Source organism: Cloacibacterium sp. Arc13, assembly GCF_041431305.1.
GTDB lineage: Bacteria > Bacteroidota > Bacteroidia > Flavobacteriales > Weeksellaceae > Cloacibacterium > Cloacibacterium caeni_B.
The window spans coordinates 1-57671 of record NZ_JASMRM010000013.1 but is presented as its reverse complement, the minus strand read 5'-3'; the positions used below and the strand labels follow the sequence as shown (position 1 = coordinate 57671).

52 protein-coding genes, 1 other RNA gene and 1 pseudogene (1 of these 54 running past the window's edge) are annotated in these 57671 nt (G+C 32.8%); 29 read left to right on the top strand and 25 right to left on the bottom strand.

Annotation, left to right across the window (positions count from 1 at the left end):
• Positions 1–855: the start of a DUF2723 domain-containing protein gene (locus QO190_RS10135; RefSeq protein ID WP_371461449.1), read on the bottom strand. Its footprint begins 2631 nt before the window's first position; the window shows 855 of its 3486 coding nt (coding positions 1–855); it begins with the start codon at positions 853–855; the stop codon falls past the left edge of the window.
• A gap of 271 nt (positions 856–1126) precedes the next feature.
• Here QO190_RS10135 and QO190_RS10130 point away from each other — a divergent pair, with 271 nt between their 5' ends.
• The 4 genes from QO190_RS10130 (at position 1127) to QO190_RS10115 (ending at position 6274) form a co-directional block, all read left to right on the top strand.
• Positions 1127–2164 (top strand): PLP-dependent cysteine synthase family protein, encoded by a 1038-nt coding sequence (locus tag QO190_RS10130; RefSeq protein WP_371461649.1) that lies wholly within the window; start codon positions 1127–1129, stop codon positions 2162–2164.
• Positions 2165–2238: 74 nt separating this feature from the next.
• The gene (locus QO190_RS10125; protein ID WP_371461450.1) at positions 2239–3513 is read left to right on the top strand and encodes an aminotransferase class I/II-fold pyridoxal phosphate-dependent enzyme; all 1275 of its coding nucleotides are present in this window, start codon (positions 2239–2241) and stop codon (positions 3511–3513) included.
• 66 nt (positions 3514–3579) lie between these two features.
• A complete protein-coding gene (gene rnk, locus QO190_RS10120) occupies positions 3580–3990 on the top strand; it encodes a nucleoside diphosphate kinase regulator (RefSeq protein WP_371461451.1) in 411 nt (136 codons plus the stop codon).
• Between the two features lie 94 nt (positions 3991–4084).
• The gene (locus QO190_RS10115; protein WP_371461452.1) at positions 4085–6274 is read left to right on the top strand and encodes a radical SAM protein; all 2190 of its coding nucleotides are present in this window, start codon (positions 4085–4087) and stop codon (positions 6272–6274) included.
• A gap of 53 nt (positions 6275–6327) precedes the next feature.
• On the opposite strand, the gene QO190_RS10110 is transcribed toward QO190_RS10115, so the two are convergent.
• Both QO190_RS10110 and atpD read right to left on the bottom strand, forming a co-directional pair.
• Positions 6328–6612: a F0F1 ATP synthase subunit epsilon gene (locus QO190_RS10110; RefSeq protein ID WP_104792726.1), complete on the bottom strand. Its 285-nt coding sequence runs from the start codon at positions 6610–6612 to the stop codon at positions 6328–6330.
• 85 nt (positions 6613–6697) lie between these two features.
• A complete protein-coding gene (atpD, locus tag QO190_RS10105) occupies positions 6698–8206 on the bottom strand; it encodes a F0F1 ATP synthase subunit beta (RefSeq protein ID WP_213195886.1) in 1509 nt (502 codons plus the stop codon).
• 104 nt (positions 8207–8310) lie between these two features.
• On the opposite strand from atpD, the gene QO190_RS10100 reads away from it, so the two are divergent.
• Positions 8311–9237, top strand: a complete 927-nt coding sequence (locus tag QO190_RS10100) for a bifunctional riboflavin kinase/FAD synthetase (RefSeq protein WP_371461454.1) — start codon at positions 8311–8313, stop codon at positions 9235–9237.
• Positions 9238–9324: 87 nt separating this feature from the next.
• Positions 9325–10083: a TerC family protein gene (locus tag QO190_RS10095; RefSeq protein ID WP_371461456.1), complete on the top strand. Its 759-nt coding sequence runs from the start codon at positions 9325–9327 to the stop codon at positions 10081–10083.
• 34 nt (positions 10084–10117) lie between these two features.
• Here the strand turns inward: QO190_RS10095 and QO190_RS10090 are convergent, their stop codons facing one another.
• Positions 10118–10471 (bottom strand): MmcQ/YjbR family DNA-binding protein, encoded by a 354-nt coding sequence (locus tag QO190_RS10090; RefSeq protein ID WP_371461458.1) that lies wholly within the window; start codon positions 10469–10471, stop codon positions 10118–10120.
• Positions 10472–10585: 114 nt separating this feature from the next.
• Here QO190_RS10090 and QO190_RS10085 point away from each other — a divergent pair, with 114 nt between their 5' ends.
• Positions 10586–11242, top strand: coding sequence for an NAD(P)H-binding protein (locus QO190_RS10085; RefSeq protein WP_371461460.1), 657 nt, complete (start codon positions 10586–10588; stop codon positions 11240–11242).
• Positions 11243–11291: 49 nt separating this feature from the next.
• Here QO190_RS10085 and QO190_RS10080 read toward each other — a convergent pair whose 3' ends face one another.
• The 9 genes from QO190_RS10080 to QO190_RS10040 form a co-directional block, all read right to left on the bottom strand.
• On the bottom strand, positions 11292–11828 hold the full coding sequence (locus QO190_RS10080; protein ID WP_104792800.1) for a glutathione peroxidase: 537 nt from the start codon (positions 11826–11828) through the stop codon (positions 11292–11294).
• Positions 11829–11919: 91 nt separating this feature from the next.
• Positions 11920–12582 carry an outer membrane lipoprotein-sorting protein gene (locus tag QO190_RS10075; protein WP_371461461.1) on the bottom strand — a complete coding sequence of 221 codons (663 nt, stop codon included), beginning with the start codon at positions 12580–12582 and terminating at the stop codon, positions 11920–11922.
• 100 nt (positions 12583–12682) lie between these two features.
• A complete protein-coding gene (gene kdsB / locus QO190_RS10070; protein WP_371461462.1) occupies positions 12683–13465 on the bottom strand; it encodes a 3-deoxy-manno-octulosonate cytidylyltransferase in 783 nt (260 codons plus the stop codon).
• Between the two features lie 96 nt (positions 13466–13561).
• On the bottom strand, positions 13562–14815 hold the full coding sequence (locus tag QO190_RS10065; protein WP_371461464.1) for a pyridoxal phosphate-dependent aminotransferase: 1254 nt from the start codon (positions 14813–14815) through the stop codon (positions 13562–13564).
• 124 nt (positions 14816–14939) lie between these two features.
• A complete protein-coding gene (locus tag QO190_RS10060; protein WP_371461466.1) occupies positions 14940–16652 on the bottom strand; it encodes a phospho-sugar mutase in 1713 nt (570 codons plus the stop codon).
• A gap of 132 nt (positions 16653–16784) precedes the next feature.
• Complete coding sequence (locus tag QO190_RS10055; protein ID WP_371461467.1) at positions 16785–17498, bottom strand: GIN domain-containing protein; 714 nt, start codon at positions 17496–17498, stop codon at positions 16785–16787.
• A 179-nt stretch (positions 17499–17677) separates the two neighbouring features.
• Positions 17678–18631: a glycosyltransferase family 2 protein gene (locus QO190_RS10050; RefSeq protein WP_371461468.1), complete on the bottom strand. Its 954-nt coding sequence runs from the start codon at positions 18629–18631 to the stop codon at positions 17678–17680.
• 6 nt (positions 18632–18637) lie between these two features.
• On the bottom strand, positions 18638–19183 hold the full coding sequence (locus QO190_RS10045; RefSeq protein WP_371461469.1) for a hypothetical protein: 546 nt from the start codon (positions 19181–19183) through the stop codon (positions 18638–18640).
• Positions 19183–19761 carry a DUF4199 domain-containing protein gene (locus tag QO190_RS10040; RefSeq protein WP_371461470.1) on the bottom strand — a complete coding sequence of 193 codons (579 nt, stop codon included), beginning with the start codon at positions 19759–19761 and terminating at the stop codon, positions 19183–19185. Before QO190_RS10040 ends, QO190_RS10045 begins: the two co-directional genes overlap by 1 nt.
• A gap of 73 nt (positions 19762–19834) precedes the next feature.
• On the opposite strand from QO190_RS10040, the gene ffs reads away from it, so the two are divergent.
• Positions 19835–19932, top strand: an RNA gene (ffs, locus tag QO190_RS10035) — signal recognition particle sRNA small type.
• Positions 19933–19964: 32 nt separating this feature from the next.
• Here the strand turns inward: ffs and QO190_RS10030 are convergent.
• The 4 genes from QO190_RS10030 to QO190_RS10015 form a co-directional block, all read right to left on the bottom strand.
• Positions 19965–20645, bottom strand: coding sequence for a metal-dependent hydrolase (locus tag QO190_RS10030; RefSeq protein ID WP_371461471.1), 681 nt, complete (start codon positions 20643–20645; stop codon positions 19965–19967).
• A 12-nt stretch (positions 20646–20657) separates the two neighbouring features.
• Positions 20658–20945: a hypothetical protein gene (locus QO190_RS10025; protein ID WP_371461472.1), complete on the bottom strand. Its 288-nt coding sequence runs from the start codon at positions 20943–20945 to the stop codon at positions 20658–20660.
• Between the two features lie 64 nt (positions 20946–21009).
• Positions 21010–21939 carry a 1,4-dihydroxy-2-naphthoate octaprenyltransferase gene (gene menA, locus QO190_RS10020; RefSeq protein WP_371461473.1) on the bottom strand — a complete coding sequence of 310 codons (930 nt, stop codon included), beginning with the start codon at positions 21937–21939 and terminating at the stop codon, positions 21010–21012.
• Between the two features lie 249 nt (positions 21940–22188).
• The gene (locus QO190_RS10015) at positions 22189–23028 is read right to left on the bottom strand and encodes a 1,4-dihydroxy-2-naphthoyl-CoA synthase (RefSeq protein WP_104792711.1); all 840 of its coding nucleotides are present in this window, start codon (positions 23026–23028) and stop codon (positions 22189–22191) included.
• A 211-nt stretch (positions 23029–23239) separates the two neighbouring features.
• Here QO190_RS10015 and QO190_RS10010 point away from each other — a divergent pair, with 211 nt between their 5' ends.
• From QO190_RS10010 to QO190_RS10000, 3 genes are read left to right on the top strand one after another with little or no spacing between them, the layout of a single operon-like run.
• Positions 23240–24376, top strand: coding sequence for a Re/Si-specific NAD(P)(+) transhydrogenase subunit alpha (locus QO190_RS10010; protein ID WP_371461474.1), 1137 nt, complete (start codon positions 23240–23242; stop codon positions 24374–24376).
• A 12-nt stretch (positions 24377–24388) separates the two neighbouring features.
• The gene (locus tag QO190_RS10005) at positions 24389–24697 is read left to right on the top strand and encodes an NAD(P) transhydrogenase subunit alpha (protein WP_213189056.1); all 309 of its coding nucleotides are present in this window, start codon (positions 24389–24391) and stop codon (positions 24695–24697) included.
• Between the two features lie 6 nt (positions 24698–24703).
• Entirely contained in the window at positions 24704–26110 is a 1407-nt protein-coding gene (locus tag QO190_RS10000; RefSeq protein ID WP_371461475.1) for an NAD(P)(+) transhydrogenase (Re/Si-specific) subunit beta, read from the top strand.
• 160 nt (positions 26111–26270) lie between these two features.
• Here QO190_RS10000 and QO190_RS09995 read toward each other — a convergent pair whose 3' ends face one another.
• Positions 26271–27197 carry a cation diffusion facilitator family transporter gene (locus QO190_RS09995; RefSeq protein ID WP_371461476.1) on the bottom strand — a complete coding sequence of 309 codons (927 nt, stop codon included), beginning with the start codon at positions 27195–27197 and terminating at the stop codon, positions 26271–26273.
• A 93-nt stretch (positions 27198–27290) separates the two neighbouring features.
• Here QO190_RS09995 and QO190_RS09990 point away from each other — a divergent pair, with 93 nt between their 5' ends.
• Positions 27291–28157: a DUF5677 domain-containing protein gene (locus QO190_RS09990; protein WP_371461477.1), complete on the top strand. Its 867-nt coding sequence runs from the start codon at positions 27291–27293 to the stop codon at positions 28155–28157.
• A 196-nt stretch (positions 28158–28353) separates the two neighbouring features.
• Here the strand turns inward: QO190_RS09990 and QO190_RS09985 are convergent, their stop codons facing one another.
• The 3 genes from QO190_RS09985 to QO190_RS09975 form a co-directional block, all read right to left on the bottom strand.
• Positions 28354–29766: an APC family permease gene (locus QO190_RS09985; RefSeq protein WP_371461478.1), complete on the bottom strand. Its 1413-nt coding sequence runs from the start codon at positions 29764–29766 to the stop codon at positions 28354–28356.
• 227 nt (positions 29767–29993) lie between these two features.
• A complete protein-coding gene (locus QO190_RS09980) occupies positions 29994–32534 on the bottom strand; it encodes an adenosylcobalamin-dependent ribonucleoside-diphosphate reductase (RefSeq protein WP_371461479.1) in 2541 nt (846 codons plus the stop codon).
• A gap of 275 nt (positions 32535–32809) precedes the next feature.
• Positions 32810–33916 carry a peptidase M14 gene (locus tag QO190_RS09975; RefSeq protein ID WP_371461480.1) on the bottom strand — a complete coding sequence of 369 codons (1107 nt, stop codon included), beginning with the start codon at positions 33914–33916 and terminating at the stop codon, positions 32810–32812.
• 359 nt (positions 33917–34275) lie between these two features.
• Here QO190_RS09975 and QO190_RS09970 point away from each other — a divergent pair, with 359 nt between their 5' ends.
• Both QO190_RS09970 and QO190_RS09965 read left to right on the top strand, forming a co-directional pair.
• Complete coding sequence (locus tag QO190_RS09970) at positions 34276–35373, top strand: TerC/Alx family metal homeostasis membrane protein (protein WP_371461481.1); 1098 nt, start codon at positions 34276–34278, stop codon at positions 35371–35373.
• Between the two features lie 144 nt (positions 35374–35517).
• The gene (locus QO190_RS09965) at positions 35518–36114 is read left to right on the top strand and encodes a helix-turn-helix domain-containing protein (protein WP_371481316.1); all 597 of its coding nucleotides are present in this window, start codon (positions 35518–35520) and stop codon (positions 36112–36114) included.
• 103 nt (positions 36115–36217) lie between these two features.
• Here QO190_RS09965 and rplS read toward each other — a convergent pair whose 3' ends face one another.
• Positions 36218–36571 carry a 50S ribosomal protein L19 gene (rplS, locus tag QO190_RS09960; protein ID WP_371461483.1) on the bottom strand — a complete coding sequence of 118 codons (354 nt, stop codon included), beginning with the start codon at positions 36569–36571 and terminating at the stop codon, positions 36218–36220.
• A 234-nt stretch (positions 36572–36805) separates the two neighbouring features.
• Complete coding sequence (gene rpsA / locus QO190_RS09955) at positions 36806–38584, bottom strand: 30S ribosomal protein S1 (RefSeq protein WP_371461485.1); 1779 nt, start codon at positions 38582–38584, stop codon at positions 36806–36808.
• A gap of 269 nt (positions 38585–38853) precedes the next feature.
• Between rpsA and QO190_RS09950 the strand changes: the two genes are divergently transcribed.
• Entirely contained in the window at positions 38854–40161 is a 1308-nt protein-coding gene (locus QO190_RS09950) for a DEAD/DEAH box helicase (protein ID WP_371461487.1), read from the top strand.
• Between the two features lie 45 nt (positions 40162–40206).
• On the opposite strand, the gene QO190_RS09945 is transcribed toward QO190_RS09950, so the two are convergent.
• Complete coding sequence (locus tag QO190_RS09945; RefSeq protein WP_371461489.1) at positions 40207–41106, bottom strand: SMP-30/gluconolactonase/LRE family protein; 900 nt, start codon at positions 41104–41106, stop codon at positions 40207–40209.
• 80 nt (positions 41107–41186) lie between these two features.
• Between QO190_RS09945 and QO190_RS09940 the strand changes: the two genes are divergently transcribed.
• On the top strand, positions 41187–41534 hold the full coding sequence (locus QO190_RS09940; RefSeq protein WP_069799204.1) for a MerR family transcriptional regulator: 348 nt from the start codon (positions 41187–41189) through the stop codon (positions 41532–41534).
• Positions 41535–41589: 55 nt separating this feature from the next.
• Positions 41590–42921, top strand: coding sequence for a hypothetical protein (locus QO190_RS09935; RefSeq protein WP_371461491.1), 1332 nt, complete (start codon positions 41590–41592; stop codon positions 42919–42921).
• Positions 42922–42933: 12 nt separating this feature from the next.
• Here QO190_RS09935 and QO190_RS09930 read toward each other — a convergent pair whose 3' ends face one another.
• Entirely contained in the window at positions 42934–44820 is a 1887-nt protein-coding gene (locus QO190_RS09930) for an endonuclease (RefSeq protein WP_371461492.1), read from the bottom strand.
• Between the two features lie 184 nt (positions 44821–45004).
• Here QO190_RS09930 and QO190_RS09925 point away from each other — a divergent pair, with 184 nt between their 5' ends.
• From QO190_RS09925 to QO190_RS09870, 12 genes and pseudogenes are all read left to right on the top strand, one after another.
• The gene (locus QO190_RS09925; protein WP_104792798.1) at positions 45005–46144 is read left to right on the top strand and encodes an acyl-CoA dehydrogenase family protein; all 1140 of its coding nucleotides are present in this window, start codon (positions 45005–45007) and stop codon (positions 46142–46144) included.
• 156 nt (positions 46145–46300) lie between these two features.
• Positions 46301–49573, top strand: a complete 3273-nt coding sequence (locus tag QO190_RS09920; protein WP_371461495.1) for a reprolysin-like metallopeptidase — start codon at positions 46301–46303, stop codon at positions 49571–49573.
• A 101-nt stretch (positions 49574–49674) separates the two neighbouring features.
• Entirely contained in the window at positions 49675–50904 is a 1230-nt protein-coding gene (locus QO190_RS09915; protein ID WP_371461497.1) for a cation:proton antiporter, read from the top strand.
• A gap of 10 nt (positions 50905–50914) precedes the next feature.
• Positions 50915–51382: a hypothetical protein gene (locus QO190_RS09910; RefSeq protein ID WP_371461498.1), complete on the top strand. Its 468-nt coding sequence runs from the start codon at positions 50915–50917 to the stop codon at positions 51380–51382.
• A gap of 20 nt (positions 51383–51402) precedes the next feature.
• Complete coding sequence (locus QO190_RS09905; protein ID WP_371461499.1) at positions 51403–51918, top strand: TlpA family protein disulfide reductase; 516 nt, start codon at positions 51403–51405, stop codon at positions 51916–51918.
• The gene (locus tag QO190_RS09900; RefSeq protein ID WP_371461501.1) at positions 51918–52529 is read left to right on the top strand and encodes a DUF4230 domain-containing protein; all 612 of its coding nucleotides are present in this window, start codon (positions 51918–51920) and stop codon (positions 52527–52529) included. Before QO190_RS09905 ends, QO190_RS09900 begins: the two co-directional genes overlap by 1 nt.
• Before the next feature lie 76 nt (positions 52530–52605).
• A complete protein-coding gene (locus QO190_RS09895; RefSeq protein WP_104792692.1) occupies positions 52606–52803 on the top strand; it encodes a hypothetical protein in 198 nt (65 codons plus the stop codon).
• 101 nt (positions 52804–52904) lie between these two features.
• Positions 52905–54824 carry a threonine--tRNA ligase gene (gene thrS, locus QO190_RS09890; protein WP_371461503.1) on the top strand — a complete coding sequence of 640 codons (1920 nt, stop codon included), beginning with the start codon at positions 52905–52907 and terminating at the stop codon, positions 54822–54824.
• 137 nt (positions 54825–54961) lie between these two features.
• A complete protein-coding gene (infC, locus tag QO190_RS09885; RefSeq protein ID WP_069799165.1) occupies positions 54962–55492 on the top strand; it encodes a translation initiation factor IF-3 in 531 nt (176 codons plus the stop codon).
• Positions 55493–55622: 130 nt separating this feature from the next.
• Complete coding sequence (rpmI, locus tag QO190_RS09880; RefSeq protein ID WP_069799163.1) at positions 55623–55820, top strand: 50S ribosomal protein L35; 198 nt, start codon at positions 55623–55625, stop codon at positions 55818–55820.
• Positions 55821–55949: 129 nt separating this feature from the next.
• Positions 55950–56294: a 50S ribosomal protein L20 gene (rplT, locus tag QO190_RS09875; RefSeq protein WP_069799160.1), complete on the top strand. Its 345-nt coding sequence runs from the start codon at positions 55950–55952 to the stop codon at positions 56292–56294.
• 251 nt (positions 56295–56545) lie between these two features.
• A pseudogene (locus QO190_RS09870) lies at positions 56546–57601 on the top strand (chorismate-binding protein); the annotation flags it as partial.
• Between the last annotated feature and the right edge of the window lie 70 nt (positions 57602–57671).

Sequence of the window (57671 nt, the reverse complement as noted above, 5' to 3'; positions counted from 1 at the left end):
TTTTCTAGCATAAGAAATTCCTACATACATTAAAGCAAACAAAATGATGAATGCAGCAATAGTTCCTGAATGGAAAGGTAAGCCTAATCCATTAACAAAGAAAATTTCAGATTTACCGAAAAGACTCATGATAATTGGGAAAATCCCTTTGAAAACTACTGCTAAAATGAAAAGTGTCACCAAATTAGCAATGATAAAACTCTTCCAAGTAAATTCATAATTTCTAGCGTAATACACCAAACAAACGGCTGGAACTGCTAACATCACCATCATGTGAACTCCCACAGAAAGCCCAGTAATGAAGAAAATTAGAATGAGCCAACGTTCATTATCACTGTCATGATATTCGTTTTCCCATTTGGTAATGAGCCAAACCAAAAGTGCAATAAACATAGACGACATAGAATAAACCTCTCCTTCTACCGCAGAAAACCAAAAGGTATCTGAAAAAGTAAAAGCTAAAGCACCAATGACACCAGCAAATAGAATGGCAATTTCGTCTGAAACGGTTACGTCTTCGAAGTCTTTATTCAAAAGTCTTCTTACGAAATGCGTAATCGTCCAAAATAAAAATAATATGGTGAATGCACTGAAAAGCGCAGACATAGCATTGATAATTATAGAATATTTAGAACCATCTCCGAAGCCAAAAATAGCTGCAACAGCACCCATTAATTGAAATAATGCAGCACCAGGAGCGTGCGTAACTTCTAATTTTACAGCAGATGAAATGTATTCTCCGCAGTCCCAAAAACTAAAATTAGGTTCAATAGTAGATAAATAGGTGAAAAATGCAATGGCAAAAACCACCCAACCTAAAATGGTGTTCCATTTTTTGAAAGTCCAATTCTTCATAGAAATTTTTAAAAATTTACAATGTTGCGAAATTAAGTTTTTTTATTCTGATATTTTCTAAAACATAGATTTATTAAGAATATTTTAAGAAAAAAAATGAAAAAATAAATTTAAACATTTGTTTGGCTTAAAATTTGGTAAAGAATTGAACAAAAAACATGAAAAAAATCATTTCTATTTGCTTTCCGTTCAAAATGTTAGGACAAAATGATAAATTTATTTGATTTTTTTCTTATTTTTGCAATCGGTTTTTTAGAGAAAAATGAAGAAAATGACGAACGTTTTTGATAATATTCTCGGGTTAATTGGTAATACTCCAATGGTGAAACTTAATGAAGTAACTAAGAATATTCCAGCAAAAGTTTATGCTAAAATAGAATCTTTTAATCCGGGGCATTCTACTAAAGATAGAATCGCGCTTCATATTATAGAAGCTGCCGAAAGAAAAGGTCTTTTAACTCCTGGTGCTACTATCGTAGAAACCACTTCTGGAAATACGGGCTTTTCTATCGCTATGGTAAGTATTATAAAAGGATATAAATGTATTCTTTCTGTAAGTGATAAAACCAAGCCAGAAAAAATTGCTTATCTTAAAGCTTTGGGTGCTACTGTATACGTTTGTCCTGCTTCTGTTCCTGCAGACGATCCTCGTTCTTATTATGAAGTAGCGAAAAGAATTGCAGCAGAAACACCTAATTCTATTTACATCAATCAATATTTTAACGAGCTGAATATTGACGCACATTATTCTTCTACTGGTCCAGAAATTTGGGAACAGACAGAAGGAAAAATCACTCATCTTTTTGCTTGTACAGGAACTGGTGGAACACTTTCTGGTTCTGCTAAATTTTTAAAAGAAAAAAATCCTGATATCAAAATTATTGGTGTAGATGCAGATGGTTCTATCCTAAAAACCTATCACGAAACAGGTGAAATAGACCCTTCTGAAATTCATTCATACCAAATTGAAGGTTTAGGTAAAAACCTTATTCCATCCGCTTTACTTTTTGACAGAATAGACCATTTTGTAAGAGTAAATGATGAAATGAGCGCTTATTGTACTAGAGAAATAGCACTTAAAGAAGCGATTATGGGCGGTTATACTACTGGAGCTGTTTTACAAGCACTTAGACAATATGCTCACGCAAATCCTTTTTCAGAAAACGATTTAGTAGTCCTAATTTTCCCTGACCACGGTTCTAGATACATTACCAAAGTATACAGTGATAAATGGATGGAAGAACAAGGATTCATCAATAATTGTGTCCATAATTACGAAGAAGTTTTTAAAACAGAATACATTAAATAAATATAGAATTCAGATGTCCTTCTTGGCATCTGATTTTTTTAAAATTTAAAATACAAATCTACAATATCATCGAAATGAAAGATATTTTTGAAAGAATTAAAGAAAATCCTGGTCCTCTAGGTCAATTTGCAGATTATGGTGAAGGTTATTTCATTTTTCCAAGATTGGAAGGCCCAATTGGTCCTAGAATGAAATTCCAAGGAAAAGAAGTTATTTTTTGGAGTGCAAATGATTATTTAGGACTTTGTAATCACCCAGAAGTTCTAGAAGCTGACGCTAAAGCAGCTGCAGAATACGGAATGTTCTATCCGATGGGAGCTAGAGCAATGTCTGGTGAAACAGAACAACACTTACAATTAGAAAGAGAATTAGCTGATTTCGTAGGCAAAGAATCTGCTTATTTATTGAATTTTGGTTACCAAGGAATGGTATCTACAATTGATGCTTTGGTTTCTAGACATGATGTAATTGTTTATGATTCTAATTCTCACGCTTGTATTGTAGATGGAGTTCGTCTTCACATGGGAAAAAGCTTCATGTTCCGTCATAACGACATGGATAGCTTCGAAAAAAATATTAAAAGAGCTACTAAAGTTGCAGAAGAAAACGGCGGAGGTATTTTAGTAATCACTGAAGGAGTTTTCGGGATGACTGGTCAACAAGGAAAGCTTAAAGAAATTGCAGAATTCAAAAAACAATACAGTTTCCGTTTATTAGTAGATGATGCTCATGGTTTCGGTACTTTAGGAAAAACTGGAGCTGGAGCTGGAGAAGAGCAAGGTTGCCAAAACCAAATTGATGTGTACTTCTCTACTTTTGCTAAATCTATGGCTGGTTTCGGTGCATTTATCGCTGGAAACAAAGAAATCATCAGATACTTAAAATTCAATCTTCGTTCTCAAATTTTCGCAAAATCATTGACGATGCCAATGGTAATTGGAGGTTTAAAAAGATTAGAACTTTTAAGAACAAGACCAGAAATCAAAGCTAAACTTTGGGAAAACGTAGAAAAACTACAAAAAGGATTATTAGACAGAGGTTTCAACCTTGGAAATTCTAACACTTGTGTTACTCCTGTTTTCATGCAAGGGACACCAGTAGAAGCTACTCTTCTAGTTAAAGATTTAAGAGAAAATTTTGGAATATTCACTTCTGTAGTAGTATATCCAGTAATTCCAAAAGGAAGCATTCTTCTAAGATTAATTCCTACAGCTTCTCACACAGATGCTGAAATCAATGAAACTCTTGCTGCTTTTGAAGCTATTCACGATAAATTAGTGAATGGTGTTTACAAGCAACAAGCTGAAAAATTATTAGAAGAACAAAATTTGAGTTTTAAACCGCTTTAATTTTTATTAAAATAAAAAATTGAAACCGTTTGGAACTCCAAACGGTTTTTTTAATGCATAAATATTATGAAAAAAGTAACTCTAACTAAGAATGATTACACTAGAATTTACAAAGCCATCACTGATGCTAAAAATTCTAAAACCATTAACAGCAATGAGGCCGAAAAGCTTTTGTCTGAGCTAAGTAAAGCAGAAATTGTACCTTCAGAAAATATTGATAAGGATGTAGTCACTATGAATTCTGAAGTAAAACTTTTTTTTGAAAATACTCAAAAAGAGCAATCCTTTAAAATTGTATATCCACAAGATGCCAATCTAAAAGAAAATAAAATCTCCATTTTTTCACCTATTGCTACAGCATTAATTGGTTACAAAATCGGTGACGAAATAGAATGGATTGTTCCTGGCGGAATGACCAAAATAAAAATTGTAGATCTTATTTATCAGCCAGAAGCAGCTGGAGATTTTGATTTATAAAATTCAATGAATTATAATCCGTGAGAAACTCTTCTGACGGATTTTTTATTCCAAAAATCTATAGGAAAATCATACCTTTGCAAAAATTCATTTTTTGAAAGATTTACTGCTCATCACTCCTCCATTTACCCAACTCAATACGCCGTATCCTGCAACTGCGTACTTGAAAGGATTTCTTAATACCAAAAATATTTCGAGTTATCAAATCGATTTGGGAATTGAAGTCATCTTAGAAATTTTTTCCAAAAAAGGAGTAACCCAAATTTTTAACGTAAAGCCTGAAAATTTATCTGAAAACACTCAGAGAATTTTTGCGTTAAAAGAAGAATACATCAAAACCATAGATGAAGTTATTGCTTTTCTTCAAAACAAAAAACCAACACTTGCAAGACAAATTTGCAGCATGAATTTCTTGCCAGAAGCTTCCAGATTTAATCAGTTAGATGATATGGAATACGCTTTTGGAAACATGGGATTACAAGACAAAGCAAAACATCTCGCTACCCTTTATTTAGAAGATTTATCAGATTATATTGTAGAAAATATTGATGAAAATTTTGGATTTAGCAGATATGCAGAACGATTAGGAAGAAGTGCTAATTCGTTTGACGAGTTATATCAAAAACTCCAATCAGAAAAAACTTTTGTAGATAACTTTACAGTTGAAATTTTATATAAAAAACTTCTCGAAACGCAGCCGAAACTGGTTTGTTTTTCCGTTCCCTTTCCTGGTAATTTGTATTCAGCATTTAGATGCGCTCAATATATCAAAAATCATTATCCAAACATTAAAACAGCTTTTGGAGGTGGTTTTGCCAATACAGAACTTAGGGATTTAAAAGACAAAAGAGTTTTTGAATTTTTTGATTTCATCACATTAGACGATGGCGAACTGCCAATAGAATTGCTCTTTGAAAACGTCTGTCATTCTGAACATAGTGAAGCATCTTTATTCAAGCGAACCTTCCTATTAGAAAATGGAGAAGTTGTTTATAAAAACAATTCAGAAAGACACGATTATAAACAAGCCGAAATCGGGACGCCAGATTACACAGATTTACCTTTAGATCAATACATTTCTGTAATAGAAATCGCAAATCCTATGCACAGTTTGTGGAGTGATGGAAGATGGAATAAACTCACAATGGCTCATGGTTGTTATTGGGGAAAATGTACTTTTTGCGATATTTCGCTCGATTATATCAAAATTTATGAGCCTATTGCTGCTAAAATTTTGGTTGACAGAATGGAAGAACTCATTGAAAAAACAGGAGAAAACGGTTTTCACTTTGTAGATGAAGCAGCACCTCCAGCTTTAATGCGAGAAGTGGCTCTTGAAATTTTGAGAAGAAAACTCGTGGTAACTTGGTGGACCAATATTCGATTTGAAAAAAGTTTTACACGAGATTTATGCTTTTTATTGAAACTTTCAGGCTGTGTAGCGGTTTCTGGCGGTTTAGAAGTAGCATCGGACAGATTATTAAAACTCATTAACAAAGGAGTTTCAGTTGCTCAAGTTGCCAAAGTTACCAGAAATTTTACCGAAGCAGGAATTATGGTTCACTCCTATTTAATGTACGGTTATCCTACACAAACAGAAAAAGAAACCATCGATTCTTTGGAAATGGTTCGTCAAATGTTCGAAATGGGGATTTTACAAAGTGGATTTTGGCATCAATTTGCCATGACCGCGCATTCTCCTGTTGGGAAAAATCCTGAAGAATTTGGCGTAATTCCTCATCTAAAAGAGATTACTTTTGCCAACAACGATGTAGAATTTCAAGATAAAACCGGAATCGACCACATTAAATTTAGTTTTGGACTCAAAAAATCGCTGTTTAATTATATGCACGGAATTTGTTTTGAAAATTCACTGCAAGAATGGTTTGATTTTAAAATTCCGAAAACTACCATTCATCCTGATTATATTCACGATTGTCTTTTAGAAGAAGACAACTTTAGCACCAAACCAAATGCTAAAATTATTTGGGCAGGAGCGAAACCTTTGGTAGAGTTTTTCACGAAGTCAAAAAAAGGAAATTCTTGGGAAATGGCAACACTTACCTTCCATGAAAAGACCAATGTTTTCAGTATCAATTTAGAAAAAGAAAAAGCAATTTGGTTAATAGAAACAATTGACGAAATGTCTATTCATGCTGATAAAAACATAACATTCAATCAGTTAAAAGCAAAATATGAATTAGATTTTGATGATTTCGAATTGTTTTGGTATTCTAAACCGATGCAAATTTTGAAAGAAAACGGAGTTATCTTAACCTTATAAAAACAAAAAACTCGAGCAAAATTGCTCGAGTTTTTATTTTATTGTGAAGAATTTTAATCACAAAGGATAATTCCTTTATCATTACTAAATTCTACTACACCACTGTTGATTGAATAAGAAAAAACACTGTTCTTTTCGTTTTCTTTGGTAAAGAATTTTGCAAAATTTTCATTCTGAATTTCATTTGTGAAAACTCTTACTTTACCATTCACTAAAGAAGAAACAATAGCGGCGTGGTTTTTCATGATATGGAAATCACCATTTTTTCCAGGAAGAAGAACTGAATCTACTTCACCATCAAAAACTACAAATTCCGGAGTTAATATTTTAATATTCATTTCTTTTCAAATTATAGATTATAGATTTTAAATTTTAAATTGTTGAAATCAAATCTAAAATCTAAAATTTAACATTTAAAATTTATTAAGCGTTTTCAGCAAGCATTTTTTGACCTGCTTCGATAGCTTCTTCGATAGTTCCTTTCAAGTTGAAAGCAGCTTCTGGTAAGTGATCTAACTCACCATCGATGATCATGTTGAAACCTTTGATAGTATCTTTGATATCTACTAAAGCTCCTTTAAGACCTGTAAATTGCTCTGCAACGTGGAAAGGTTGAGATAAGAATCTCTGTACTTTTCTAGCTCTATATACTACTAATTTATCTTCTTCAGAAAGTTCTTCCATACCAAGGATTGCGATGATATCTTGAAGCGCTTTATATCTTTGAAGAATTTCTTTTACTCTCTGAGCTGTATCATAATGCTCATTTCCTAAAATTTCTGGAGTTAAGATTCTAGAAGTAGAAGCTAATGGATCTACTGCTGGATAAATACCTAATGAAGCAATTTTTCTATCTAATACGGTAGTGGCATCTAAGTGAGCAAACGTAGTTGCTGGAGCCGGGTCAGTTAAGTCATCCGCAGGAACGTAGATTGCTTGTACAGAAGTAATAGAACCGTTTTTAGTAGAAGTAATTCTTTCTTGCATTGCTCCCATTTCAGAAGCAAGAGTTGGTTGGTAACCTACTGCAGAAGGCATACGTCCTAAAAGTGCAGATACCTCAGAACCAGCTTGTGTAAATCTAAAGATATTATCTACGAAGAATAATACGTCTCTACCTTGACCTGATTCACCACCATCTCTGAAATATTCAGCAACAGTAAGACCAGAAAGTGCTACTCTAGCTCTTGCACCAGGAGGTTCGTTCATCTGTCCGAAAACGAAGGTACATTTAGAATCTTTCATTTCTTCTAAATCTACTTTAGATAAATCCCATCCACCTTCTTCCATAGAGTGCATGAAACCTTCACCATATTTAATGATACCAGATTCTAACATCTCTCTAAGAAGGTCGTTTCCTTCTCTTGTTCTTTCACCTACACCAGCGAACACAGATAAACCACCGTGTCCTTTAGCAATATTATTGATTAATTCTTGAATTAATACTGTTTTTCCTACACCAGCACCACCGAATAAACCAATCTTACCACCTTTTGCATAAGGTTCGATAAGGTCGATTACTTTGATACCAGTAAATAAAACTTCAGCCGAAGTAGAAAGCTGATCGAAATGAGGAGCTTCTCTGTGGATTGGCAAACCGCCATCTTTAGATAAATTAGGAAGTCCGTCAATTGCATTACCTACTACGTTAAAAAGTCTTCCGTTTACACCATCACCTGTAGGCATGGTAATTTGGTTTCCTGTTCCTACAACTTCTTGCCCTCTTTGTAAACCGTCAGTAGCGTCCATTGAGATACATCTTACCATATCTTCACCAATGTGTTGTTCTACTTCTAATACAACAGTTTCTCCGTTTGATTTTTTAATTTCAAGAGCATCATAAATTTTTGGTAATTCTTCTACTTCTTGAAAAAGAACGTCTATAACTGGACCGATAATTTGTGAAATTTTCCCTTTAATTTGGTTTGCCATTGCTTTATTTTTTCTTGTGGTGCAAATATAGTGATTCTCTTCAAAATACATAATCAAAAATCAATATTTTTTTTCATCTTTGCACACAGAAAATGTAAGCGGTTTTGAAACTCATAGAAGATTTAAATTTTTATCACGAAAAATCTCCTAAAGTTCTTTCTTTAGGAATGTTTGACGGAGTTCATCTCGGTCATATTTCCATCATCAATCAATTGAAAGACACGGCAAAAAAAAATAATTTAGAGACTTCTTTGCTCACCTTTTGGCCTCATCCTAGGAAAATTTTCAACCCAAATGACGACCTTAAACTGCTCAACACATTAGAAGAGAAACTTTTTTTACTAGAAAAGTCTGGAATTGACATTTTATTTTTACAAAAATTTGATGAACATTTCAGAAACTTAACTGGCGAAGAATTTATCCGTGAAATTCTCATCAAAAAACTGAATGTAAAACACATTATCATAGGTCACGACCACGTTTTCGGGAAAAATAAATCTGGAAACTTCGAATTGCTTCAAAAGCTTTCTTCCGAATTAGATTTTACTGTAGAGCAACTACAAGCCATCAAAAATGAAGACGATTTCAATATCAGTTCTACTAAAATTAGAAATTGCTTAGGAAACGGAAACATCGTGGGCGCCAATAAAATGCTGGGTTATTCCTACTCTCTTTCTGGAAAAGTAATTGACGGGAAAAAGCTGGGAAGAACAATAGGTTATCCTACTGCAAATCTAGAAATAAACGAACTGAAACTCTTGCCTAAAAAAGGGGCTTATATTGTAGAGGTTTTTGTGAAAGACCAATTTTACAAAGGCATGATGAGCATTGGCACTAATCCTACTGTAAATGGAGATAGACTTACTGCAGAAGTATACATTTTAGATTTCAATCAAGAGATTTACGGCGAAGTTATCACTGTGAAATTCAGAGATTTTCTACACGAAGAAATTAAATTTGAATCGCTAGAAAAACTTATCGAAAGATTAGATGAAGACAAGGTTTTGACCGAAAATTTTAACTTTAGTTAAGAATTAAGTTCATCTATACATTCAATCGCCATTTTTTATAAACTTTCATAAATTTCTATAGTTTTGCAGGAATCATAAAATAAAACTATGGAAGCAGAAATTATTATTTCTTTACTTACCCTTATTGCACTAGAAACCGTTCTAGGAATAGACAATGTAATCTTCATTTCTATTTTGGCAAATAAATTACCTATAAATCAACAGAAAAAAGCCAGAAGAATCGGGCTCATTCTTGCTGGAGTGATGAGACTTGGTTTATTACTCTTGATTAGTCAAATTATGAAACTAGACCAAGATTTATTTACCGTTTTCGAAACGGGAATCTCAGGTAAAGATTTGATTTTAATTCTTGGAGGTTTATTCCTACTCTACAAAAGCACCGCCGAAATTTATCATAAAATGGAAGGCGAAGATGGTGATGTAACTAAAACCATGATTGTAACGAGTTTCGGACAAGTGATTTTCCAAATTTTATTAATGGATTTGGTGTTCTCTGTCGACTCTATTATTACTGCAGTAGGAATGGTAAAAGAAGTTTGGGTAATGTATGTAGCGGTGATTGTAACGGTGATTATCATGCTATTTGCTGCAGAACCTATCAGCAATTTCGTGAATAAACATCCTGCTTTTAAAATTTTAGCACTTTCATTCTTGCTATTGATTGGTTTTTCACTAATCGTGGAAGGTTTTGGCAAAGAAATTCCGAAAGGTTATATTTACTTTGCGATGGCATTTTCACTTTTGGTAGACATTATTCAAATGAAAACGACCAAAAAATCTGAACCTGTACATCTTCACGAACATTACAAAGAAGAAGAACAGCATCTTGATAAAGATGTTTTATAAAGCACAAAGCATTCAGAAATTCTGAATGCTTTTTTTATGAACTTAAAATTTCTTCTTTTATTTTCTTTGTTAAACTTTCATACACCAATTGATAAGAATCATCAATGAGTTTTTTGATGAATTCTGGCTTCAATCCTTCGCAAATTACAGAATTCCAATGCGTTTTATTCATATGATAGGCTCCTGAAATTTGGTAATATTGCTCTCGCAGTTCTTCGTTGTAATCTGCAGTATTTTTTGCCGAAAAGACCAATGGTTGATTTTCTAAAGCCATTAATAGAAACATTTTACCACCTACTTTAAAGACTAAAGTAGTTTCATCAAACGGAAAACCTTCCGTAACTCCTTTTTTGTTGAGACAATATTCTCTTATTTCTTCGGCTAACATTTTAGTAGTTGGTAGTTAGTATTTTGGTAATTAGACTTTCTTATTCTCAATTAAAACAAATTTACTAAATTTATACTCATAAAGATCAACACTAACTACCAATTACTTAAAAATATGAAGGCTTTAATTATAGGAGCAACTGGCGCTACAGGAAAAGATTTGGTTCAAAAACTAAGTCAAGACAAAGATTTCGAAGAAATTCATGCTTTTGTAAGAAAACCTGTAACACCTATTTCTGAAAAAGTGAAATTTCATGTAGTAAATTTCGAAAAGACAGAAGAATGGAAAGATTTGGTACAAGGTGATGTCGCTTTTTCTTGCCTCGGAACTACCTTGAAAGATGCAGGAAGCAAGGAAGCACAGCGAAAAGTAGATTTTGATTATCAATTGCAATTTGCCAAAACTGCCAAAGAAAATGGCGTGGAAGATTTCGTTTTGGTTTCTGCTTATGGAGCCAATCCTAATTCTAAAATCTTCTACTCTAGAATGAAGGGCGAATTAGAAGAAGAAGTAAAAAAGCTTCATTTTAATAAAATTACCATTTTCCAACCTGGAATGCTTGATCGAAAAAACACTGACAGAACTGGCGAAGTTTTAGGAGCTAGAATTATAAAATTCGTCAATAAATTTGGCGTTTTAGAATCTCAAAAACCATTGCCAACAGACATTTTAGCACAAGCTTTAGTGAATTCATCTAAAATAAAATCTTACGGATATTCTAAAATAAAATTAGGCAGTATTTTCAGTTTTGCAGAAAAAAATAAGAATTAGGTTTTAGGGATTAGGTTTTACTTTATCCAAAGCCCTAATCCCTAAAAGACTATTTAAAATATTTCGTAATAGATTCAGAAGTAGGTTTTGTAGTACTTACAAAAGTATCAATCAACTCACCTTTTTCGTTAAGCAAAAATTTCTCGAAGTTCCAAAGAATGGTAGTACTTTTTACTCCGTTTAGTTTTTTGTCTGTTAAAAATTTAAAAATGGGAGCAATATCTTTTCCTTTCACAGAAACTTTAGCCGCCATCGGAAAGGTAACGCCGTAATTTTTTTTGCAAAAAGCACCAATTTCTTCATTGCTTCCAGGTTCTTGCCCACCAAAATTGTTTGCAGGAAAACCTACAATCACCAATTGGTCTTTGTACGTTTCGTACAACTTCTGTAAACCTTCATATTGTGGCGTAAAACCACATTCTGACGCTGTGTTTACAATCAAGATTTTCTTGCCTTTAAACTTAGAAAAATCAATGGTTTTACCGTCTAAAGCTTTCACTTTAAAAGAATGAATGGATTTTGCTTGTTGCGCCTGCGAAGAAAAAAGTCCAAAAAATGCCATAAGAATAAATAATATTTTTTTCATTTTGATTTTATTTGATTTCAAATTTAGTCATAAAAAAACTGCAAAATCCATAGAAATTGCAGTCATAGAAATTTTTTATCGTAAAGTTTTATTAGAACTTAAAAGTATTGGCTGGAAATGCTTTGTTGACTTCAATTTTATAAAGAATCATCACATAATCTCCTTCTTTTTTCGGCGTAGTTGCTTCAATTCTGAAAGGCATTACCAAATTATTCACTTTTTTGAAATCAGAATACACCAACGTTTCGTCTTTCTTTTCTTCTTTTAACAGTAAAAAGTTCTGAACATCAAAATAATAAACAGTTTTATTCACATTTTTGGTGAGTTCTACCTTATAACAGTCTCTTTCTCCTACTTTTTCTTTACCAAGAACTTGTGCGGTAAAACCTTTGTTTTCGTAATCGATGAAATCTGTGTCAAAGCTTTCTGGAACGTAATTTTTTTGAATCTGAAGTTTATTCACCACGTAATTCATCGCGTAACCATTTTTACCATCATATCCTTCTATTACATTTTCTTTATTCCCGATGAATACTACTGTTTTCGTAAGATTAGGTCTTTGTTGATAAATTCTCATAGGATATTCATCATTTACGCCCAGAATTACTTTTCCTTGTAAGATAATAGAATTCAGCAGTTTCCAGTTGGTTAAGCCTCCTGTTAACTCTATATTTTTATCAATAATTTGTTTAGCAGTTTGCGCCGAAAATATGGTGGTTACTAGAATTGTAGCGATTAATAGTATCTTTTTCATTCAATCTTTTTTACGAAGTTTCAAATATAAAGTTTTTGTGTTAAGTTCCAATTTTCAACACCCTTTTTTTTGAAATATTTATATCAACAGCATAACTTTTTTATGACGTTTTCGTTTCACTATTCAGAATAGCTTTCGCTTTTTCTAAATCTTCGGGAACATCTATACCAACTCCTACAAAATCTGTTTCTACCATTTTGATTTTCATTCCGTTTTCCAGATAACGAATCGCTTCTATTTTTTCTGAAATTTCAAGTGGAGTCATCGCCAAATTTGCAAATTTCAACAATGCTTCTTTCCTGAAAGCGTAAACACCAATATGTTTGTAATATAGGTGTTCTACAGAGGTTTCTCTAGGATAAGGAATTACAGAACGACTGAAATACATCGCAAAATTCTGTAAATCTGTAATGACTTTTACATTATTCGGATTTTCAATTTCTTCTTTTTCCTTTAACCTGATTTTAAGAGAAGCCAATGAAATTTCTTTGTCTACATCATTTTTAAAAACTTGAATCAATTGTTTCAAAGGTTCAGTTTTCAGGAAAGGTTCGTCACCTTGAACATTAATCACAATATCGCAATCAATATTTTGAACCGCTTCTGCTATTCTGTCGCTTCCCGTTTCGTGTTCACCCGTCATTACAGCTTTTCCACCGATTTTGGTGATTTCTTCAAAGATAATTTCAGAATCAGTCGCCACGAAAACCTCATCAAATAGCTGAGTTTCCAAAACGTTTTGATAAGTAGTAGCAATTACGGTTTTGTCGCCTAAAATCTGCATTAATTTCCCAGGAAATCTACTTGCAGCATAGCGAGCTGGAATGACAGCGATAATTTTAAGCGTTTCGAGTTCCGAGTTTCTGGTTCCGAGATTATTCATTATTGAATTTGAAAATTTTATTTAAAAAATATCGCTGATTGAGCTTATTTAGCAGATTAAAATCCTCTAAATTTACTCAATCAGCGAGAGATAAATTTATTTTAATTTAGCTAAAGCATTTTCAAGTTTCGGGAACATTTTTTGTAAATCTTCTACTGAACAAGCGCCAACTGATGCTCTAAACCAAGGCATTTCTCTAGAATTTCCAAATGCTGAAAATGGCACTAATGCTACTCCTGCATTTTCGATTAAATAGAAAACTAAATCGGTAGAATCTTTCAGAACTTTTCCGTTTTCGGTGGTTTTTCCTACATAATCTAATTTAATGGTTAAATATAAGGCACCCATTGGTTTAATGCTATCTACCGCGAAATTTTTAGATTTCATTTCTTGAATTCCAGCATGTAGAACTTCTAAACTGTGCGCAATTTTACCTTTGAAATCATTCACAAATTCGTTTACAGCTGGTGTATTATCTAAAAATTCTGCTACGGCTTGTTGTTCTGGTTTCGGCGCCCAAGCTCCAACGTGTGTTAATAGCGCTTTCATTCTATCAATCACTTTAGTTGGTCCAAAACTCCATCCTACTCTAACTCCAGTTGCTGCGAAACATTTAGAAGTTCCATCGATATAAATGGTGTAATCTCTAAGTTCTGGATAAAGAGAAACCGGATTAAAATGTTCTGAATCACCAAACGTAAGCATTGCATAAATTTGGTCGTACATTAAGTAAAGTGGCTTTTCGCCTTCTCCTCTTTTTTTATTTTCTGCAATTACCGCCTCACAAATTTCTGAAAGTTGCTCTTTGGTAAACATGGTTCCAGTTGGATTTAGCGGAGAACAAAGCGCCAATAAAACTGCACCTTCTAAATGTGGTGTAATCACATCGGCTGTCGGCAAAAAATTATCTTCTGGAGAAACTTCTAGTTCTACTGCATTGGCAGAAGTTAAGTAAGCGTAGTGGTTATTATTCCAAGAAGGAACGGCATAAACTACTTTGTCTCCTTCGTCTACAATAGTTTTAAAAGTAGCATAAATTAACGGTCTAGAACCGCCAGAAACCAAAATATCATCTGGAGAATAGTCTAAATTCCAACGAGATTTAATGTCTTTTGCTACTGCTTTTCTTAATGAAAGCAAGCCATTTGCAGGAGGATAATTGGTTAAATTATCTGCGTAAGCTTTCTGAATATTTTGTTTTAATCCTGCAGGAATAGGGTAAATGTTAGAATCTAAATCACCGATGGTGAGGTTGGCAATTTCAGCTCCTTGAGCTTTGAGTTCGTTTACTTGATTACCGATTTTAATAATTTCTGAACCGATAAGGTTTTGAGCGAGTTTTGAAACCACTTTTTATTAAGATTTTGTTGTTAATGATTTTTCAAATTTAAATAAAATAAAAAAGTTCACAAAAGATTAAAAACCTAAAGATTTGTTAAACTTCTGTGAACTTAAAAGCATTAGATTAAAATATTTATAGTTTTAAATCTTTTTTTACTTCATTGATTTTTTGTTCCAGAGAAGCTTGTTTAGCCTTGAAATCTGCTTCGTTTTCAATTTTATCTTTCACAGAAAAATAGAATTTAATCTTCGGCTCTGTTCCTGAAGGTCTGATACAAACTTTAGTTCCGTCTTCTGTGTAATAGATTAACACATTAGATTTCGGAATATCATTCATTACTTTTCTCTCTCCTGTAATTACATTAAGACAAGTTTGTTCTTGGAAATCTTTTACTTCCAAAACTTTAGAGCCTGCCAATTCTTTTACAGGATTTTCTCTGAAATCTACCATCATTTGAGCAATTTCTTCGGCACCAGTTCTTCCTTTTCTTACCACGTTCACCAAACCTTCTTGATACATACCTATTTCTTTGTAAATATCAATCATGTACTGATACATGGTTTTTCCTTGTGCTTTGCAAACGGCTGCAATTTCGCAAGCCAATAAAATAGAACCACAACTGTCTTTATCTCTTACGAAATCTCCTGTCATAAATCCGAAAGATTCTTCACCACCGCAAATGAATTTTTCTTGACCTTCTACATCACGAATCATTTTACCAATCCATTTGAAACCAGTTAATCCTACTTTGCAATCTACTCCGAATTTTTCAGCTACATCAAAGAAACAGTCAGAAGTTACAATCGTAGAACCGATGAACTCTTTTCCTGTAATTTTACCAGCTTTTTTCCATTGGTCAAGAATGTAATACGTCAAAATCATATTGGTTTGGTTACCATTCAACAACTGAATTTCGCCATCTAGATTTCTAACCGCAATTCCTAATCTGTCGCCATCTGGATCACAACCAATTACAATGTCACCATTCGTAATATTTGCCAAATCTACCGCCATAGAAAGCGCTTTTGGCTCTTCAGGATTTGGAGATTCTACCGTTGGGAAATTTCCAGAAGGAATCATTTGTTCTTTAACCAAATCTACTTTGGTGAAACCTGCTTTTGCTAAAGCTTTAGGAATCGTAGTATAAGTAGTACCGTGAATAGAAGTGAAAACGATGTTTACATTATCTCTTCCAATATTTTGGTACAATGAATTTTCCATACAAGTATCGATGTACACATCATCTTGCTCTTCGCCAATCCATTCGATTAAATCATCATTTCCGTTGAATTTAATTTCGTCGAATTTTGTAGCGTAAACTTCTTTGATGATATTTTCATCATTTGGTGGAACTACTTGTGCTCCATCATTCCAATATACTTTGTAACCGTTATATTCTGGTGGATTGTGAGAAGCCGTCAAAACGATTCCCGCATTACATTTTTTATCACGAACCGTGAAAGAAAGTTCTGGAGTTGGTCTGTGTTCTTTGAAAAGCAACACTTTAATTCCGTTTGCAGTAAGAACATCCGCACACATTTTTCCAAATTCTTTGGAATTATTTCTCACATCATAAGCAATTGCTACTTTTATTTCCTGATTTGGAAATTGTTGATGAAGATAATTCGCCAAACCTTGAGTTGCTTGTCCGAGTGTATATTTGTTTAATCTATTGGTTCCTACTCCCATAATTCCTCTCATTCCGCCAGTTCCGAATTCTAATTCTCTGTAAAAACTGTCTTCTAATTCTGGAGAATTGGTATCAATCCAATTCTGAACTGTTGCTCTGGTTTCTGCATCAAAAGTATCTGATAACCAAAGTTTTGCTTTTTCCAAAGTTGTCATATATTTAAATTTTTTGTTTTTTTAATTTTTAAATGTTCTGTCATTCTGAATGCAGTGAAACGGAATGAAGAATCTCTTAAAATAGATTCTTCGCTACACTTTGTTTCGCTCAGAATAACAAATCGTCAATGCTTATTTCAATTTTCTGTTTTCCACAGAAGCTTTGTCTTTTTTTGTTAATTTATTGAGCGGTTCTCCGTAGAAAATTAGTTTTGAGGTATTTTCTAGAGTTCCTTTCATTTCTTGGTCTATATTTAATCCTGCAGAAGCTCCATTTTTACAAAGAATTTCTAAATTTTCTACATAAAAATACGGCGCCATTATACTTGCAGAATCTGCTAATTTTAAATTCAAATTTTTAGTTTCTCCTAGAATATTGGCATTAGATTTCTCTGCCATTTCTATTTTGCTTTTTGGTGCAATTACCGCTCCCATAAATTTAGAGTTTCCTTTTAGATGAAGTGAAAATTCTGGTGTTTTTACTTGTCCAGAAACATTCATTTCTACTTTATCAGAAAGTGAAACCTCATTTAAATCGTTTTTACCAAAAATAGTGATATTGTAAAAATCTACTTGGTTTGTTTTTCGATTTTCTTCGATGGTTAAAATTCCGTTTTCTACTTCTATATCTAGATTTTTGTAAACATTAGGATATGTTTCTACACTTACCAAATTCTGATTTCCTTTCGCAAAAAACACTTTGAAATCTCCTTTAAGATTCAATTTAGTAAAATTTTCTACCGTTACGTCTTTCACTTCTATTTCCCCTTTTGGAGAAATTTTAGAGCAAGCCAAAAGAGTAAGGCAAAGGTTTAGGTAAAGGAAAAGTTTTGTGATATTTTTCATTTTTTAACATTGCGTTTCTACGGAATGATTTTATTTTTCATTTTTTCGTTGGAATAAATTCCAACTTTATAATATCTGTCGTTCCTACGGAACTCTGCTGTTTGTTTTATTATTTCTACAAACGTTTCGTTCCTAGGGAACTTTTTATTTTCAAATTTTCAAATTAGCACACTTTCAAATTAAATTACTTCTTCAATATGATAATTCTTATGACCTCTACTTTGTCTGATAATGAGTTCACCTAAAAATCCTGCTACAAACAGTAATGTTCCCATAATCATCATCGTTAATGCAATGTAAAACCAAGGATTTTCGGCGATTAAATTTCCATAAACGTGATAATAATACACGTCAACTAATTTGGTTGCACCCAACCAAAATGCTGAGAAAAACCCGAAAATAAACATTAAAGTTCCTACTGCTCCGAAGAAGTGCATCGGTCTTCCTCCGAATTTACTTACAAACCAAAGCGTAATTAAATCCAGAAAACCACGAATAAATCTTTCTGTCCCGAATTTAGAAGTTCCATAAGGTCTGGCTTGATGCTGAACTGGTTTTTCGGTGATTCTCTTGAAACCTGCATTTGCTGCCAAAACTGGAATCCATCGGTGTAAATCTCCGTAAACATCTACCGATTTTACCACTTGTTTTCTGTATGCTTTCAGACCACAATTGAAATCGTGTAATTCTACTCCAGAGAGATTTCTTGCCGCTGAATTGAAGAGTTTTGAAGGAAGATTTTTGGTCATTACATTGTCAAAACGTTTTTTCTTCCAACCAGAAACCAAGTCGTATTTTTCGTCTACAATTTTGTTGTATAATTCAGGAATTTCTTCTGGAAAATCTTGCAAATCTGCATCCATTGTAATCACTACATCGCCTTGAACTTTCTCAAAAGCGGCATGTAACGCTTGAGATTTCCCATAATTTCTAGAAAATTTAATGCCGTGAACATGATGATTTTCTTTGGATAAATTTTCTATAATTTGCCAAGAAGAATCTGTACTTCCATCATCTACGAACCAAATTTCGTAAGACAATTGGTTTTCTTGGCACACTTTATCAATTCTTGCATAAAGCTCGTGCAAAGATTCTTCTTCGTTTAATAAAGGAACTACAACGGATAAATTCATTAAAAATTATTTTATTTTTTTGAAAATTAATATCGCTAAAACGAACAGCAAAATTACAAAATATAAGCTTGTAAATAGACTTTTTATTACAGTAAATGTGCTGATTATTCTCACGCCTATTTCAGAGATTTTAGGGTAAGAAGTGAGTAAATAAATAAGACCGAAATTTTCTAAATAATCGAAAACTCCAGCAATTACAGAGAATAAAACCAAAAGAAACCACGATTCTAATTTGCCAATTTTCTTAAGAAAAAAACTCAAAATCAGAATGTTACTCATCATAAACAAGAGAGGATATACGAAATCTAATGGCAACTGACGAAACAGATAAAAATTTCTGCCACTCTTCCCTAGATTTCCTAAAAGTTCTTTGGCATAAGTAAAACTGTAACCATTGGGTTTCATGTCAAAAATCTGTAAACCATTCGCAAAATCAGTCAATTTTGGAATCGTAAAAAAGATCATCGTAAAATAAACCACACTTGACAACACAAAAAAAGTAAGGACTTTTTTGCCCGTCAAATTTTTGGAAACAGTAGTTTTTAAGCTCATTATTCTAAAGTTTTATTTCTAAAGAAAGTCCCGAAGAATGTAGACAGAATGGTATAAAATACCAAAACTGCAGCGAAAAAATACGTGAAGTTTCTGAAGGTAAACATATCTTTATCTTTTACCAGTTCTGGCGCAAAACTCTGCAATCTTTCTTGATATTTTTTATCTAGTTCTTCTTTGTCTTCTTTTTTAGCTAAAATTTGTTTTGCCTTATTGTACTCATTGTCTAGTTCGGCTTTTTGACGCTCTACATACTGATGATTCAGTAAATCTTTAGCATCTGTATCTACATAATTCAGAAAGGCAAAAATGCTGAACATGGAAAGAAAACCACCAATAAACATCGGTTTAAAAGCTCTACCAAAAGCATCTCTAAATCCTATTTCTTTTACCTCTTTTTTGTAAGTCGTCACCGAAAAATAAGCACCTAAAGTATAAAGCGCAGGCATTAAAAATGCGTTCAGAAGCATACTTGTGTTAAAATAATTGGTGTTATAACCAAAAAAATACACTCCAAAGAACACTAACATGGTCGCGATAAATATCAGAAAACCAAATGTATAAACGTTTTTACTCATTTTATTTTTAAAAATTTTTCTCGAAAATACGAGATTAGATTTTGAATTTTAAATTAATTCAGTATTTTTGCAACGGCAAGTCCTAAACAACCAGCTCCTGAGAATCCTCCAGGGTGGGAACGCAGCAAAGGTAATCGGTCGTAGCGGTGTGATTTAGGTAGCTTGCCATTTTTTTATGTCTTTTTTTGAAATTCTTCAAAAAATTATACTTCAAATTCTTCTCCCAATTCTGGAATCGAAAACTCAATGTTTCTCTCTGCAAACAATTGTTTCGCCGAATCGTGATTAATTTTTATCGGCTCGAAAGTATCAAAATGACAACCAATCACTCTTTTGGTTTTCAATAATTCTGCTGCGGCAAAACTCGCTTTTCTTGCACACATCGTGTAATGTGAACCAATTGGAAGAATAGCTGCTGTAATTTCCCCGAAAAGTCTTGGGAACAACTCCATATCTGCCATTACACCTGTATCTCCAGCAAAATACAAGTTTTTACCTTGGAATCTAAACACATATCCGCAAGGTTGTCCGCCATAAGTTCCATCTGGAAAACTAGAAGTATGATGCGCAGGAACCATAGAAATTTTCAGGTCATCAAACTTAGCAGAACCTCCGTAATTAATGTCAATAGAATTCGGGTGATTGAAATAACCACAAATTTCTGGTTGGCCAATTACCGTAGCATCTGGATGATGTTGCAATACTTCTCTTACATCTGCAATATGATCGCCATGAGCGTGAGTAATGAGCACATAATCAATCTTTTGTGCAGAAACATCAAAACCTGTTTGCTCTTTCTGAAAATTATAAAAAGGGTCAGAAAGGATGTTTTTATTATTATAAGTGAACAAAAAACAGTTTTGTCCGAGGAATTTTATTTTCATGATTTCAATATTTTAATAACTAATCCAAACTAAATTTTTTTTCTCTTTAAATTTTTGTAAAAATTTTTGATCAAAGTCTTCTAAATATTCTTCTAAAATGTATTTTTTTAATTCAAGTACTTCTTCTTCTAAAACTATAAAATCATCTGGTTTATAATTTTCATAAAATTCTCTTTTAACTCCTTTTCTTTGATATGAAATATCTTTGTAATAAATTCCTAAATTCTCATCATTTTCATTTCTTGATACAATAAAATTTTTGAAATATTTTGATATTTTTTTCTCACCTTCAAATTCCAACCAATTTAATTCTGAAGTTTCGTTATTTTCTATTGGTTCTATTAAAAAAATGTCTAGTCCCATCTTACGCAAAATAATTCAATCCTATCGCCACTAAAACGCTCATCAACAAAGTAATGATTCCCACTTGTTTTAAGAATGGGTCTAATTCTTTCGGTTCTTTTACTTCCATCATTTTTCTGCGCAAAGCGGTCAAAGGAAATACGGTAATGAAGAAAATAAATGCATAATATTTTCCTTGTTCTTGTAAACCATTCATCATCATGTAAATCAAAACCAAAATCGGTGGAAGCATCAAAATAACCATTTCATAAATCATGGCATTTTTGAAGCCTAATCTTAATGCTAGCGTTTTTTTGCCTGATTTTTCGTCGTTTTCGATGTCTCTCATATTGTTGAGATTAAGAACTGCTGCACTCAACAAACCTATTGCAGAAGCTGGTAAAAGCATATCCCAATCAAAAGATTTAGTGAACAGAAAGTAACTTCCACACACAGAAACCAGCCCGAAAAAGATAAAAACCATTAGATCTCCTAAACCAAGGTATCCATAAGGTTTTTTACCAACAGTATAACCAATTGCTGCTAAAATACAGGCAACTCCCAATCCTATAAAAGTGTAAAATTCATTAATAAAATCAGGGAAAAATGCCTTGTACAACAAAACTAAAGTAGCCACCAATGATAAAAAGGCAAACAAAAACATAGCGTTTCTCATTTGTTTTGCAGAAATTTTACCAGAAGCTACCGCACGTTGTTCTGCCTCTCCTATTCTATTTTGATCGGTTCCTTTTACACCATCTCCATAATCATTGGCAAAGTTTGACAAAACTTGATAGAGCAAAGTCACCAAAAGTGCCAAAGCAAAAATAGTCCAGTCCCAAATTTTTCCTTGTTCTAGGAGTTTCCATCTTGCAATGAAAGAACCCATAATAATTCCGCTCATCGAAAGCGGTAAAGTACGCAGACGAGCTGCTTTTATCCAATCAATCATAGTTTTTAGGATTTAGGATTCAGGATTTAGGATTTAGTTTCTAATAATCCTTAAAACCTTATTCCTTGTTTAAAAATACTCAATCGAACTGCTTTTATTCAATCAATATAGTTTTAGGATTTAGGATTTAGTTTCTAATAATCCCTAAAACCTTATTTTTTGTTTAAAAATACTCAATCGAAATGCTTTTATTCAATCGATATAGTTTTAGGATTTAATTTTTACTAATCCCTAAAACCTAACTCCTTATTAAGATATCCACTGATTATCTCCGAAATCTGGTTTACGTTTTTCTAAAAATGCGTTTCTGCCTTCTTTGGCTTCTTCAGTCATATAAGCTAATCTAGTTGCTTCACCCGCGAAAACTTGTTGGCCAACCATTCCGTCATCTGTTAAATTCATCGCAAATTTCAGCATTCTGATAGATGTTGGCGATTTTGCCAAAATTTCTTGCGCCCACTGATAAGAAGTTTCTTCTAACTCAGCGTGAGGAATTACCGCATTTACCATTCCCATATCTTCGGCTTCTTTCGCAGAATAATTTCTTCCTAAAAAGAAAATTTCTCTGGCTTTTTTCTGACCTACCATTTTTGCTAAATATGCTGAACCATAACCACCATCAAAACTGGTAACATCTGCATCAGTTTGTTTGAAAATTGCATGTTCTTCACTTGCCAAAGTCAAATCACAAACCACATGAAGAGAGTGACCTCCGCCAACTGCCCAACCGTTTACCACAGCAATCACCACTTTTGGCATGAAACGAATCAATCTTTGAACTTCTAAAATATTAAGACGATGTCTTCCATCATCACCTACATAACCTTGATGACCACGAGCTTTCTGGTCGCCACCACTACAAAAAGCATGACCACCATCTTTAGGACTTGGACCTTCACCTGTTAATAAAACCACACCAATGCTAGAATCTTCATAAGCATCATAAAAAGCATCATACAACTCTGAAGTGGTTTTAGGACGAAAAGCATTTCTAACTTCCGGTCTGTTGATAGCAATTCTCGCTACTCCATTGCACTTTTTGTACGTGATATCTTCGTATTCTTTAGCCGTTTTCCAATCTATATTCATATTTCAAAAAATTTGCTGGTAAAGATACTATTTTTGAAAAAAAGGTGCAGAATAAAAATTTAGAAATATTAATGTGATATATGTTACATAATGATTATGAATTTAATAATTTTTAATAGTATTCATTCACAATAATAACTTGTACATGAAATAAATCATTTTCAACTGTCAAAAAATAGGTTTATATTTGAAAATATTTAAAATTAATAAAATGATTATAGGTGTATTAAAAGAACCTTCTTTCGAAACAAGAGTTTCTTTACTTGCAGAATCTGCAGCAGCACTCATTAAAAAAGGAAATAAAATAGTTGTAGAATCTGGTGCAGGTGATAAATCCTTTAATAATAACCAAGAATATGAAAAAGTAGGCGCAGAAATTAAATCTAGAGCCGAAGTATTAGAACAAGCAGACATTTTATTGTCTATCCATCCTCTTGAAAATAATGATTTTGCCAAAGTTCATTCTAAAATTCTCTTAGGTGTTTATCAACCTTTATCTAACGGAGAAAACGTCATTAAATCGATTGAAAGAAAAATAACTTCTTTTTCTCTAGATATGCTTCCTAGAACAACCAGAGCACAAGCAATGGACGTATTAAGTTCTCAAGCCAATATTGCAGGTTACAAAGCAGTTTTACTCGCTGCTAATTCTTACGGAAGATATTTCCCAATGTTTATGACCGCTGCAGGAAGTATTGCTCCCGCCAAAATGCTTATTTTAGGAGCTGGAGTTGCTGGTTTACAAGCCATTGCTACCGCAAAAAGATTAGGCGCTGTAGTAGAAGTTTTCGATACTAGACCTGCGGTAAAAGAAGAAGTAATGAGTCTTGGTGCTAAATTTGTAGAAGTGGAAGGCGCTGCAGATGCCAGTACAGCTGGTGGTTATGCAGTAGAACAAACCGAAGAATACAAACAAAAGCAACAACAACGTATCGCTGAAAGTGTAGCAAAATCGGATATCATCATCACCACAGCACAAATTCCTGGTAAAAAAGCTCCGATTTTAATTACCGAAGAAATGCTCAATTCTATGAGAAATGGCTCTGTAATTATAGATTTAGCCGCTTCTACGGGTGGTAATACTCCATTTACTAAAAATAACGAAACGGTAAATTATAACGGTGTTTCTATTATTGGAAATTCTTCTCTACAATCTACCATGCCTTCTGACGCAAGTAAATTGTACGGAAAAAATATTGTAAATTTCTTACAACTCATCATTGACAAAGAAGCAAACCTTAACCTGAACTGGGAAGACGATTTGGTAAAAGGCGCTTGTATTACCCACAATGGCGAAATTATTAACGATAGAGTAAAATCTATCCTCTCTCCTTCAATGAATAACTAAAACAAAATTTTTATGAATATTATAGAGTGGATTTCTCAATACCAACAAATCATCTACATTGTAATTCTGATGATTTTTGTAGGAATTGAAGTGATAGGTCATGTACCTAGTGTACTACACACTCCTCTAATGAGTGGCGCAAATGCGATTCACGGAGTAGTGATTATTGGGGCAATTATTGTAATGGGAAAAGCTGAACCAGACAATTATTTGGCATTAATTTTAGGTTTTCTAGGAGTGATTTTAGGAACACTTAACGTAGTGGGAGGTTTTGTAGTAACAGACCGAATGCTGGAAATGTTTAGTAAAAAGAAAAAATAGAAAATCATGGGACTACTTACAATATTATACCTCATCGGTTCAGTGACCTTTATTTTAGGGTTAAAAATGCTCTCGAATCCAGCTACTGCTAGAAAAGGAAATTTGTTAGCAGCAGCAGGAATGGTTGTAGCCATTTTAGGAACTATTTTTCTTTATCAAGACGATGAAGGACAAAAATTAGGAAATTACGGTTGGATTTTTGGCGGAATTCTTATCGGAACAATCGTGGGAGCTCTTGCTGCCAAAAAAGTCAAAATGACGGCAATGCCACAAATGGTGAGTCTTTTCAACGGAATGGGAGGCGCTTGTGCCGCTTTAATTTCTTTGGTGGAATTCAATCACTTATCACACAATACTACTGGCGAAGTAAATTTAGGAACGCTTTCTATTATCCTTTTAGGATTAATCATCGGTTCTGTATCATTTGCAGGAAGTATGATTGCTTGGGGAAAACTGAATGGAAATATTAAAAAAGATTTTGCTTTTCCTGGTCAACAATTTTTAAACATTGCTATTTTATTAGCTATTTTAGGATTATCAGTGTATTTGGTAATGACTTTCAGTCCAGAAAATGCTTATTTATTCTATGTCATTTTTGGATTATCTACGCTTTACGGATTACTTTTCGTATTCCCAATTGGTGGCGCAGATATGCCTGTAGTTATTTCACTATTAAACTCATTTACGGGAGTTGCCGCAGCTTGTGGAGGATTTTTGTATGACAACAAAGTAATGTTAACTGGTGGTATTTTGGTAGGAGCAGCAGGAACTTTATTAACCATCTTAATGTGTAACGCCATGAATCGTTCTTTATTAAACGTATTGATTGGTTCATTTGGAGGCGGCGCAAAATCTTCTGGCGGAACTTCTCCTTCTGGCGGAACTGTGAAAGAAATCACGTTGAGCGATACCGCAGTTTTAATGACTTACGATAGCAAAGTAATGATTGTCCCAGGTTATGGTTTAGCAGTAGCTCAGGCTCAACATGCTTGTCATGAATTAGAAAAATTATTAGAAAGTAAAGGTGTAGATGTTTTCTACGCGATACATCCAGTTGCTGGTAGAATGCCAGGACACATGAACGTACTTTTGGCAGAAACCGATGTTCCTTATGAAAAATTAATGGAAATGGAACAAGCCAATGAAGAGTTCTCAACTGCAGATGTAGTGTTAATTCTAGGAGCAAATGACGTAGTAAACCCTGCAGCAAAAGAAGATACATCCTCTCCTATTTATGGAATGCCTATTTTAGAAGTTGAATTGGCTAAAAACGTCATCGTAAATAAACGTAGTATGAAGCCTGGTTACGCAGGAATTGAAAACGAATTATTCTACAGACCAAAAACTTCAATGCTTTTCGGAGATGCGAAAAAAGTTTTGCAAGATTTAATCTCTGAGATTAAAAATCTGTAAAATTTCAGATTTTCTTTTCCTCAAATCCTAAAGGAAGGAAAATCTGTAAATTTTAGAACTATAAAAACAAAAATCCTGTTCAGAATCTGAACAGGATTTTTTTATTGTTAAAAAAACTCATAACTCATACTTCATAACTCATACTTCATAACTCATACTTCTAAAGCATTTCCTCTTCCTTAAATTCCCTGTCATTAAAGTAAATTTCTAAAGTAGTATGGTGAACGTTGTAATGCTCTAATTCATGTTTTACTTTATCTTTCAACTTTTCAATTTCATTGTGAGAAAGTGATTTTTCAACTTGAAGATGAGCAGTCAATGCATTTTCAGTCGTGCTTAAAGCCCAAATATGAAGATGTTTAAAATCTTTCACTCCGTCAATTGCTAGAATTTCTTCTTTTAATTTATTGAAATCTACTCCTTCCGGAACTCCATCAAGAGCCAATTTTAGACTTTGGGTAAACAAACTCCAAGTTCCGTAGAGAATCACCAAAGCAATCACAATACTCATCACAGAATCTAACCAAAACCAATTGGTAAAGATAATCACAACACCAGCAATTACCACACCCAAACTCACCAAAGCATCTGCTGCCATGTGTAAATAAGCGCCTTTAATATTGAGGTCTTTGTCTTTATCTTTCATGAAAAAATAAGCAGTCAACGCATTGATGATAATCCCAATAAACGCAACAATTGCCATTACTTTTCCTTGCAAAGGTTGAGGATTGTAAAATCTAAAAACCGCTTCGAAAATAATTCCGCCAACTGCTGCAAAAAGGATTAAAGCATTAAGCAAAGCCACCAAAACCGTCACTTTTTTATAACCGTAAGTATAAGATTGTGTAGCCTTTGAATACATTAATTTAAAGGCAATGAGCGCCAAAATCAAGCTCACCACATCACTGAGATTATGTCCTGCATCTGAAAGCAAAGCCAATGAATTCTGAGACCAACCAACTCCTGCTTCTATAATCACAAAAGCTGAATTAAGGAAAATCCCAATGTAAAAAGCGTTTCTTAGTTTTTTAGAGTTTAAATCTAGCGCTGTAACATGACTATGAGCGTGATCGTGAGAATGTGACATGAAAGAAATTTTAGTCAAATTTCGGGAATTTTTTTGAGAAAAGTTGGAGTTGGTTGCGTATATTTGGCTATTCTGCAATAATAAATTAAATTTATGGCAAAACTTTTCACAGAAGAAGAAATTTTAAAGTTTTCAAGCGAAAATGAATTTATGTTTGCTACCGTTGAACTACTCAAATACACTATTCAACAATTACATAAAATCATTCACTCAAAGTACATAGACGAAATCGGAAAACCTATTAATTTAAATCGTGATTCAGCAATTTTAGCAGGTAATCTAATCCGCCTTGCAAAAATTAATACTTCATTTTTACAAAACGTTTGCGAAAACAAATTAGAAATATGTTATATCTTAAGCAGAAGTATTTACGAAACTCAAATTAATATTCTTTATTTTTTAACAAATGGGGAAGAAAATGTTTATAATAATTATGTAAAATATTCATTATTGTCAGAAAAAAAACTTTATGAAATCATTAAAAAAAACATAGAAGAAAGAAACGGAATTGAGTTAAATATAGAAAAGAGAATGAAACTTTCAATTGAAAAATCTTTTAATATTTCTGAAATTGAAATTGAAGAACTAAATAAAAGTTCTAATTGGAAAAGTTTAAAAAAAAGATTGAAAAAAATAGATTTAACATCTCAAATAAATGAAATTTATAATGTATTTTATGGTTTATCAAGTCACTTTATTCACGGAAATTGGCAAGATTTAGTAGAGAATCATTTAAATTATATTAATGATAAAAATATAACCATTAATTATGATTGGAATAAGCCTAAACCTCATCTATTAAGTGGTGTAATAATTTTTAATTTATTATGCGTTAAAATGTTCGCTAAAACAAATGCAACCGATCAATTAAAAGAGGAATTATTAAATAAATTTCGGAAATTATTTAAATACAAATTTTTTCTCAGTGAAAAATATGAGCAATTTATATCTGACAATTAAACAACATTTGGAAATCAAAATAAGAGATAAAAATATTTAACTTAATAATTTATAATAAATCTGTATATCTTTTTATTTTTTACAATAATAAATATAAGTTGCATTCAAAAAAACTCAGCTTGAACAATTGAATTTCCCATAAAAAAGTCGGACAAAAGCCCGACTCTAATCATTAATTTCTTTATTTTTTAATTATTTACTTCTCAGAATTCCTTTTGTTAATCACGTAATACACTGGCAAACCAATTAAAATTAGAATCAATCCTGGCCAAGTGTAATTTGGTTTGTAAATAAATAAAAGTACACAAAACGCTGTTCCAATCAGCAAATAAATAATCGGCGTAACAGGATATAACCACGTTTTGTAACTTCTTTCTGCATTCGGTTGTTTTATTCTCATATAAATTACTCCAAAAACGGTAATCATGTAAAACAGCACAATCACAAAAGAAATCATATCTAATAAATCGCCGTATTGTCCGCTTAAAGCAAGAAGCGAAGCCCAAATTCCTTGCATCCAAAGAGATTTTTCGGGAACGCCATTTTTATTATTTTCAATGGCAGATTTTAAAAATAATCCGTCTTTTGCCATCGTTTGAAAAACTCTAGCTCCAGCCAAAACAATTCCGTTCACACAACCAAAAGTAGAAATCATCACCAAAACCGCCATAATAATCGTTCCTAAGCTACCAAACATCTTTTCCGAAGCAGCAACTGCTACTCTATCATTCGCTGCAAATGCGATGGAATCTCTGTCTAAAGCATTCAGATAAACGAAATTTACCAACAAATACAAAACCATCACAGAAATCGTTCCTAAAACCATCGCTTTTACCACATTTTTTTGTGGATTTTCTATTTCACCAGAAACAAAAGTCACGTTTTCCCAAGCTACAGAACTGAAAACGGAACCAACCATTGCTGCAGCAATTCCTCCGAAAAGCGTAGCTCCAGAAATAGATTCCCAACCGAGTTTCAGATAATTTCCTTTGTCATCTTTGACCAAATTATTGAAAGAATCCCAACCGAAACTCATATTTCCGTTCCAAAAAGATTCTTTTACCAAAATAAATCCTAAAAAAATCAACCCTAAAAGCGCAACGATTTTAGAACCTGTGAAAATATTTTGAAGCAATTTTCCGCTTTCTACACCTCGAGTATTGATGTAAGTGAGCAACAAAATCACCGCAATACCAAGGATTTGAATCCAAGTAATTTTAAATTCGCCACTTTGGAAAAGCGGAGCCGCATCATTGAGCGCGGGAAAAAGATACGCCGAAAATTTCCCAAAAGCTACTGCAACTGCTGCAATGGTACCTGTTTGAATTACGGTAAACATTCCCCAACCGTACAAAAATCCGAGTCTTTTTCCGAAAATTTCTGTAATATAAGTGTATTGTCCACCTGCTTTTGGAAACATTGCCGAAAGTTCGCCATAGCTTAAAGCGGCTGCAACCGTCATAATTCCAGTAATAATCCACACGACGATGAGCCAATAACCAGAACCGAGATTTCTCATCATATCCGCAGAAACAATGAAAATTCCGCTTCCAATCATGGAACCCATCACGAGCATGGTTGCGTCCCAAAGTTTTAATTTTTTATTCATAAAGTTTTTTGTTTCGAGTTAAAAATTCAAAATTTACTTCCTTTTGGATTATGGTAAATAAATTTTGAATTTTTTAAGACTATCAAAGATATTAGAAAATTAAAAAGCCACAAAGATTTGTGGCTCATTGTTTATAAATTAAAAAAAATTATTTAGATTCCTAAGGAAAGTCAAAATAAAAGTCAACTTTTTTAATCTTCGGACTTCCGTCTTCCATCTTCCGACTCTTACCCACATTTAGAATTTCCACAATTTTTACAAATCAGACAACCTTCTTGATAAACCACTTGATCTGAACCACAATTGCTACACTTATGTCCGTCAACTTCGGTTCCATCAGGAATATAGCGCTTTAAAGCTCTTGCAACACCCGCTTTCCAAGTATTGATAGATTCAGAATCTAGCTCTAATCTGTTGATTAATTCTACCACGTTTTCAATTGGCATTCCGTGTCTTAAAGTACCTGAAATCAGTTTCGCATAATTCCAGAATTCTGGATTAAATTTATGAGAAAGCCCTTCAATAGTGGTTTTATAACCTCTTAAATTCTTGAATTGGAAATCATATCTAGAAACGCCGTTTTCGTCTCTATTTTTAATGATTAAACCTTCATTTACCCAACGTGGAAGCATAATTCCCTCTTCATCATCTGCCAAACCTGTAAAAATTTCATAAGGTCTACCATTAACCAAACCTACAAAAGCAATCCATTTTTCTTTATTATTTTGAAATCTCACCACATCAGCTTCTAAAATTTGAGGTCTTTTTGTAGGGAAAGCTTCTAAAGATGAAGTAGTTTCTTCCTCATCTTTATCTTCTTTTTTATCATCTGCAGAAACCAAAACTCCACTTCTGGAACCGTCTCTGTAAACCGTAACACCTTTGCAACCAACCTCCCAAGCTTTGATGTAAAGTTGATTCACCAATTCTTCGGTGGCTTCATTAGGAATGTTGATAGTTACCGAAATAGAATGATCTACCCATTTTTGAATCGCACCTTGCATTTCTACTTTGCTGAGCCAGTCAATATCATTAGAAGTAGCTTTGTAATACGGAGATTTCTCAATTAAATCTTGAACTTCTTCGTTGGAATAATTTTTAGAAATATCATAGCCATTTACTTGCATCCAGGTTTTAAAATGATGATGGAAAACAATGTACTCTTCCCAAGAATCTCCCACTTCATCTACAAAATCCACTCTCACATCTTTATCATTAGGATTTACCTTTCTCCTACGCTTGTAAACAGGCAAAAATACCGGTTCAATTCCTGAAGTAGTCTGAGACATCAAACTGGTACTTCCAGTTGGTGCAATGGTTAATAAAGCGATATTTCTTCTGCCATATTTCACCATATCTTGATACAGATTTTCATCTGCTTCTTTTAATCTCAAAATGAAAGGATTATTCTTTTCTTTTTCTGCATTAAAAACCTCAAAAGCACCTCTTTCTTTCGCCATTTCTACCGAAGAACGATACGCAGAAAGCGCCAAAGTTTTATGAACTTCTACTGAAAAATCATTCGCTTCCTTACTTCCATATCTTAAATTTAAAGCCGCCAACATATCACCTTCTGCTGTAATTCCTACTCCTGTTCTTCTTCCTTGAAGGGTTTTCTTACGGATTTTTTCCCAGAGTTGTTTTTCAGTATGTTTAATTTCTTCGTTTTCTGGGTCTTTTTCAATTTTTGCTAAAATTGCATCAATTTTCTCCATTTCCAAATCGATGATGTCATCCATCATTCTTTGTGCATAAGCTGCATGTTTTTTGAATAATTCAAAATTAAATTTTGCCTTTTTGGTAAATGGATTTTCTACATAAGAATAGAGGTTAATGGCAATCAATCGACAAGAATCATACGGACAAAGCGGAATTTCGCCGCAAGGATTAGTAGAAACCGTTTCAAAACCTAAATCTGCATAACAATCTGGAATAGACTCTCTGATAATCGTATCCCAGAATAGAATTCCTGGTTCTGCTGATTTCCAAGCGTTATAGACTATTTTTTCCCATAAATCTTCTGCGAAAATAGTTTTGGTAAACTTCGGATTTTTGCTAAAAACAGGATATTTCTGCTCATATTCTGAATCAGATTTCACGGCTTTCATAAATTCATCGTCAATTCTCACCGAAATATTAGCACCTGTTACTTTTCCTTGCTCTAATTTAGCATTGATAAAATCCTCAGAATCAGGATGATTTATAGACACAGAAAGCATTAAAGCACCTCTTCTTCCATCTTGAGCTACTTCTCTGGTAGAATTAGAATAACGCTCCATAAACGGCGCTAAACCTGTAGAAGTAAGCGCAGAATTCTTTACCGCAGAACCTTTTGGACGAATGTATGACAAATCGTGACCAACTCCACCTCTACGCTTCATGAGTTGAACTTGCTCTTCGTCTATTTTCATAATGCTTCCATAAGAATCACTATTGGTTCCGTTACCGATTACGAAACAGTTTGAAAGCGAAGCAATCTGAAAATTATTCCCAATTCCCGTCATCGGACTTCCTTGCGGAATGATATATTTAAAGTCTTTTATTAGATCAAAAATTTCTGCTTCGGAAAGCGGATTGGGATATTTTTTTTCTATTCTCGCAACCTCAGAAGCAATTCTTTGGTGCATATCATCAGGTGTTTTTTCATAAATATTCCCATCAGAATCTTTCAATGCATATTTGGTTACCCAAACTCTGGCTGCTAAATCGTCTCCTTTAAAGTATTTTAGTGTTTCTTCATAGGCAAAATTAGTTGTTACCTTCTCCATAGTTATATTTAATTTTTTACGAATCAAAAGTAAATAAAAATACAACTACTTTATGTTAAATTTAACAATGCCTAAAATTTTTTGTAAACTTTTTGAAAAAATAAAAAAAATAAAATATTATCAATCAATTATTTAAGCTAAAATATTTGTAAACTTTTATGATATAAATCAAGAAACAAGTTTTTTATAAAATAAAATTTGGAAAATAAAAAAACCTAATAATTTTTCAAATATTAATAGGCTAAATCTATAATATAAAGAATAAAATTGTTAATTTATTCTATAGTAAAGTTCTGAATTGCTTCTAGTTTAGGAAATTTGTTCCCTGAAATAAATTTTTTTCCTGTGCAATCTATTTCTTTCCAACCCTTTTTTCTGTGCAGGTCTCCCACTTCTACTACAATAGGAACAAAAGATATTTCTTCATCTCCTTCTTTGATTTCTTCTTTATATTGAACCGCAACATCTAATACACATTCAAAATCGGTATTAAGTTTCACATTTCTATAAATAACATCAAAATGCGATTCTTTGTTTTCAGGAATTTCGAAATATGTTTCATAACCAAACGTTTTTCTATCTAACAATCCAATACTAGAAAGTGCTGTATATAAAGCAATTGTGTAATATTTTCTAGTCCCAAAACGTTGATAATCATCAGGAAAATGACCACCTTCAAATAAAATTACTGGAATCCCAGCTCTCATGAAATTATCACCAGTAGAAGTTGGGTAAAACTCATCAGAATATCTTGCGATTTGATTAGGAATTTGCATTCTTAATACATTATATATACTTGCAATAACCGCCATACTTTTTTTACGATTTTCGGTAACCGTCCTCTCATAATCTTCTGAAGGCGCTAAAAATGATAAAGTAGCGGGATTTTTACCATCTGTAGAAAAAATAGTTCTCTGTTCGTGTAAATTCAATGCGTAATCATATTTTTTAGAAAACGCAATTTCTTTTAAGAGCTTCATTTCGCAGCTTGCATTCTGTAAATAGTCTCTATTCATGTCTATATCAAGAGAATTTCTGCGCGACCAAACTTTAGAACCATCTGGATTGAGCATAAAAATGAAATCTAAAGATATATTTTGGAATAATTTCTCTTTGAGTTGAGGTTGAAATTCTAAAGAAAACCACAAATCCAACATACAATGAGTAGAATTGCTCTCATTTCCGTGCATTTGGGACCAAGCCAAAATATTGATATCACCAGAACCATAAGAAAATTTATAGATAGGAAGTCCTAGAGTAGAAGTACCCATTAAAGTAATGTAATCGCTGAGATTCTCTTGTAGAAAATTTTGAAGGCATTTAGGCGAAATATAACGATTTGAGAAATTAGGGTTTTTCTGATACTGAAAAGTAGAATGCATAATGTGGATAAATTTTGACGATTCAAAAATACTATAAAAAGAATTAATCTCCTAATTAACATTTGTAAATTATTTAAACAATAAAAAAAGACATAATGTCTGTGGAAAATATTGTTAATTACATTTTTCATAATTAAAAAATATAAAATAAACATAATCAGTATTTTATAAAATTTATATAAAGCTAATTTATAAATATACTTTAATACTTAAATCCTGTTAGTAAAGCCATTTGTAGAGTTATACCATTAAACATTTTTAAAGTTAATAAAGTTTTCAGGTTTCGTTTATTTACAAATGTAATACATTGAAATTTTCTTAATTATGGTTATCTTTGACCACTTAAAATTTTAAAATTTATGTCAAACGAGACTTTGTTTTTACTATCCTTTGTAGTATTCATCTTTTTCATATTAGCTTTAGACTTAGGACTATTGCACAAAAAATCAGACACCATCTCACTGAAACAAGCTGGATTAATGAGTTTTTTCGTGGTTTGTTTGTCTTTAGGCTTTTATTTTCTGTTAATTACTTATGGACATATGCTCCATGGAATTGATAGTATTGAGAAATTACAAACGGTGATTAACAAACATCACCATCCTATTACGGTAATTCCGAATGATTTAGAGCACAGTATTGCACTTTATAATCAGAATTTAGGATTAGAATATCTTACAGGTTATGTAGTAGAATATGCATTATCAGTAGATAATATATTTGTAATCGTGTTGGTGTTTACAGCTTTCGGAGTGGCACAAAGAAATTACCACAGAGTTCTTTTCTGGGGCATTTTAGGCGCTATCGTAATGCGTTTCATCTTCATCTTCGTAGGTGCAGCTTTAATTGAAAAATTCAGCTGGATAATGTATGTATTTGGAGCGTTTTTGGTATTTACAGGTATTAAAATGTTTGTGGATAAAGATAAAGATGAGGAAATAGATACTCAGAACCACCCTGTTGTAAGATTTGCCAATAAATATTTTAAAGTTCATCCACATTTTGTAGGTAGTAAATTCTTTGTAACAATTGATGGAGTAAAGAAACTTACGCCATTATTTTTAGTTCTTATCATCATAGAATTTACCGATTTGATTTTTGCAGTAGATTCTATTCCTGCAATATTTTCGGTGACTAAAGATCCTTATATTGTCTTCTTTTCGAACATTTTTGCAATTATCGGACTTCGTTCTATGTTCTTCCTATTAGCAGGAATTATCGATAAGTTTAGATTCTTAAAAATAGGTTTAGCAGCATTACTCACATTCATTGGGTTAAAAATGCTAGGACATAGTTATCTAGAAGAATGGGGCTTTACTACTACGCATTCCTTGTTAATCATTGTAAGCATTTTAGGAGCTAGTGTATTCTTCTCATTACTTTTTCCAAAGAAGAAAAAAGACAGGAAACTTAAATTTAATCCAGACGATGAAAAGCATCTTCATCATCACGAATAAAATTTTAACTCTCAGTAATGAGAGTTTTTTTTGTACTTTATTAGAAAAATAATTTAGAATTTTAATATTGTAAATTATTTAAAATCCTTTATTCATAATGGTTTTAGCAATGTTTATACAAATGTAAAATTACAAATTTTCGTTTTGTTTACAATTGTATTTACTTATGTAAATTATAATTATTACATTTGTAACATGAATATAAATGACAGATTTACTAAAATTTTAGAATATTCTGGATTTACCGCATCAGAATTTGCAGACGAAATAGATGTTCAGCGTTCAAGTATTTCACATATCATTTCGGGGAGAAATAAACCTTCCCTAGAATTCATTGTCAAGATCAAAAACAGATTTCCTGAAATCAGTTGGGATTGGATTATTTTAGGTCAAGGAGAAATGCTACAAAATGATTCTGCTCTATCGACTAGCGAATCGAAAATAAATCTAGAGGAAGATAATTCTTCGCCTGATCTTTTTACATTAATTGATGAAGATTATAAAAATGAAATTTTTATTCAAGAAAATCTTCAAAAAGAAACGCCGCGAGAATTTAATATACCTTTCCCTACTCCAAAAAAAGAAAAAATAAGCGATTCTCAGCGATTAGAAGTTCAGGAAGACATTTCAGATGTTCAAAATATTGTAAATCAATCAATTACAAATTTATCTACAGAAAATAAAATCAAGAGAATTGTTTTCTTCTACGAAAACGGAAAATTCGAGGCTTTTGAACCTTAACAGATTCAATATTTGAGAATTTTTAAAATTCTTTAATTCCATAAAATAAAAAAGCATTCCAAAAATTTTTGGAATGCTTTTATTCTTTTTTCTAGAGAGGTGATTACTTTTTGTAAGCAGCATCTTTGATTCTTGCTCTCTTACCTCTAAGATCTCTGAAGTAGAAAATTCTAGATCTTCTAACTTTACCTCTTCTATCTACTTCAATTTTTTGTAAAGCAGGCATGTTGATTGGGAAAACTCTTTCTACACCTACATCACCACTCATTTTTCTGATGGTGAAAGTTTTAGTAGCACCTGTTCCTCTTAGTTGAATTACAACTCCTTTGAAGAACTGAGTTCTCGTTTTGTTACCTTCTTTAATTTCGTAATACACAGTAATGGTATCACCAGTTTTGAATTCTGGGAATTCTTTTTTAGCAATGTACTTGTCTTGTACGTACTTTAATAAATCCATTTTTTATAAAAATAATTTTTGGAAAGCTAAACAACGTTCACGGCTTTCGTCAGAGGTTGATTAACAGGTTGCAAAATTATTAATTTTCTTTGAAACAAGCAAATATCTTTTGCAATTTTTATTGATAAAAACTGAAATCAATGACAAGTAAATCAATGAGTTATAGGTTAAACATAAAAAAACCGCCTCATTTATAAAATGAGACGGTTTAAAATTTATGAAATATCAGGAAGATTATTTACCTTCTTCCATTCTTTTCTTTAATTCTGCTAAAGCATCGATATCACCAAGTGTAGATTTTTCTTCACCTGAAGAAGATGCAGCTGGCTTAGATTCCTTTGCAACTTTTTTCTCTTCATCTCTGAAGATACCAGTGTGAGATACTACTACTCTTTTGAATTCTTTGTTGAACTCGATTACTTTGAAATCAGCAGTTTCACCTTTTTTGATTTTAGAACCATCTTCTTTTTCTAATAATCTAGAAGGAGCGAAAGCTTCTACTTCAGCATCTTCGAACTGAACTTGAGCACCTTTATCGAAAACATCTGTAGCTTTTCCTGAGTGAACAGTTCCTTCTGCATATTTAGTTTCGAATTTATCCCAAGGATTTTCAGTCAATTGTTTGTGACCTAAAGAAAGTCTTCTAGCTTCAGTATCTAATTCTAGAACGATTACGTCTAGTTTATCACCTACAGCACAGAACTCAGATGGATGCTTGATTTTCTTAGTCCAAGAAAGATCAGAAATGTAGATAAGACCATCAATTCCCTCTTCTAGTTCTACGAATACACCAAAGTTGGTGAAGTTTCTTACAGTACCAACGTGTTGAGAACCAACCGGATATTTAGTTTGGATATCAGCCCATGGATCTGGAGTTAATTGCTTAATTCCTAAAGAAATTTTTCTTTCTTCTCTATCTAAAGTAAGAACTACAGCTTCTACTTCGTCACCAATTTTCACGAAATCACCAGCAGATCTTAAGTGAGTAGACCAAGACATTTCAGAAACGTGGATAAGACCTTCTACACCTGGAGCAACTTCTACGAATGCACCATAGTCAGCAAGAACTACTACTTTTCCTTTTACTTTGTCACCTACTTTTAAATCAGCAGAAAGAGCATCCCAAGGATGAGCTTCTAATTGCTTCATACCTAATTGGATTCTAGTTTTCTCATCATCGAAATCAAGGATAACCACTTTCACCACTTGTCCGTCTGAAAGGATTTCTGATGGATGGTTAACTCTAGACCAAGATAGATCTGTAATGTGGATAAGACCATCTACACCTCCTAAATCGATGAATACACCGTAAGAAGTAATGTTCTTAACAGTTCCTTCAAGAACTTGACCTTTCTCTAATTGAGCGATGATTTCTTTTTTCTGACCTTCGATATCAGCTTCGATTAACGCTTTGTGAGATACAACTACGTTTTTGAATTCTGGGTTGATTTTCACCACTTTGAATTCCATAGTTTTACCTACGAATTGATCGTAATCTTTGATTGGTTTAACATCAATTTGAGAACCTGGTAAGAATGCTTCGATACCGAAAACATCTACAATCATACCACCTTTAGTTCTAGATTTTACGAAACCGTTTACGATTTCTCCAGACTCGTGGTATTCATTTACTCTATCCCAAGCTTTAAGCGTTCTAGCTTTTTTGTGAGATAATTGTAATTGACCAGATTTATCTTCTCTTCTGTCTACCATTACTTCTACTTCATCACCTACTTGTAAACCTTGGTTGTAACGGAATTCGTTAAGAGAAATTACACCTTCTGATTTGAAATTGATATCTACAATTGCTTCTTTATCAGTTAATCTTACTACTTTACCGATGATTACATCAGTTTCAGAAAGATCATTAAGAGAACCTTTGTAGATTTCTTCTAAATCATTTTTTTCTTTTCTTGCATCAGCGTCAAGACCTGATTCAAAAGAATCCCAATCAAATTGTTCTGGTGCTACGTTTGCATTTAATAATGCTTCTTGGTTTGTCAATTCAGACATAATAAAAAAATTTGTATTCCTTCTTTTTTAGCTTTGGCATAATGTGGATTCTAAAAAATACGGAAGATGTTAATTACTAATGTTTTACTTCGCCAAAACTACTTCCACAAAAGTGGTGCAAAAATACAAACTTTTTACAAAATAGCAATGGCTTTTTCTGCTAATTTTCAAAGAATTATTCAACTTAAAATATACTTAATCAAGGTATTAATTTAAGACATTATCAATAAGATTCTGATAAACCCAAACCTTTACCTTAAATTTGCAAAATGGAATTACAACCAATTTATGAAAAACTGCAGATTCAGGAAATGAATCAAATGCAGAAATCTACCTTTCAAGCATCTGAAAACGAACAAGATATCATTTTACTTTCCCCAACAGGTTCGGGAAAAACGCTCGCATTTTTGTTTCCTGTGCTTAGAAATTTACAAAAAGATATTTCGGGAATTCAAGCTATTATTCTGGTTCCAGCAAGAGAATTGGCTCTTCAAATAGAACAAGTTTTCAAAAATATGGGAACTGATTTTAAGGTAACTATTTGCTATGGCGGTCACGATAAAAAAATTGAAATCAATAATCTTACTCAGGCTCCTGCTGTTTTAATTGGAACTCCAGGAAGAGTTGCTTATCATCTCAAAAATAATAATTTCGAGCCCAAAACCATTAAAACTTTGGTTTTAGATGAATTTGACAAAGCTTTAGAATTAGGATTTGAAGAAGATATGAGCTACATTATCAATTCTTTAAAAAATATTTCTCAGCGTTTTCTTACTTCTGCAACTGCGATGGATAATATTCCGAAATTTGTAGGATTAGACAACGAAAAGACTATCAACTTTTTAAAATTAGGCGAAGCAAAACCTAATATTCAGCTAAAAAAAGTGATGACGATTCCAGAAGAAAAACTGGAAACACTTTTTAAACTCATTTGCAAAATCGGGAACAAAAGAACCCTTATTTTCTGTAATCACAGAGATGCAGTGGATAGAATTTCTGAACTTTTAAGGGAAAAAGGAATCGATAGAGAAACGTTTCACGGTGGTATGGAACAAGACGAAAGAGAACGTGCTTTGTTGAAATTCAGAAACGACTCTACTCGAATTTTAATTACTACCGATTTGGCTTCCAGAGGTTTAGATATTCCAGAAGTAGAATCAATCCTACATTATCAATTACCCCCAAAAGAAGACGCTTTCATCCACAGAAACGGAAGAACTGCAAGAATGCACGCCAAAGGTTTTGCGTATTTAATTATGACTGAGGAAGAAAATTTCCCTTTCATTAAAGGAAATACGCAAGAAGAAAACATTACTGAAAATTACAGAATTCCTGCAAAAACACCTTTCCAAACGATTTACATCAGTGCAGGGAAAAAAGATAAAGTCAACAAGGTAGACATTGTAGGTTATTTCATTAAAAAAGGAGAATTATCGAAGGATGATATTGGCATCATTGAAGTAAAAGACACCACTTCTTACGTTGCAGTTGCCCGAAACAAAGTAAAAGAAGTTCTTAAAAAACTTGCTAACGAAAAGCTAAAAGGCAAAAAAATAAAAATGGAAATCGCTTATTAAAATAAATGCCAAAGATAAATTTCTTTGGCATTTTTATTTCGTTTATTATTTAATTCCTGAAACATTCATTTTCAGCGTATAAACTGATTTAGAAGCAGTTATAAACAAGGTAGAAAAATTTTCGCCACCGAAAGTTACATTTGCCGTCCAATTTTCTGGCACAGAAATATGATGAATTTGTTCTCCATTTTTATTAAAAACCGTCACTCCTTTTCCAGTTAAATAAAGGTTTCCGAGATTATCTAAAGTCATTCCATCTGAGCCTAAATTGCAAAATAATTTTTTATTTGTCAATTTCCCATCTCCTTGAATGTCATACACATAAGTTTTATGAGCATCAATATCAGAAACGTACATTTTTTTCAATTTCTGACTTCCTACAATTCCATTGGGTTGAGTGAAAGTATCTAATTTGGTAATTTTACCATCAGAATTTCTGTAATACAGATTTTTTTCAGGAATTTCTTGTTTGAAATTTTTCCAATAATCTCTCACATATAAAGGGTCTGTAAAATAAATTCCGTTGTTTTCATCCACCCATAAATCATTAGGACCGTTTAATCTTTTGCCTTCAAAACTGGTGGTTAACACCTCTGCTACTCCATCTTCGTTGATTTTCCAAATTTCTCCGTTTTCATCAGAACACGTCAATAAATTTCCTTTTTGGTCAAAAAAAGTTCCATTTGCTCTTCCTGTTTTATCTAGAAATTCTTCAATTTTATTGGTTTTCCAATCCCAAAAATAGATTTTATCATTCGGTTGGTCTGTAAAATAAACATTTCCAAACGCATCAGCAGCTGGACCTTCTGTGAAGCTAAATTGGCTGGAAACAAGCTCTATTTCTGCATTTTCTTGAACCAAATCATTTGATATTATGGATTTTTTTGAAGAACAATTCACAATCAGTAAGAAAGCGAAGAAAAGTGCAGTGATTTTTTTAAACATGAGATTTAAATTTCTTGGCAAGTTACGATAGCGCTTTAAAACAAAAAAATTTCTATCTTTGAAATTCGATTTTATAGACTATGAAACTCAATTTACCAGACAAATTATACTATTCTATAGGAGAAGTTTCAAAAGCTTTCGGTGTAAATGCTTCCTTAATTAGATATTGGGAGCAAGAATTTCCTATTATAAAACCTAAGAAAAACAAAAAAGGAAACCGTTATTTTACTCCAGAAGACATCAAAAATCTTAAAATCATTTATCATCTCGTAAAAGAAAAAGGTTATACTTTAGACGGCGCCAGAATTGCACTTACTACCAATCAAAAAATCAATGAAACGGTAGAAGTTTTAGACCGTTTAGAATTTGTAAAATCTGAACTTTTGAAACTCAAAAATTCTTTACTTGATAGAGACGAAGCCGTTTAAAAATTTCATTTAGTTTTTTTTCTGAAAATTCTTATATTTGGGTAAAACAAACACCATGAAACCCAAATTACCTTTTGAAATAAGGAAAAAGCAATTCTATGCTCTTTCTTTACTCGGAATTTTCATTGTCATATTTCAGTTAAGTTATCTTGTTTACAAAGGAAAACAAGAAACAAAATTCCCTGAAATTCATTTTACAAATAGCATTGAACCTCAACTTTTTGTTACAGATTTTGACCCAAATCAACTCAATGAAAAACAATGGGAAAACTTAGGCTTTACTGCCAAACAAGTGAAAACTATTTTAAAATACAAAGAAATTGTAGGCGGTAATTTCACTTCTAAAGAACAACTGAAAAAATGCTATTCTATCTCTGAAGAAAAGTTTGCAGAACTAGAACCCTACATTCTTTTACCAGAAAATAATTCTAAAAATTCACAGAAAAATTTCACGGAATTTAAAAATAAAGAAATCCAAATTAAAGGTAAATTCAATCCAGACCAATATTCTCAAAAAGATTGGGCAAAATTAGGTTTTTCGGAGAAACAAGCTGCTGCAATCATTAAATACCAGCAATATTTAGGCGGAAGTTTTGTGAGTAAAGAAAAATTTAAAGAATGCTTCATCATCAGTCCAGAAAATTACCAAAAACTCTCTCCTTTCTTGCTTCTTCCAGAAAAAACACCCGAAAATTTTGAAAGAAAATACCAAAATATAGCTTCCGAAAAACCGAAAATTCAATATTTTGAATTTGACCCGAACAATTTAGATGTAATTGGTTGGCAAAAATTGGGTTTTAGCGAAAAACAGGCTTTAGTTATTGTAAATTATAGAGAGCGAAATCTGAAAGGTAGCTTCAAATCACTAGAAGACCTTAAAAAATGCTTTGTGATTTCAGAGGAAAAATTTAATGAATTAAAGCCTTACATTAAATTGAATTTCACTCAAAAAACTTTAGAAAATACAGCTCAAAACCTTCCTGAAAAGGCTAAACCAACTACTGATTTCAGTAAAACTGATTTGAATAAAATAACATTTCAGCAACTTATAGAATTTGGTTTTGACGAAAAATCTGCTGCAAGTTTCATTGGTTTTAGAAATAAACTGGGTGGTTTTGTGAAAAGCAGTCAGATTTTAGAAACGTATAATATTGACAAAAATTTAGCGGAGAAACTTATTAATATCTCTCCCCTAAATAATATGAATGTTCAAAAGTTTAGTTTATTAGATGCTCCAGAAGATTGGTTGAAAAACCATCCTTATTTCAGATATTATGCCAATAAAATCATCTACTACAGAATTAGTTTCCCGAAAGAATCTACCATTTTTGAAAAGATGAAAGCAAAACCCGAAGATGAAGCTAAAATGCGATTGTACCTAAAATAGACAATTCTTAAATTATTTTTTCAAAAATTTATATGAATTTTCATCAATTTTCAAAACATAAACACCTGTTTTATAATTTGAAACATCAATGCTATTAAAATTATTGAAAGGATTATTAATTTCTTGAATTAATTTTCCCGAAACATCATAGATAGCAGCTTTTGAAACTTTAGAAAGGTTTTTACCCGTAACATAAAGTTTTTCAGTAACTGGATTTGGATAAATTGCAAATGCTAAATCTACTTTTTCAGGTTCATTTGCAGCTAAGAAACTTCCTAATCCTGTAGCGTAATTTGTTTCGTATTCTATCCATTCTGAGACAGAAAAAGTCTCATTAGGATTATTTATATTAGATTTTCTATAAAGAGATTTATTATCATTGGTATTAGAAGTTCCTCTACTTCCTATTGCATCTACTGTTACAAATAACATTTGATAATTATTAGTAGAAGGTGTTTTTATAGTTTTAATACCGTAAGAAAGTTCTACATATTGACTTCCTGTAAAGGTTAATGGTGCAGAATTGGTCACAAATTTATATTGATTAACATCTACTCCATCAAAATTAGATTTAGGATTAATAATCACAATACTTTCACCGTGAGCTATTTTACCTTCTAATTGATAAGGATCTGATAAGTAATAAGAGGTAGAACTTTTAAATTCTATATTCAAGTAATAGTTACCTAAATTCACATCGTGACCAGTAAGATTAGTAATTTCAATAGCGGTATTATAGATGTCGGAAGTACTACTTGTAGTACCTTCTATATATTTTGTAATCATTAAATCTTTAGCAAAATTATCACTCGACAAAGTAGTTGCAGAAATTTGATTGCTATCTGGAGAAAGTAAATATCCATTATCATAAGCTTTTACAGTCACATTATATGCTGTAGAAGGAGATAATCTATCAATGGTAACCGAATTGGTTTTAGAATATTTTACATAAGTTCCATTTACATAAACTTTATATCCTAATACATCTGTATCTGAACTTGGCGTCCACGAAAAGGTAACAAAATTCTTGCCTAGTTGCGAAATCGACAAATTAGAAGGAGCTTGTGGAGCAAGGGCATCTGGTGTTTCACTCCAAATCATATTTACCCATTCTGGATGGTCTATAAAAGGATTTCTTATTTTTTGAATAGAAAATACTGCATTATTTCTATCTCTTTCTTTCTGAGAAACAGGGTCTAGTGCATTCCAGTCCTTCAACATAGTGATATACCAATCTTCAAAAGCTTTTTCTTCACTTCCATCAAGAGGCATTGTAGATAGTTGATGATTATAAAGGTTCAGATTTCCTTCGTATCTTACAGAAAAGTACAATAAATATCTCGCTACATCTCCTTTGAATTCATCTATAGGTTCAAAAACATTATTGGTGTAGCCAGGAGTTGTAGATTTACCATATTTACTTCCATTAGAAAAAGTAAGATTTTCTCCATTATTTCTTGCATACGGATAGTTACTTCTTAACTGATTAATTCTAGCATCAGCAGGAATTAAATAATGCATATCAGAATACATAGGATAAATTCCATAATAAGTACTTTGAGGCATACCATGTTCTTTATTCCAACCTTGTCCCTCTGCAGACGCAGAACCTATATTTTGTGACAAATCATAATTGAAACTTTCTGCAGCGGTTGGTTTTTCAGTGTAAATATCTAAAACGGTGTTATCATTTTCATAATATTTATCTAAATCTGTATTGACATACAAAGGACCAATCTGACTATAGTTGTAAGAAAATATTTTTTGTGAAATAATTTCATGCACTTTACTTTTCAATGCATATCCAGTTAATCCTTCCGTTCCGTTATAATAACCAGCAGGAACTTGTGCCAAATACATCATTGGCACCATAAATAAAAATAGTAAAATCTTCTTCATTTCGATTTAATAGGGTCTACAAAGATACTACATTATTTAACACAAAAAATAAGTAATAGGAGTTGAAAACTGAAAATCAAAAGGTTAAAAATTAGCATGATAAATATCTCTTTTTTTAAATTTGATTCAAAAAAATACTTTTACGCCTAAAGTTTTTCAATTATATTTGAGCAAACAAAAATTTATGAATACAGAAATATTAAATAATCTAAAAATGATAGCCGAAACTGCAAGAGATTTTGCAGAAGTAAACATTAGACCTCACATTATGGAATGGGACGAAAGCCAAACTTTCCCAGTAGATTTATTCCATAAGTTAGGCGAAATGGGATTCATGGGAATCATCATTCCAGAAGAATATGGAGGTTCTGGATTGGGCTATCATGAATACGTAGCTATTTTAGATGAAATTTCACAAGTAGACCCTTCTATTGGTCTTTCTGTAGCTGCACATAATTCACTTTGCACCAATCATATCTATGAATTTGGAAATGAAGAACAAAGAAAAAAATGGTTACCAAAATTAGCGAGTGGTCAGGTAATTGGAGCTTGGGGTTTAACCGAACATAATACCGGTTCAGATGCAGGAGGAATGTCTACCACTGCTGTTAAAGATGGTGACGAATGGGTGATTAATGGTGCTAAAAACTTCATTACCCATGCTATTTCTGGAGACATTGCTGTAGTAATGACCAGAACTGGCGAAAAAGGAACACCTAACAATTCTACTGCTTTCGTTCTAGAAAAAGGAATGCCCGGATTTACTTCTGGCAAAAAAGAAAATAAACTCGGAATGCGAGCTTCTGAAACTGCAGAATTGATTTTTGACAATGTGAGAATTCCAGATTCTCATAGATTAGGAGAAGTAGGTGATGGATTTAAACAAGCTATGAAAATTCTTGATGGAGGTAGAATTTCTATTGCTGCTCTGAGTTTAGGAATTGCAAGAGGAGCTTATAAAGCCGCTCTGAAATATGCTCAAGAAAGACATCAATTTGGGAAATCTATTTCTAATTTCCAAGCGGTAAATTTTATGTTAGCTGATATGGCAACAGAAATAGATGCTGCAGAATTATTGATTCAAAGAGCATCAGAACTTAAAAATAATAAGCAAAAAATGACTAAAGAAGGCGCAATGGCAAAACTTTATGCTTCTGAAGCTTGTGTAAGAATTGCCAATAATGCTCTTCAGATTTTTGGTGGTTACGGCTATACTAAAGACTTCCCTGCGGAAAAATACTACAGAGATTCTAAACTTTGCACCATAGGAGAAGGAACCTCTGAAATCCAAAGATTAGTAATTGGGAGAGAAATTACAAGATAAAAACATAAATACAATGCATCAAGCCATACTTTTTTAGTATGGCTTTTTTATGAATTAGATTTAACTAATATATTAACTTTTAAAAAAAATATTAATTTAATTACTTGTAATTAATTGATATTTACTAGCTTTGTTGTCCTTTTTAAAAAATTAACTATGAAGAAGACACTACTATCTCTTTTTGCTCTTCTTTGTTTTACTTTAATTTTTGGACAAAATGACAATTTGTGGACACCCGCAAAAGGTCTAAAAAACAAAGAAATTAGAGCAAACAAAAGAACAATTAGCAAACCTACACTGTTTAATCTAGACGTAGATAAACTGAAACAAATTATTTCGGAATCCCCTAGAAAAACAACCAAACTTTCAAAATCTGCGGTTACTGTTTCGTTTCCCGTTTCTGAAAGTGAATTTCAAAATTTCAGCATTTATAAGACTTCTAACTTCTCACCAGAACTAGAAGCTGCACATCCAGAAATAGCAACCTATTATGGTGAAAGCATTGATGGAAAATCTGCAAAAATTTATTTCAGCCTTTCTCCTCTTGGACTTTCGTCTATGCAGTTAAGACTTGGCAAAGAAGCAGTTTTTGTAGAACCTTATGACAATAACAATTCTACTTATGTAGTATATAAAAAATCAGACAAAGGAAGTTCAAAAAACAAATTTGAATGCGCTACTTCTGCAAAAAGTTCTACCGACGGTCTAAAAATGGGAAAAATCCTCAGTGCAGATGATGGCTTATTGAGAACTTATCGCTTAGCATTATCTTGCACTGGAGAATATACTCAATATTTTGGTGGAACTAAAGCTCTTGCTCTTGCAGCCATGAATAACACCATGACTAGAGTAAATGGTGTTTTCGAGAATGATTTTGCGATAAGATTAGTCCTTATTCCAGAACAGGAAAATATTATATTTACTTCTGCATCTACAGACCCTTACTCTAATGCAACTGCTGGAGCAGATGGCGCTTGGAATACAGAATTAATGAATGTTTTACATGGTACCACTTACGGAATTGGTGACAGTAAATTTGATATAGGCCACTTATTTGGAGCTAGTGGAGGTGGAGGAAGCGCAGGATGCATAGGTTGTGTTTGTAGCAATGATACAACAACTGATTCATATGGACCTTTAGCATATAAAGGTTCTGGATTCACCTCACCAGGTGATAACATTCCTTCTGGCGACAGTTTCGATATAGATTATGTAGCACATGAAATGGGACATCAGTTTGGCGCAAATCACACTTTTACCCGTGCAGCTGATCCAAATTTCAGTAATGAAGGAACTGGAGTTCAGGTAGAACCTGGTTCTGGCTCTACAATTATGGGATATGCAGGAATTACCGACATGAACGTTCAACCTCATTCAGACCCTTATTTTCACGCAGTATCTATTCAACAAATCACAGAATATATAAAAAGTACAAATGGAAGTTGCTCTATAAACACTCCAACAGGAAATACCACTCCCACAGTTAATGCCGGCAGTGATTATACAATTCCAAAAAGCACACCTTTTGTTTTAACTGGTTCTGGAACAGATGCTAACAATGACTCTATAACTTTCACATGGGAACAAATTGACAATCAGTCAAATAGTACAGAACCGAATGCAACTAAAACCAGTGGAGTAAACTTTAGATCATGGTCTCCCAGCACATCTCCTGTTAGATATTTACCAATAATGACATCTGTTTTGGCAGGAGCTACAACTACTGCAGGTTCTGATATAAATGTTGAAGCATTATCTTCTGTTGGTAGAAAATATAATTTTAGACTTACAGTGAGAGATAATAAAGCTAATGGTGCAGGAAATGCTTATGACGATATGATAGTGACTGTAAATTCTAGTTATGGCCCATTAACGGTAACCTCACAGAACGCTGCAGGAATCTCTTATCCTCAAGGTTCAAGTCAAAATGTAACTTGGAATGTAGCCAACACGAATACGCTTGCTCCAAATGTAGATATATTATTCTCTACGGATGGAGGAAACACATGGTCTACTTTAATCACAGGAACTCCTAATGATGGTACACAAAGTGTTACCATTCCTAGTGTTACAAGTAATACCTGTAGATTTATGGTAAAAGCATCTGGAAATATTTTTTTCAATGTAAACACTGCTAACTTTTCTATTACTGCACCAGACACTGAAGTTCCTACAGCTCCTACCTTATCTGCAAATAATACAACTTCTACTAAGACTACATTATCTTGGACAGGAGCTACTGACAACGTAGCAGTTGCAAGTTATGACATTTACAAAGATGGAACTTTGGTTGCAAATTCTACCACTTCTCCTTACACAGTAACAGGATTATCTGCTTCTACAAGTTATGTTTTCACGGTAAAAGCAAAAGATGCTTCTAATAATATTTCTGTTAGCAGCAACGCTGTTACAGTTACGACATTAGCTCCAGACACTGAGGCTCCTACAGCTCCTTCACTGTCAGCTTCTGGAACTACAAATGTTTCTACAACTTTAACATTTACAGGAGCTACAGATAACATAGGTGTAACGGCTTACGAAATTTACAAAGATGGAGCGTTAATCGCTACCGTAAATAACTCTCCTTACACAGTAACTGGACTTAGCGCATCTACTACTTATATTTTTACAGTAAAAGCAAAAGATGATGCAGGAAATGTTTCTCTATTAAGCAATGCAGTTTCTGTAAGCACTTTAGCAGCTCCTGCCGCTACAGAACTTTACATTTCAGAATATTACGAAGGTACTAGCAATAATAAAGTACTAGAAATTACCAATCCTACTCTTTCTGCAATTTCTTTAAGTTCATACTCTATAAAGAAACAAGCAGATGGTTCCGGCGCATGGAATAACGAACTTAAACTCACAGGCACAATTAACCCAAAATCTACTCTTGTACTTAAAAACACTTCCACCTCATTACCTTGTAGCTTTACTGCGCAAAGTGTAGGTAGTGCCCCAATAGATTTTAACGGTAATGACCCAGTAGGTTTATTCAAAAATAGTACATTGATTGATGTTGTAGGAACATTTAATAGTTCTTCTAATTTTGCTAAAGACACGGATTTAAGAAGAAATGTAATTATTCCAAATCCTGTATATACTCCATCAGAATGGGACGTTCTTGCTATTACAACTACAGTTCCTAATTGTGATAATCTTGGAATTGCAAATCCTGCAAGTGCTCTTGGAGTGAAAGACACTACATTAAATCCTACAGATATAATGATTCTTCCAAATCCTGTGAAAGGAGATGTAATGATAGTGAAAAACGTAAAAAACAATTCTAACTACGAAATCATTGATTTCTCTGGAAAATTAGTTCAAAAAGGAAAACTCACGAATGATACCATTCATGTAAATGGCCTTCCAAAAGGCAATTATATCCTAAAAATAGAGCAAGTTTCTAAGATTTTCATCAAAGAATAAAATCATTCATTAAATTTAATCATAAAGGCAACTAAATTTTAGTTGCCTTTATTTATTTGTCGATTTTAAATTATATTTTTGTCAAAAATTAAGAGAAAACTATGGGATTCAATATGCCTCATTTTGAACTTCCTTTTTTCACCAATTTGCTCATTTTATTAGTGGTAGCAAAAGTTTTTGGTGAAATTTTTGAAAGGTTCAAACAACCTGCTATGATTGGCGAAATCATCGCCGGAATTATCGTAGGACCTTCACTTTTAAATATAGTTCACAGAACTGAAGACATCAAAGTCATTTCAGAATTGGGAATTTTCCTTTTAGTGATTATTGCAGGGTTAGAAATCAACTTAGATGACATTTTAAAATCTTTAAAAGGCAGAAACATCATCATTTCATTGATGGCGTTTTTTGTGCCAATTTTAAGTGGAATTGCCGTAGGTTATTATTTTGACAAAGACATTATGACCACTGTATTTATAGGATTATGCGTAGCCATCACCGCTTTACCTATAAGTATTAGAATTTTAATGGATTTAGGCAAAATCAACTCTTATATTGGTCAAAAAATCATTTCGGTTGCTATTTTTGACGACGTCATTGCTCTAACCATTTTAGGACTTATCTTGAACATCAATGACAGCGAAATGACTCTTTCTAATGTGGTAAAAAATGCTACTTTCTCCTTATTAAAACTTACCATTTTTGTAGTCATTTTATTCGCTGCGTATTATTTAATAAAGAAATTGTCTAACAGAGAAAATTACTTAGAAAGACAACTGAATAAATTACTGCTTTTATTAAAAGGAAAAGAATCACTTTATGCTATATTTTTTGTTTTTGTACTTACATTTTCTACTATTACAGAATCTTTAGGACTTCATTTCATCATCGGAGCATTTTTTGCAGCGATGCTCATCAGCGAAAATTTAGTAGGCAAAAAACATTTAGACTCCTTTCATAAAACAACAAATGGTTTAGCAATGGGATTTTTAGCACCAATTTTCTTTGCAGGAATTGGCTTAGAATTTAATGTGACTTCTATCCAAAATATTGGACTTTTACTCACCGTAATTGCCGTTTCATATTTTTCTAAAATTTTTGGAGGCTATTTTGGAGGAAGAATGGCTGGTCTAGACAGCAAAAATTCACTTACACTTGGGATTGGTCTCAATGCAAGAGGAATCATGGAATTAGTGATTGCAAATATTGCTTACAAAGCAGGACTCATTAACGCTGAAGTATTCTCCATTCTAGTAATTATGGGAGTTCTCACCACTCTTTCTACTCCAATTATGCTTAAAAGAAGTTTTAAATTAATAGATAAAAAATAATAAAATTTAAATGGAAAAAATAGACAGTTTAAACCAAGTTGCAGAATTTCACAGAACCTTTAACGCACCTATTTTAGAAAATCCACAGATTCCTTCTGCAGAAAGATGCAACCTAAGAATAGCTTTACTTCAGGAAGAATTAAACGAACTGAAACAAGCCATTCAAGATCAAGATATCGTAGAAATTGCAGATGCACTTTGTGATTTACAATATGTACTTTCTGGCGCAGTTCTTGAATTTGGTTTAGGCGAAAAATTTGTAGATTTGTTTAATGAAGTACAACGTTCTAACATGTCAAAAGCTTGTGATACTGAGGAACAAGCCCAAGAAACTGTAGAATTTTACACTTCTAAAGGAGAAGAAGCTTATTACGAAAGGTCTGGAGACAAATATAACGTACACAGAGTTTCAGACAATAAAGTTTTAAAAAATAAATACTATTCTAGTGCAAATCTCAAAAGTATATTAGAAAAATAAACACCAAATTTTGAAAAAAAATGAAAAAAACAATCACATTAATTATTTTAGGTATGGCACTTAATTCTTGCGCTCAAAAAGTAATCATCAATAGAGAAGTAGACACTCCAGAATACGGAAAAATGCTTCTAGGAAGCCAATCTTTGGATCAATTTCAAAAAGAACCTTATAAAGCTTGGTATGACGAAAATCACACCATCTATCCTATCGACAAAACCGCTCTAGAAGGTTTAAAGAAAGAAAAAATCAATTCTTATAATATCATTGTATTTCTAGGAACTTGGTGTGGAGACAGCAAAAGAAATTTCCCTAGATTGATGAAAATTTTAGAAGAAACCAAATTCCCTGAAAGCAAACTCCAAATCATCGGGGTAAACAGACAGAAACAAGCTCCAGATGGCGAAGAAGTAAAATATAACATTACGCACGTTCCTACCATTATCGTAGAAAAATATGGCAAGGAAATTGGTAGAATAACCGAAGAACCAGAAACTGGTTTTATTGAAAAAGATTTATTGAACATTATCAAAAAATAATGAATTACATTAAACAAATCATTGGTTTTACCCTAGGTGTAATCCTTACTTTATTGCTCGTTTATTTTTTTAGAAATATTGGCAAAAATGACGACCAAGTTTCTACAGATTACTATGTGCTCACCAACCAAATTTCTAAAATGAATAAAATGGTGGTGATAGAACAAGATTTTTCAAACTTGCAAAAAACCAAAATCACCAATCAACTTTTCGGAATCAAAGGTTTACCTTCTAGTGAAAAAGAAATCGTGATTTTTACCAAAGCAAAAGCGCAGGTCACTTATGATTTGAAAAAAATGAAAATCGAAGTAGATTCTGTTGATAAAAAACTGATTATCAAAGAAATCCCAAATGCTGACATCAAGATTTTTACTGATGCAGAAATCACTTCGCTTGACGATTCATTTTTCGACCGTTTTTCCGAAGAAGATTTCAAAAGAATTTCCAATAATGCTAGAAAAAATGCCGAAAAAACCGTTGACCAAAATAAGTTGAGAACAGAAGGCAGAAAACAATTGATGACGAATTTGAATGAAATTTTCGTTTTAGCGAAAGCATTAAATTATGAAATCGTAGACGAAACGCAAAGTTTTGATTTGTCTAAATTCTAAAAACTTTTCACAATATTGTATAACACATTTCTTAAGAATTTTCCAGAATTTTGAATAACTTAAAAATTCAAAAATCATGGAAAAAGATAAAAGAAAAAATACCGCAGAAAATAACGCGCAAAACGCTAAACAAAATCAAGATTTTCCTAATCTGCCTCAAACTCCAAGATTAGAAGGTGCTTCTAAAGTTGAAGAAAAACAAGTCAAAAAAACTTCTAAACTTCACCAAGATGGCAGAACAGACAACACCGAACAAAATAAAACCGAAGCGTAATTTCTTCGGTTTTCTATTTTAAGTTCTAATATTAGCTCTGAATTTAAGAAACATCAAAAAAAATCCTTATTTTTGCACATTATTAAAATTAGGATTCCAAAATGATTAAAATTACTCTTCCAGACGGAAGCATTCGTGAGTTTGAAGGTGTAGTTACACCTCTAGAAGTTGCAAAATCTATCTCTGAAGGTTTGGCTAGAAACACTATTTCTGCTGTGGTAAACGGCAAACAAGTAGAAGTCACGACGCCAATTACAGAAGATGCTACGCTTACGTTGCTTACCTGGAATGATGATTTAGGAAAGAAAGCTTTTTGGCATTCTTCAGCACACATTTTGGCTCAATCTATTTTAGATTTTTATCCAAATGCTAAATTGACCATTGGTCCAGCAATTGAAAACGGATTTTATTACGATGTAGATTTCGGTGATGAATCTCTTTCTGAAAAAGATTTTGAAAAAATCGAGAAAAAAATGCTCGAAAACGCTAAAAAAGATGCGACTTTCAATCTTTATTCGGTTTCTAAAGCAGATGCACTGAAAGAATATGCAGACAATCCGTACAAAACTGAATTAATAGAAAATTTACAAGACGGCGAAATCACGTTCTGTACGCATGATAACTTTACAGACCTTTGTAGAGGTGGTCATATTCCAAGTACAGGAATCGTAAAAGCAGTGAAAATTCTTAATGCAGCTGGAGCATATTGGAGAGGAGACGAAAAAAATAAGCAATTGACTAGAGTTTACGGAATTTCTTTCCCTAAACAAAAAGAATTGACAGAATATCTAGAAAGATTAGAAGAAGCAAAAAGAAGAGACCACAGAAAACTAGGAAAAGAACTAGGAATCTTCGCTTTTTCTGAAAAAGTAGGTGCTGGTTTACCACTTTGGTTGCCAAAAGGAACGGCACTAAGAAAAAAATTAGAAAATTTCCTTTCAGAAGCTCAGAAAAAAGGTGGTTATGAATTTGTAATGACTCCTCACATTGGGAATATTGAATTGTACAAAACTTCTGGTCACTATGAAAAATATGGAGCAGATTCTTTCCAATCCATTAAAACGCCAAACGAAGGCGAAGAATTTTTCTTAAAACCAATGAACTGTCCGCATCACTGCGAGATTTATAAAACTTCTCAGTGGTCTTACAAAGATTTACCAAAGAGATATGCAGAATTCGGAACAGTTTACAGATACGAGCAATCTGGTGAATTACACGGTTTAACCAGAGTAAGAGGTTTCACTCAAGATGATGCGCACTTATTCTGTACACCAGACCAATTATTAAAAGAATTTGAAGATGTAATTGACTTGGTTCTTTACGTTTTCAGAAGCTTAGGGTTTGAAGATTTCGTGACTCAAGTTTCACTTAGAGACAAAGAAAACAGATCAAAATATATCGGTTCAGAAGAAAATTGGGAAAAAGCAGAAAACGCAATCATCACTGCTGCACAAAATAAAGGTCTTAAAACCATCGTAGAATACGGAGAAGCAGCTTTCTACGGACCTAAATTAGACTTCATGGTAAAAGATGCTTTAGGCAGAAGCTGGCAATTAGGAACCATTCAAGTAGATTACAATTTACCAGAGAGATTTGATCTTTGGTACACTGGTAATGACAATGAAAAACACAGACCAGTAATGATTCACAGAGCACCATTTGGTTCTATGGAACGTTTCATTGCGATTCTGTTAGAAAATACTGCAGGAGACTTCCCTCTTTGGTTAAGTCCAGACCAATTTATCATTCTGCCTATTTCTGAAAAATATGTAGATTATGCTAAAAAAGTTTCACAATTATTAGAAAATCACGATATTAGCGGATTAATTGACGACAGAAACGAAAAAACAGGTAAGAAAATTCGTGATGCAGAATTGAAGAAAATTCCGTTTATGTTAGTGGTAGGAGAAAATGAAGAACAGAACGGCACCATTTCTGTAAGAAGACGTGGAGAAGGCGATTTAGGAGCGATGAAATTAGAAGATTTCGTAACCTATTTCAAAGAAGCAGCAAAAATCTAAGAAATTTTAGATTTAATTATAGAAGAATTTTGTTTTAATTTAAAATTCAAAATCTATAATTTAAAATTTTTAAAAAGAATTAACTTTAAAATTATACAACTATAGCACAGAAATTTAACAACAGAGGAAGAGGACCAATGCGTCGCCCTGTACAAGAAGACTTACATCAAATTAACGAAAAAATCCGTGCAAAGGAAGTTCGTTTAGTAGGAGATAATGTAGAACCAGGAGTGTATCCTTTAGCAAGAGCTATTGCAATTGCTCAGGAACAAGATCTTGATTTAGTCGTTATTTCAGATAAAGCAGAACCTTATATCTGTAGAGTTCTTGAATACAAAAAATTTCTTTACGAACAAAAGAAGAAACAAAAGGAACTCAAGGCTAAGCAAGTAAAAGTTGTAGTAAAAGAAATCAGATTCGGACCTCAAACAGACGATCATGATTTCGAGTTCAAGAAAAAACATGCCGAGAAATTTTTAGAAGAAGGCTCTAAATTGAAAACGTATGTTTTCTTCAAAGGACGTTCTATTATCTTCAAAGATCAAGGTGAAATCTTACTTCTAAGACTCGCTCAAGAGCTAGAACACGTAGGAAAAGTAGACCAAATGCCTAAACTAGAAGGTAAGAGAATGATTATGATGATGAGCCCTAAAAAAGCAGCAAAATAATCTTTCAAAAGAAATAATTGTACATCAAGGGATTTCTCCTCTGAAATCTCTTGATTATAGTATTGCAGAGTATTATAAATTTTTATAATTTTGCAAACTCATTGATAACAAATACATAAAAAGCAAAACAATGCCAAAATTAAAAACGAAATCAGGTGCTAAAAAGCGTTTTGCTCTTACTGGTACAGGTAAGATCAAAAGAAAAAATGCTTACAAAAGCCACATCTTAACTAAAAAAGAAACGAAGCAAAAGAGAAATCTTACGCAAACTTCTTACGTTGCTACTGTGGATGAGAAAAGCGTTCTTCGCCAATTAGCAATTAAGTAGTTTTTATAAATCAATATTCGGTTTATAAGAATTCCTAAAAAATTCATTAAAAGTTAACCCTGAAACGGAGCCTATAAGAGAACTTTAAATGCAGTTCCGCCCTTTTCAAAAAAACAAAAAATTTAAATTATGCCAAGATCAGTAAACGCTGTAGCGTCTAGAGCGCGCAGAAAAAAAGTTTTAAAGCAGGCTAAAGGTTTTTTCGGTAGAAGAAAAAATGTTTGGACTGTTGCTAAAAATGCCGTAGAAAAAGCAATGCAATATGCTTACCGCGGTAGAAAAGAGAAGAAAAGAAGCTTCAGAGGCCTTTGGATTACCAGAATTAACGCTGGAACTAGAGAACACGGAATGTCTTACTCTCAATTTATGGGAGCTCTTAAAAAGAACAACATCGAGCTAAACAGAAAAGTTCTTGCAGACCTTGCAATGAATCATCCAGAAGCTTTCAAAGCTGTTGTAGATCAAGTAAAATAATGTAAAACAAATTTGTTATCAATAATAAATCCTAAACTTTTTTAGTTTAGGATTTTTTTATTTCAAAAACTTTTATAAATTTGTCCCAATGAAAATGAATAGCAACAAAAATTGGTGGTGGCACTTATACTCTACGCTGAGTCTAAGGTAATACTGCTATGCTTTGAATCTATACTAAAATAAAATTCATTTCATGAGAAGACTTCAGCGATTATACCGTTGAAGTCTTTTTTTTATTTAAATCTTTAATTATGCTGACAACCAACAACCAACAACCAACAACTAAAATAAAAACCACCTCCAAATCATTGATGGGAGACCTTCATACAGCGATGGGAATTTATCTGAAACTCAGAGATAAATTCAGAGATACCATTCTACTGGAAAGTGCCGACCACAATGTAAATAACAACAGTTTTTCTTACATCGCTATCAATGCAATTGCAGGAATAGAAATTAAAAACCAACAGGAAATGGAAGTGAAATTTCCATTAACCGCTCCAGAAAAACATCAAATTCCAGAAAATTTCAACATCACTGAATATTTAGAAAATTTTTCTAAAAGTTTTGACTGCGAAAAGGTAAAAAATCCGGTTGAAAAAATGGCTCAAGGTTTATTTGGTTATACCAGTTTTGATGCCGTACAGTTTTTTGAAACCATCCAATTCAAACCTCAAAGCAAGGAAGTAGAAATTCCCATTTTACGTTACAGATTTTATCAATATGTGATTGCTATTAATCATTTTAATGATGAAATGTTCCTCATCGAAAATAAAATTGATGGGCTAAAATCTGAAATTTCAGAAATTGAAAGCATCATTCAAAATAAAGACGTTGCACTCTACCCTTTTGAAAAAATAGACGAAGAAACTTCTAATCTCACTGATGAAGAATACATAAATTTGGTAGAGTTGGCGAAGAAACACTGTTTCCGTGGAGATGTTTTCCAGTTGGTTTTAAGCAGAAGATTTGAACAAAAATTCAAAGGAGATGAGTTCAATGTTTACCGAGCTTTACGAAACATCAATCCTTCTCCATATCTATTTTTCTTTGATTATGGCGACTACAAATTAATGGGTTCTAGCCCAGAAAGTCAGTTGATTATTCAAAATCACAAAGCCGTAATTCACCCAATTGCAGGAACTTTCCGCAGAACTGGTGACACTGAAAAAGACTTACAATCGGTAAAAACCCTGAAAAAAGACCCAAAAGAAAACGCAGAACATACGATGTTGGTAGATTTAGCCAGAAACGATTTAAGCAAATTAGGAAAAAATGTAACGGTTTCTAAACTGAAAGAAATTCAATAGCGTCCTAAATAAAAAAATAAGAAGGAATTAAAGTAACTCAAAGTATCTTTGAGGTTGTACAACAAAA

What these genes read in the sequence shown, in the direction of transcription:
- QO190_RS10130 (WP_371461649.1), top strand. Translation starts at nt 1,127, where the DNA reads ATGACGAACGTTTTTGATAATATTCTCGGGTTAATTGGTAATACTCCA.
- QO190_RS10125 (WP_371461450.1), top strand. Translation starts at nt 2,239, where the DNA reads ATGAAAGATATTTTTGAAAGAATTAAAGAAAATCCTGGTCCTCTAGGT.
- rnk (WP_371461451.1), top strand. Translation starts at nt 3,580, where the DNA reads ATGAAAAAAGTAACTCTAACTAAGAATGATTACACTAGAATTTACAAA.
- QO190_RS10110 (WP_104792726.1), bottom strand. Translation starts at nt 6,612, where the DNA reads ATGAATATTAAAATATTAACTCCGGAATTTGTAGTTTTTGATGGTGAA.
- atpD (WP_213195886.1), bottom strand. Translation starts at nt 8,206, where the DNA reads ATGGCAAACCAAATTAAAGGGAAAATTTCACAAATTATCGGTCCAGTT.
- QO190_RS10095 (WP_371461456.1), top strand. Translation starts at nt 9,325, where the DNA reads ATGGAAGCAGAAATTATTATTTCTTTACTTACCCTTATTGCACTAGAA.
- QO190_RS10090 (WP_371461458.1), bottom strand. Translation starts at nt 10,471, where the DNA reads ATGTTAGCCGAAGAAATAAGAGAATATTGTCTCAACAAAAAAGGAGTT.
- QO190_RS10085 (WP_371461460.1), top strand. Translation starts at nt 10,586, where the DNA reads ATGAAGGCTTTAATTATAGGAGCAACTGGCGCTACAGGAAAAGATTTG.
- QO190_RS10080 (WP_104792800.1), bottom strand. Translation starts at nt 11,828, where the DNA reads ATGAAAAAAATATTATTTATTCTTATGGCATTTTTTGGACTTTTTTCT.
- QO190_RS10075 (WP_371461461.1), bottom strand. Translation starts at nt 12,582, where the DNA reads ATGAAAAAGATACTATTAATCGCTACAATTCTAGTAACCACCATATTT.
- kdsB (WP_371461462.1), bottom strand. Translation starts at nt 13,465, where the DNA reads ATGAATAATCTCGGAACCAGAAACTCGGAACTCGAAACGCTTAAAATT.
- QO190_RS10060 (WP_371461466.1), bottom strand. Translation starts at nt 16,652, where the DNA reads ATGACAACTTTGGAAAAAGCAAAACTTTGGTTATCAGATACTTTTGAT.
- QO190_RS10055 (WP_371461467.1), bottom strand. Translation starts at nt 17,498, where the DNA reads ATGAAAAATATCACAAAACTTTTCCTTTACCTAAACCTTTGCCTTACT.
- QO190_RS10050 (WP_371461468.1), bottom strand. Translation starts at nt 18,631, where the DNA reads ATGAATTTATCCGTTGTAGTTCCTTTATTAAACGAAGAAGAATCTTTG.
- QO190_RS10045 (WP_371461469.1), bottom strand. Translation starts at nt 19,183, where the DNA reads ATGAGCTTAAAAACTACTGTTTCCAAAAATTTGACGGGCAAAAAAGTC.
- QO190_RS10040 (WP_371461470.1), bottom strand. Translation starts at nt 19,761, where the DNA reads ATGAGTAAAAACGTTTATACATTTGGTTTTCTGATATTTATCGCGACC.
- QO190_RS10030 (WP_371461471.1), bottom strand. Translation starts at nt 20,645, where the DNA reads ATGAAAATAAAATTCCTCGGACAAAACTGTTTTTTGTTCACTTATAAT.
- menA (WP_371461473.1), bottom strand. Translation starts at nt 21,939, where the DNA reads ATGATTGATTGGATAAAAGCAGCTCGTCTGCGTACTTTACCGCTTTCG.
- QO190_RS10015 (WP_104792711.1), bottom strand. Translation starts at nt 23,028, where the DNA reads ATGAATATAGATTGGAAAACGGCTAAAGAATACGAAGATATCACGTAC.
- QO190_RS10010 (WP_371461474.1), top strand. Translation starts at nt 23,240, where the DNA reads ATGATTATAGGTGTATTAAAAGAACCTTCTTTCGAAACAAGAGTTTCT.
- QO190_RS10005 (WP_213189056.1), top strand. Translation starts at nt 24,389, where the DNA reads ATGAATATTATAGAGTGGATTTCTCAATACCAACAAATCATCTACATT.
- QO190_RS10000 (WP_371461475.1), top strand. Translation starts at nt 24,704, where the DNA reads ATGGGACTACTTACAATATTATACCTCATCGGTTCAGTGACCTTTATT.
- QO190_RS09995 (WP_371461476.1), bottom strand. Translation starts at nt 27,197, where the DNA reads ATGTCACATTCTCACGATCACGCTCATAGTCATGTTACAGCGCTAGAT.
- QO190_RS09990 (WP_371461477.1), top strand. Translation starts at nt 27,291, where the DNA reads ATGGCAAAACTTTTCACAGAAGAAGAAATTTTAAAGTTTTCAAGCGAA.
- QO190_RS09985 (WP_371461478.1), bottom strand. Translation starts at nt 29,766, where the DNA reads ATGAATAAAAAATTAAAACTTTGGGACGCAACCATGCTCGTGATGGGT.
- QO190_RS09980 (WP_371461479.1), bottom strand. Translation starts at nt 32,534, where the DNA reads ATGGAGAAGGTAACAACTAATTTTGCCTATGAAGAAACACTAAAATAC.
- QO190_RS09975 (WP_371461480.1), bottom strand. Translation starts at nt 33,916, where the DNA reads ATGCATTCTACTTTTCAGTATCAGAAAAACCCTAATTTCTCAAATCGT.
- QO190_RS09970 (WP_371461481.1), top strand. Translation starts at nt 34,276, where the DNA reads ATGTCAAACGAGACTTTGTTTTTACTATCCTTTGTAGTATTCATCTTT.
- rplS (WP_371461483.1), bottom strand. Translation starts at nt 36,571, where the DNA reads ATGGATTTATTAAAGTACGTACAAGACAAGTACATTGCTAAAAAAGAA.
- rpsA (WP_371461485.1), bottom strand. Translation starts at nt 38,584, where the DNA reads ATGTCTGAATTGACAAACCAAGAAGCATTATTAAATGCAAACGTAGCA.
- QO190_RS09950 (WP_371461487.1), top strand. Translation starts at nt 38,854, where the DNA reads ATGGAATTACAACCAATTTATGAAAAACTGCAGATTCAGGAAATGAAT.
- QO190_RS09945 (WP_371461489.1), bottom strand. Translation starts at nt 41,106, where the DNA reads ATGTTTAAAAAAATCACTGCACTTTTCTTCGCTTTCTTACTGATTGTG.
- QO190_RS09940 (WP_069799204.1), top strand. Translation starts at nt 41,187, where the DNA reads ATGAAACTCAATTTACCAGACAAATTATACTATTCTATAGGAGAAGTT.
- QO190_RS09935 (WP_371461491.1), top strand. Translation starts at nt 41,590, where the DNA reads ATGAAACCCAAATTACCTTTTGAAATAAGGAAAAAGCAATTCTATGCT.
- QO190_RS09930 (WP_371461492.1), bottom strand. Translation starts at nt 44,820, where the DNA reads ATGAAGAAGATTTTACTATTTTTATTTATGGTGCCAATGATGTATTTG.
- QO190_RS09925 (WP_104792798.1), top strand. Translation starts at nt 45,005, where the DNA reads ATGAATACAGAAATATTAAATAATCTAAAAATGATAGCCGAAACTGCA.
- QO190_RS09920 (WP_371461495.1), top strand. Translation starts at nt 46,301, where the DNA reads ATGAAGAAGACACTACTATCTCTTTTTGCTCTTCTTTGTTTTACTTTA.
- QO190_RS09915 (WP_371461497.1), top strand. Translation starts at nt 49,675, where the DNA reads ATGGGATTCAATATGCCTCATTTTGAACTTCCTTTTTTCACCAATTTG.
- QO190_RS09910 (WP_371461498.1), top strand. Translation starts at nt 50,915, where the DNA reads ATGGAAAAAATAGACAGTTTAAACCAAGTTGCAGAATTTCACAGAACC.
- QO190_RS09905 (WP_371461499.1), top strand. Translation starts at nt 51,403, where the DNA reads ATGAAAAAAACAATCACATTAATTATTTTAGGTATGGCACTTAATTCT.
- QO190_RS09900 (WP_371461501.1), top strand. Translation starts at nt 51,918, where the DNA reads ATGAATTACATTAAACAAATCATTGGTTTTACCCTAGGTGTAATCCTT.
- QO190_RS09895 (WP_104792692.1), top strand. Translation starts at nt 52,606, where the DNA reads ATGGAAAAAGATAAAAGAAAAAATACCGCAGAAAATAACGCGCAAAAC.
- thrS (WP_371461503.1), top strand. Translation starts at nt 52,905, where the DNA reads ATGATTAAAATTACTCTTCCAGACGGAAGCATTCGTGAGTTTGAAGGT.
- infC (WP_069799165.1), top strand. Translation starts at nt 54,962, where the DNA reads ATGCGTCGCCCTGTACAAGAAGACTTACATCAAATTAACGAAAAAATC.
- rpmI (WP_069799163.1), top strand. Translation starts at nt 55,623, where the DNA reads ATGCCAAAATTAAAAACGAAATCAGGTGCTAAAAAGCGTTTTGCTCTT.
- rplT (WP_069799160.1), top strand. Translation starts at nt 55,950, where the DNA reads ATGCCAAGATCAGTAAACGCTGTAGCGTCTAGAGCGCGCAGAAAAAAA.